The following is a 57,202-nucleotide window of genomic DNA, read 5'->3' on the forward strand; positions in this document are numbered from 1 at the left end:
CAGCGTCGCGGCGATGCCCGCGGCACGCACGTCGGCGTCACCGGCCAGTGGCGCCGACAACACGTCCAGGCCGACGGTGTCGATGTAGGCGGTGTCGGTGTCACCGGCCCGGAACCGCTGCTCGCGCAGCGTGTTCACCAGCATGTCCCGGTTGGTCACCGGACCGTGGATCCGAGCATCGGCGAGTGCTCGCGCCAGCATGGCCGCAGCACGTCCACGATTCGGCGCCCAGCTGATCACCTTCGCGAGCATCGGATCGTAGAAGGTGGTGATCTCGGATCCGGGACCGATCCCGGCATCGATCCGGATGCCCGGCCGATCCAGCGGACCGAAGGTGACATCGGCCGGCAGCACCAGATCGTGCACGGTCCCCGACTGCGGCTGCCAGTCGGCGCCCGGGTCCTCGGCGTAGAGGCGCACCTCGATCGCGTGTCCGACGGTCGGCGGCGGCAGCTCGGCGTCGAGGGCCTCGCCCGAGGCCACCCGCAACTGCCATTCGACGAGGTCGGTGCCCGTGGTCAGTTCGGTGACCGGATGCTCCACCTGCAGACGCGTGTTGGTCTCCAGGAAGTAGAAACGCCCGGACTCGTCGGCGAGGAACTCCACCGTCCCGGCACCGACGTACCCGATGGCGGCCACCGCCTGACGAGCGGCAGCGAACAGCCGTTCCCGGAGATCGCCGCCGATCCGCTCGACCAGTGGCGCCGGGGCCTCCTCGACGACTTTCTGATGGCGGCGCTGGATGGAGCACTCGCGCTCACCGACCGCCCAGATGCCACCGTGTGCGTCGGCCATCACCTGTACCTCGATGTGGTGGCCGCGTTCAACGTAAGGCTCACAGAACACGGTCGCGTCGCCGAAGGCCGACTCCGCCTCGCGTGCGGCGCCCTCTACCTGTGCCGGCAACTCGTCGAGGGTCCGGACGATCCGCATGCCGCGTCCACCCCCACCGGCGGAGGCCTTGATCAGCAGCGGGAGATCGCTGTCGCCGACCGACTCGGGATCGATGTCGCCGAGTACCGGGACCCCGGCATCGGCCATCAGCTTCTTGGCGTTGACCTTGGAGCCCATGGCGGTGATCGCCGACGGCGGCGGCCCGATCCAGGTCAAACCGGCGTCGATGACCGCCTGGGCGAAGTCGGCGTTCTCGGAGAGGAAGCCATACCCGGGATGGATCGCGTCGGCGCCCGCGGACCGCGCGGCGTCGATGATCTGCGCGCCCCGCAGATAGGTCTCCGCAGACGTCGATCCCGGCAGCCGGACCGCACGATCGGCCGCACGGACGTGGGGTGCGTCTGCATCCGGGTCGGAGAACACCGCGACGGTGTCGAGACCCATGTCGCGGGCGGTGCGGAAGACCCGGCAAGCGATCTCCCCTCGGTTGGCGACGAGGACCGAGGTGATCCGGGCCCCGGCGATCGCCGTTCGGTCGATGGCCGCTGCCGTGTCGGTACTGGCCGACGTGGTGCTATCGGTTGTCATCAGAGCCCCTCACATCCGGAAGACGCCGAAGTCGGACGTGCCTGCCACGGGTCCACTGTGGATCGCCGAGAGGCACAGGCCGAGAACGGTCCTGGTGTCGCGCGGATCGATGACGCCGTCGTCGTACAGCATCCCGGAGAGGAATGCGGGCACCGACTCCGCCTCGATCTGGGCCTCGATCATCTTCTTCATGCCGGCGTCGGCCTCTTCGTCGACCACACCGCCCCGCGCTTCGGTCGCGGCACGCGAGACCAACGAGATGACACCGGCCAGCTGCGCCGCGCCCATGACCGCGGACTTTGCACTGGGCCAGGCGAACAGGAACCTCGGGTCGTAGGCACGACCGCACATCCCGTAGTGGCCCGCACCGTAACTGGCACCGACCAGCACCGAGATGTGTGGGACCTTCGAGTTCGACACCGCGTTGATCATCATCGAGCCGTGCTTGATGATGCCGTTCTGCTCGTACTCCTTGCCGACCATGTAACCGGTCGTGTTGTGCAGGAACAACAGTGGCGTGTCACTGCGATTGGCGAGCTGGATGAACTGCGTCGCCTTCTGCGACTCCTCGCTGAACAGCACTCCCTGAGCATTGGCCAGGATTCCGATCGGGTGGCCGTGGATCCGCGCCCACCCCGTACACAACGACGACCCGTATTCGGGTTTGAACTCGTCGAAGTCGCTGTCGTCGACGATCCGGGCGATCACGTCGCGCGGATTGAACGGGATCTTGAGGTCGGCGGGCACGATGCCGAGCAGTTCCTCGGGGTCGTAACGCGGTTCGACGACCTCCGCAACGGGTGCGGGGCCCTGTTTGCGCCAGTTCAACCGGTCGACGATGCGCCGGCCGATCCGGATGGCATCCTGCTCGTCGGCCGCGTAGTAGTCGGCGAGACCGGACCGGCGCGCGTGCATCTCGGCGCCACCGAGCGACTCGTCGTCGCTGTCCTCACCGGTCGCCATCTTCACCAGCGGCGGACCACCGAGGAAGACCTTGGACTGGTTCTCGATCATCACCACGTGGTCACTCATGCCGGGCACGTAGGCACCGCCCGCAGTCGAGTTGCCGAAGACCAGGGCGATCGTCGGGATCCCGGCCGCCGAGAGGCGGGTCAGGTCACGGAACATCCGCCCACCGGGGATGAAGACCTCCTTCTGCGTCGGGAGGTCGGCGCCACCGGACTCCACCAGAGAGATCACCGGCAATCGGTTCTGCAGAGCGATGTCGTTGCAGCGCAGGATCTTGCGGAGTGTCCAGGGATTGGAGGTACCGCCGCGGACCGTCGGGTCGTTGGCGACGATGAGACATTCGACGCCCTCGACCACCCCGATCCCGGTGACCACCGACGCCCCGACCGCGAAGTCCGAGCCGTACCCCGCCAGCGGACACAGTTCGAGGAAGGCCGAGTCCTCGTCCACCAGCAGTTCGATGCGCTCCCGCGCGAGCATCTTGCCGCGCTTGCGATGTCGCTCGACGTACTTCTCGCCGCCGCCGGCCAACGCCTTGTCGAACTCGGCGCCGATCTCGGTGAGCTTGGCTGTCATCGCCGCGGCGGCGTCGCGATAACCGTCTGCGGCAGGGTCGAGGGTCGATCGGACGACGGTCATGCCTGGTACCCCAATCGCTTCGCGGCGAGACCCGTCAAGATCTCGGTCGTCCCGCCGCCGATGCCGATGATGCGCATGTCGCGGTACTGCCGCTCGACCTCGGTCCCGGTCATGTACCCGAGGCCACCGAAGAGTTGGACGGCCTTGTCGGCCACCCATTCGCCGGTCTCCACTGCAGTGTTCTTGGCGAAACACACCTCGGCGATGAGGTCGTCCGACGACGTCACCTTCCGTTCCACCACGGCTCGCGTGTAGATCCGCGCGATGTCGACGCGACGGGCCATCTCGGTGACCGCGTCCTGCACCGACTGCCGCGCGATCAGCGGCTTGCCGAAGGTCTCGCGGGCACGAACCCACTCCAACGTCAGGTCGAGACAGCGCTGGGCGCTCGCGTATGCCTGTGTCGCAAGCCCCGCCCGCTCGGTCACGAAGGCAGCCGCGATTTGGGCGAACCCGGAGTTCTCCGGACCGACCAGATTGCCGACGGGGACCCGCGCATCGACATACGCCAGTTCGGCGGTGTCCGAACTGCGCCAACCCATTTTGTCGAGACGGCGGGTGACGGTGAAGCCGGGCGTGTCCTTCTCGACCACCAGCAGCGAGACGCCGGAGGCGCCGGGCCCACCGGTGCGGACCGCGGTGACGACGAAGTCGGCGCGCGTACCCGAGGTGATGTAGGTCTTGGAACCGTTGACCACGAAGTGGTCTCCGTCTCGGACTGCCGAGGTCGTCAGGTGGCCGACGTCGCTGCCACCGCCGGGCTCGGTGATCGCGAGACTGCCGATCTTCTCGCCTGCGAGTGTGGGCCGAACCCAGCGGTCGATCTGGTCCGGGTCGCCGGCCGCGATCAGGTGGGGCAATGCGATGCCATGGGTGAACAGGGACGCGAAGACACCACCCGCGACACCCGCATAGTGCAGCTCCTCGGCGAGGATGGTGCCGTCGATGAGATCTCCGCCCGATCCGCCGACGTCCTCCGGCACACCCAGCCCGAACAGCCCGAGCTTCGCCGCCTCACGGTGCACCTCACGCGGGATCAGTCCCTCGACCTCCCAGGCGTCCTGGTGCGGCAGGATGTGGCGCTCGGCGAAACCCCGCACGGTCGACCGCAATTCGCGTCGCTCCGCCGTGTCCCACGGTCCGGTGTTGATCGGCACTGGTCACTCACTCCTGTCGGTCGAGGTGATGAACGAGAGCGGGACGGGCACCGGCCGCGATCGCAGCCACTCACCCATTCCCTTGGCCTGGGGGTCGAAACGCACGTTGTCGGCTACACCGCGCCCGAGCACCCCTTCGATGACGAAGTTGACCGCCGAGAGGTTCGGCAGCCGGTAACGGTGGACGGTCAGGTCGGCGACCTCGGGCAGCAGCTGCTTGAGGAGCGCGACATCCAGCGTGTGATCGAGCCAGGTGAAGTGATCCGGGTTCGGCACCCAGACACCGATGTTGGCGCTACCGCCCTTGTCGCCGCTGCGAGCTCCGGCGATGACACCAAGGGGCGCGGACGCGGTCGGACCCCATTCGCCGGTCGAGATCGAGCCTGTAGTGACCGGATCCGGCTCGTCGACGGTCACCGGCGCTCGCAACGGACTGGGCTCGATGTGGGCGACCACGCCCGTGGATAGCGCGACGGTGTGATCCACCGCTGCGGCATCGACATAGCCGGGTTCGAAGACGCCGTATGGGGTTCCGTTGCCGGGCGGTGCGGTCATCGTGAAGCCCGGGTAACTGGCCAGGGCAAGCTCGACCGCAGTGGCCGAGAAGGCCCGGCCCACCTTCTTCGCGTCGGCGTCGCGGGCGACGCATCGCAGCAGTGCGCTCGCCTGTTCCTCGGTCTCGGCGTCCGGACGGTCGAGGCGGGACAGGTCCCACGAGAGGTCGTCGGGCTGCGTCGGCAGGGCGTCGACGAATTGCTGCTGGAACAGTTCGGCTTTCGCCTCGACATCCAGACCGGTGAGGATGAGCGTGATCTCGTTGCGTACTCCGGCCAGGTGGTTGAGCGACACCTTGACCGTCTCGGGCGGGGCCTCACCGCGAACGCCACTGATCGAGACCCGGTCCGTGCCGTCCGATGCCAGGGTCACCGTGTCGAGCCGGGTCGTGACGTCGGGGCCCAGGTAGCGCGGCCCGCCGATCTCGTAGAGCAACTGGGCGGTGACGGTGCCGACGGTGACGGCTCCTCCGGTCCCCGCGTGTTTGGTGATCACCGACGAGCCGTCGGCGGCGACCTCGGCGATCGGGAATCCGAGACGGCCCATCTGCGGGATCTCGGTGAAGAAGGAGTAGTTTCCGCCGGTCGCCTGTGCGCCACACTCGATGACGTGGCCGGCCACGACGGCTCCGGCCAGCGCGTCGAGATCATCGAAGCCCCAACCGAAGTGGGCGGCAGCGGGACCGACCGTCAACGAGGCGTCGGTGACGCGGCCGGTGACCACGATCTCGGCCCCGGCGTCGAGCGCACTCTTGATGCCGAAGGCGCCGAGATAGGCGTTGGCTGTCAGTGGCGTACCGAGGTCGAGTTCGCTCGCCCGGTCGACCAGGTCGTCACCGTCGACGAAGGCGACGTCGGCGGACACGCCGAGCCGATCGGCGAGCTCACGCAGGGCTACCGCGAGCCCGTGCGGATTGAGGCCGCCCGCGTTGGTGACGATCCGCACGCCTTTGTCGACTGCCAGACCGAGGCAGTCCTCCATCTGGCGGAGAAACGTCTTGGCGTAGCCGGTCTTCGGATCCTTGAGACGATCCCGGCCGAGGATGAGCATCGTGAGTTCGGCCAGGTAGTCGCCGGTCAGGTAGTCGAGCTCGCCACCTTCCAGCATCTCCCGGACCGCGGCGAAACGATCGCCGTAGAAACCCGATGCGTTGCCGATCCGGACGACCCCGTTCGACCGGTCTGCGCTCATGCCCTGTCCCCCTTCGGTTGTCGGCCGCCGCCCGGCGGTCCGGCGAAACACTGTGCGATCGCGGCCCATCGCCGCACCTCGTCGCCGACGAGTTCCAGCCCGAGATCGGCGAGTGCGCGACGTTGCGTCACCAGCTTCGCGAAGTCGAGCGCGGGCCCGCGGACCACCTGGTCGGCGTCGTCGGGACCCCACGTCCAGAGCTCTCCCGACGGCGCGGTGATCTCGTAGCGGAACGGCTCCGCGGGCGGGGTGAGTCCGTTGACGGCATAGGCGAAGTCGCGGGTCCGCATTCCGATGTGCACGACCCCCTTGATGCGGTCGTCGGCCGGGAGGGTGACCCCGAGGGCGTCCGCGACATCGAGCCCGTGCGCCCAGGTCTCCATCAGGCGGGCGGTGGCCATCGACGTCGCCGACATCGGCGGACCGAACCACGGCACCTTCTGACCGTCGGGGACGGCACGCAGCGCGGACGCGAGGTCGGCGCGCGCAGATCGCCATCGTCGGAGGATCACCGCGGGCGCATTCGCCGCCCCCTCCTCGGCGGCGGTGTCGACGAAGCCGGTCGGATCACTTGCCCCGGCTTTCAGGACGTCGTCGAATCCGGCGGTGTCGGTGGCGGCGATCGCCGCGACCCGATCGGTCCATTCCAGGTGTGCGATCTGGTGCGCGATCGTCCATCCCACCGCGGGTGTCGGGCGTGTCCACGAGGCGTCGGGAAGATCGGCGACCAGATCGTCGAGTCGGGCGGATTCGGCTTCCAGGTCGGCCACGACCGCGTCAACGAGCGCCATGCGATCAGGGTCACACAGGTCGGCGTAAAAATCAATCACGCATGATTGTTTTGGGGCGAGGGCTGTCTGGTCGCGCCCAGGACTTGGTCACAAACTGCCGCTCTCCCGGGCGCGGCGCGCACTATCCACGCGGCTGCCCGCTCCACGGCAGATTGTGGTCAGCGCACCGACCCCGGCATCACTATTTCGAGCAACCCGAGGACCCCAGCCAACTGCCGCCCCGGCGCAACACGCCAACCAAAAACTGCCGCTCTCCCGGGCGCGGCGCGCACTATCCACGCGGCTGCCCGCTCCACGGCAGGTTCTGGTCACGGCACCGCCGAGCCCCCCCCCCCCCCGAAAGCGACCCGCGAGACCCCTATCGGTAGTGCGCGTCCGCGGTAGCCCGACTCAGGAGCACGCCGTCATGCGAGCGGAGGGTCGCCTCGAAGGATGCGATCCGGCGACCGGTCTTGATCGGCACCACGTCCACGGTCACCTCCTCGCCCTGTACCGCAGGCGAGCGGTAGAACCCGACGGTGAGGTCGCCCAGTTGATAGTCGGCACCGGCTGGAGCGCCGGCCTGGGCGGCGAAGGACGATGCCTGCGCGACGATGGTCGCGATGATGCCACCGTGCATCGTGCCGAAGGTGTTGCCCATCCACGGCCGTGTACTGCTGATGAATCGCACCGATCCCTCGGGTAGGTCGGGCGCGGACTCGAGTCGACCGCCGAGCAATTCGGCCAGCGGCCCGAGCGGCCGCGTTCCCGACACCAGCTCGTCGACGATCTGGGCGCCCTCGAGACCGGCCTCGATCGGCGCGGGCAGCGCGATGCCGAGTGCGCCCGCGGCGGGCGGTGCATCTCGGTGCGGCTGTGGGGCATCGTCGGCCGAAGCCCGACCCACCCGCACGTTGCGTGCGGTGCCGACACAGCAGATGTCGCCGGCGGCAGCCCGGATCTCGACGGTCGTCCCGCCATAGTGTTCGTCGCTCGTGCGCAGTCGTGAGACCCCCGACAGCCGGTCGTCGATGTCCACGTCACCCTGATACGACAGCGTCAGGCGCGCCTGCAGGGTGGCCGCGCCATCCTGCGCGACGTGGAAGGGGATGCCGCCGAGGTCGTCGAAGAGCACAGCCAGTGCCGGCAACTCGATGCGTCCCCGATGGTCGGCGAACCTGGCCGACAACTGCTGCTCGGCGAAAGCCACACCGTCTTCGACCCGCACACCCCCGATGCCGAGTGCCGACAGCGGGTCAGCGGGCTGCGGCGCGGTCGATTGGGGGGCGATCAACGGGCTCTCGGTCACATAACCGGTCTATCAGCAGGGCTCGTGTGCCACGCACCACAGTCGCCAGGTGAGGGTGCGACGGGTGATCTGTCCCGGAATCGGGTACAGGTCGAAGACTGGACAGAGCCGACGATGGGCGTCTCGGATCCATAACAGAACACGCGGGAGCCTTCCGGTCATCGGACAGGTGCGACAGGCTCACGCCAGGGTTACCAACCAGTAGGTGATGAAGGAGTTACAGATGGTGCAGGGTGGGCGTCGATCACTGGTTCGTCAGACAGCACTCGTGGCCGCTTCGGCGGGGGTCGCGACCGTGGGAATCGCACTCGGGGCGGCAAGCGCGGACGCGGCGCCGGGCGGGGCCGCACTTCGCGTCGACCAGGTTCCCAACGCCGGTGTCGCCGTCGTCGGCAACCGTGTGGCCGGCGGCTTCGTCGCCCCGATCAGCGCGCGTGCCGCAGGCGCCGGCGTCACGCGGATCACGCTGAGCCCGCAGCCGGCACAGACCAGCCCCGGCACCCTCAACGGATCGCGGGTCGGTCTCACCTGGCGCAACGAGCGCACCGGGAAGTCCGGCAACGCGACCTTCCCGACCAACAGCGGGATCGACGTCACCACCGGCCCGGGTCGGATCACGTTCACCACGAGCATCATCGGCCGCGGCGACCGGTCGTTCACGGTCATCCCGGGCAACGGCTCCATCTTCCGCTGAGCGAGCCGGCGGGCTGCTCGCACACGCGGCCCGCGACCTCTGCTCGGACATCTGCGCGCCGCGCGGATGTCCGAGTAGACAATTTTTCGAATGTGTTCACACCGCGGGTGAACACGTTCTAGATTTGGCCGCATGGCCGAGACCGTCACCCAGCTCCTCGAGGCACGCGCGAACGACGACAACCTGGCGATCACCTTCGAGGGTCGCCGATGGACGTGGCGCGAACATGTCGCCGATGCCCGCCGCGCCGCTGCGGCCGTCCTCGCGACCGCCGATCCCTCACGTCCGATGCACATCGGCGCACTCCTCGGGAACACTCCCGACATCCTGACCGCGCTGGCCGCCGGCGCCCTGGGCGGCTATGTCACCGCCGGTATCAACAACACCCGACGCGGCGCCGCGTTGGCGGGCGACATCCTCCGCGCCGACTGTCAGATCCTGATCACCGACGCCGAGCACCGCCCTCTGCTCGACGGTCTCGACCTACCGGGGGTCGTCGTCCTCGACACCTCCAGCGCACAGTGGGCAGACATGCTCGCGACGGCACCGGAACTCACCCCGTACTCGGTCCCGACAGCGGTCGACACCTTCATGCTCATCTTCACGTCGGGTACCAGCGGCAACCCCAAACCCGTCCAACTGGCGCACATGCTGGTGCCGTTCGCCGGCCCGGCACTCGTCGACAAGTACGGAATCGGGGTCGGCGACGTCTGCTATCTGTCCATGCCGCTGTTCCATTCAGCCGCGCTCCTGGGCGGCTACAGCGTCGCAGTGTGCAGCGGGGCAGCCATCGCACCCGCGCGCTTCTCCGCCTCGACCTTCCTCGCCGACATCCGTCGGTACGGCGCCACGTACATGAACTACGTCGGCAAACCGCTCGCCTACATCCTCGCCACCGAGGAGCGCGACGACGATGCCGACAACCCGCTGCGGGTGGCCTTCGGCAACGAGGCCACCGACCGCGACATCGCCGAGTTCGGCCGCCGCTTCGGTTGCGCCGTGTGGGATGGATTCGGTTCGACCGAGCTGGCGATCATCATCACGCGCGAGCCCGGAACCCCCGAGGGCTCCATCGGCAAGGGGTATCCCGGTGTCGCGGTCTACAACTCGCAGACAGTTGCCGAGTGTCCGATCGCGGAGTTCGACGAGCACGGCGCCCTCGCCAATCCCGACGAGGCGATCGGTGAGCTCGTGAACGCCGACGGCGCGGGCATGTTCATGGGCTACTACAACGACAAGGAATCCACCGACGAGCGGCTCCGCGACGGGATGTTCTGGTCCGGCGACCTCGCCTACAAGGACGCCGACGGCTGGATCTACCTCGCCGGCAGGACGGCGGACTGGATGCGGGTCGACGGCGAGAACCTCGCCGCGGGCCCGATCGAGCGCATCCTGCAACGCATCCCGGAATTGAACCGGGTGGCCGTGTACGCGGTACCCGACGAGACCGTCGGCGACGCCGTGATGGCGGCGATGGTGCTGCAGGACAACGCCGAACTCTCCCCCGAGGGATTCGCGGCGCAGCTCGCGGCCCAGGAGGACCTGTCCCCCAAGGCGTGGCCCCGATACGTGCGGGTGGCCGCCGACCTACCGACGACCGCGACCAACAAGATCCTCAAGCGAGAACTCAAGTCGCAGGGCCCTATCGCGGGCGGTGGGCAACTCTGGATCCGGGACCCGCGATCGCGGACCTATCGCGTCGCGGGTGCCGACTCGTCCGTTCCGGTGTAACGGACGATCCGTCGTGGCCGAACAGCTGACCGAACTGGGCTACTACGCACTCTCCCGACATCCGGTGACGCCGTCGGAACTGGTCGACGAGGCGCGGGTCGCCGACCGCATCGGACTGGGTACCGCATTCGTCTCCGAGCGGTTCAACGTGAAGGATGCCGCGGTGCTCTCGGGCGCATTGGCCGCCGCATCCTGCCGGCTGGGCATCGCGACGGCCGCGACCAACCACACCACACGTCACCCGATCATCACCGCGACCATGGCGGCGACGCTCACCGAACTCACCGGTGGCCGTTTCGCTCTCGGGCTCGGTCGCGGGATCACGCCGCAGTGGCAGATCCTCGGTCTGCCGACCATCACCGGCGGTCAGCTCACCGAGATCACCGCGCTGCTCCGACGTCTGTGGGCGGAGGAGACGATCATCGGGTACGACGGCGAGATCGGGTCCTTCCCACTCTTGCGACTCGGCGTCGCGCTCGAGCCGCCACCCCCGATCATGCTGATCACCATGAGCCCCGGGACTCTTGCTCTGGCTGGGCGCATCGCCGACGGCGTCGTACTGCACACCTTCTTCTCCGACGATGCGACTCACCGCGCGGTCCGCATCGTCCGCGAGGCCGCCGAGCAGGCGGGACGAGACCCTGCATCGGTTCGGATCTGGTCGGTGGTCGCGACGGTCGGTGATCATCTGGGACCCGATGATCGGATGCGCCGTCTGCAGGGGCGGCTCGCCACCTATCTGCAGGGCTACCCCGACGTCCTCGTCGGGGCCAACGGGTGGGATCGCGAGGTCCTCGATCGGATACGCGCCACCGCGGCGTTCTCGACGGCGCGCGGACCGATCGACGCGACCGCCGACATCAGCGAGCTCCGCGAACTGGCCGAGGTGATGCCCCACTCCTGGGTCGCCGACAGCGCGACCGGGAACGCGTCGGACTGTGCGACCACCATCGCCGCCCAATTCGACCTCGGCGTCGACTCGGTCATCCTGCACGGCGCCACGCCCACCGAACTGGAGCCCGTCGTCGACGCCTATCGTCGCGTCCGGCGCGATGCCGTTGTCCCACCGGTCAATCCCGGTCGGGCGCACCCGACACCGGACACAGGCACCGACATCGACGGCCCGGAGGCCAGATGAGCATCGCACCACTCTCCCGAATCCCTACCACCCCCGCCGATCTCACTCCGGACTGGCTGACCGCCCTCCTGCGGGCGAGCGGCTCTTCCGTGGAGGTCACCGCGGTACACGCCACCCCGGTCGGATCGGGACAGATGGCAGGCTCCTTCCGGCTGGACCTGACATATGCCGATGCCGTCACCGGCGGCATGCCGTCGACGGTGATCGCGAAGCTCGCCACCGGACCCGCCGAGCAACGCGAGTTCGGCGCCGGGGCCTTCCGGAACGAAGTGCAGTTCTATGCCGACCTCGCACCGACCGTCCGGGTCCCGACACCGCGGTGTCATGCATCGACGATCTCACCATCGGGTGCCGAGTTCGTGCTGCTGCTCGACGATCTGGCGCCTGCGGTGCAGGGAGATCAGATCACCGGATGCACACCGGAGCAGGCCTCGGCCGTCGCAGTGGCCGCGGCCGGCTTGCACGCACCCCGCTGGGACGACGATTCGTTGCTCGACACCGAGATCGGATTCGCGCTCCCCACCGATGACGACCGGGTCTTGATGGAGTCGGTGTTGGAACCGATGGCCGACATCTTCCGGGCGCGGTTCGACCTCACCGCCTCCGAGTCGGCGACCGTCGACTGGTTGGTCGCGAACGCCGGCACCTGGCTGGTCGCGCCGCAGCGACACTTCACGCTGATCCACGGCGACCTGCGCATCGACAACGTCATGTTCGGGCCGGACGGCGCGGTGACCGTGATCGACTGGCAGACCATCGTGCCCGGACAACCCCTACGAGACATCGCCTTCTTGCTGTCGACGAGTCTGACCGTCGCCGATCGCCGCGCGAACGAGGACGCGATCCTTGCCGACTACCATCGTGCACTCGTGGGCCACGGCATCAGCGGCTACACGATGCAGGAATGTCGGGAGGACTATGTGTCCGCACTCCTACAGGCACCGCTGATCATCGTGTTCGGTTGTGCTGCCGCCCAACCGACCGAGCGTGGGGATCGGATGTTCCGGGTCATGCTCGATCGCGCGACCGCCGCGATCGGCGATCTGGTGCCGGACGCACTGGGATGATCCTGGTCATCGGGGCCACCGGGTTCCTCGGCTCTCATGTCGTACGTCAGGTGGCCGCGTCCGGCGAGACGGTACGGGTGCTCACCAGAACCACGAGCGACTTGCGACCGATAGCCGATGTACCGGTCGACCACGTCGTCGGCGAGCTGACCGACACCGAGCTCGTACGACGCGCCATGGCAGGCTGTTCGGCGGTCGTCTATTGCGCGGTCGACACCCGTGCGTGGCTGCTCGACCCGGCGCCGCTCTACGCGACCAACGTCGACGCGCTGCGAGCCGTACTCGAGGTCGCGGCAGACGCCGGACTGGAGAAATTCGTCTACACCAGTTCGATGGCGACGATCGGCCGGCCCGCTGTGGGCCCCGCGACCGAGGACGATCCCTTCGATTGGGCCGACACCGCAACCGAGTACGTGCTGTCCCGCGTCGCGGCCGAGGACATGGTCCTGTCCCGGGCACGTGCGGGCGCGGTTCCCGCAGTGGCGATGTGCGTCTCGAACACCTACGGTTCGGGCGACTGGGCACCGACCCCACATGGAGCCTTCGTCGCCGGTGCGGCCCTCGGCCGACTCCGTTTCACCGTCCGGGGCTTCGCATCCGAAGCCGTCGCGGTCGATGACGCGGCTGCAGCGCTGGTGAGCGCGATCGAACGCGGGCGTCCGGGAGAGCGGTACATCGTGTCCGAACGCTTCATCGACCTGGCCGAGGTGATCGACCTCGCGGCGAGAACCGGAGGCCATCGGCCACCACGACCGGCGCTACCCCGCCCCGCGTTGTACGGCCTGGGGGCGGCTGGTTCAGCCCTGGCACGCTTGCGCCGCCGACCTCAGAAGCTCACCGTCTCGACAGTTCGCCTGATGCATCACATGTCACCGATGAGCCACGCGAAGGCCGAGCACGAGCTCGACTGGCATCCACGACCGGTCACCGACGCCGTCGTCGACGCAGCGCGCTTCTGGATCGACCGGGTGGCCGCCCGCGGGTCGTCGAGACAGCCGACCGCGGACTGAACGAACTACCGGAGGAGATCGGCGAGCTCGGCCATACTGTAGGGCGCCGAGTCCTGGTGGTCCCGATATGCCACGAAGGTCGGTTGTGCCGGGTCGTATCGCCCGATGAATCCGCCGGCGGCGGTGAAGATCTGGCCGGTGATCTCCAGCGCGGCGTCGCCGGCCAGGAAGACGTACAGCGGGGCCACGTACTCCGGCGGCGCCGGATCGAGTGCGGCCTGGCTGGTCACGTCGTCGAGGATGCCGCGGCTTCGCAGGCTCTCGATGTGTCGGATGTACTCCGGCCCCGTCGACAGCCGCGACCGGGCTCCCGGCATCACGACATTGACCCGGACGCCATCGGACCGCAGATCCGCAGCAGCTGCGAGTGCAAGGGCGTTGACGCCGCCCTTGGCCGCAGGATAGCCACTGCCACCGAACATACCGAGCGACGCAGCGCTCCCGGTGAGGACGATCGCGCCGCTCTGCTGCTCGACGAACACGCGGCCCGCGGCCTGGGTCAGGTTGAACGCGCTCATCAGATGTGCGTCGACCTGCTCACGGAACTCCCGCGGCCGGATCGTCAGGATCGATGACCCGGCCGGCTCCGCGATGCCCGCGCAGTTGATCGCGATGTCGAGCGCCCCGAACTCTTCGAGTGCCACGTCGACCATCTGCTGCGCCACGTGGTCGTCACCCGCCGAACCACGGACACCGACCGCATAGCCTCCGCCGCCGCGGATCTCGGCGACCGTGGACTCGACGGCGTCACCGTCGCGCCCGTTCACCACCACCGAGACCCCGCGTCCGGCAAGCGCATACGAGACGGCCAGGCCGATGCCGCGGGTGGCGCCCGCGATCACCGCCACCCGCCCCGACAGGTTGACGCCCATGAGCCGTCCGGTCGAGGGTCGCTGGGACCCGACCATCAGGCCGGACTGCCGACCGGGATGATCGGGATCGACCGACCGCGGTCGGTGAACTGGAACTCGGCGCCTGAGCTGAACCGCGCGATGGCCACCTCGCCCGACTCCTTGCGCGCGGTGCCACCGGTGGCGAACCGCACCTCCAGAGCACCGTCGACGGTTCGGGTGTCGGCGATCTCCCAGTACGGGTCCACGGCCGTGGCGATCGCCTGCAGCGGTTCGAGGTGCTCGGTGGTCAGCAGTGCCATCCAGCCGTCGTCGGTCACCGCATCGGATCGTTCGGGGAGACGGACCACAACCGTGTCGCCTTCCGTCCACGCCTGCACACCGGTGTACTGGTGCGGCCCCAATACCGGGTGCAGTGCGACCACCGCTGCGAGACCGGCCGCATCGGAGGACAGGTCGAGTGCCCGCCGGAGACGTTCGGCGGCCAGTCCGGCGATCCCGGTCAGCTGCTTGCGATGTATCTCGCGCGCCGCCGCGTCGTCGGTCTGGCGCAGCACCGACCACAGGAACCCCAGCGACAGGAGCTGATGTTGCAGCGCAACCTCTTCGGCGATGCGGACGAGAGCGGTGTGCGACCACTCCCGGAACTGCAGGTCTGCCAGGAGTGCACCCCGGTAGTCGGTGAGTCCGTCGGCCGCGGTGTCCGCGATCGTTGACAGTACGAGGCGACCTGCCCGGGTGGTGAACATCTGCTCGGCATCGGCGGGGAGCGGCAGTTCGTCCCGATCGGGTTCGATCGTGACCGTCCACTCGCAGTGCGGCTGCCGCCCGGCAGGCCGGCGCGGCGGTCGGTGCACCGGACGGATACGTGCCCGACGGTTGGTCGCAATGGCGGTCGCATCGAAGGTGGGATCCTCGATGTCATGGCACATGGTGGTGACGTAGTCGTCGCCCATCGGCTCGACATCCATGAGCGCCCCGCAGTGCGCCAACAGGAACGACCCGTGATACCGGTCGGTGACCTCGTAGCGGAAGTCCATGAACTGCGGCGGTGCACCGATGTCGAGTTGGAGGCACTTGAACATGTCCTCGACCCCGTCCCCGTCGATCCCGAGGGCGGAACGCATGCGGTGTGTGTAGACGGGACTCGCGGCCATCCACTCCTCGATCGCGACCTGTCCCATGGTCTCCCGGCCGAATGCCGAGATGAGATGGGCCATTCCGCTGCGGTCGATCATCTGGCCGGACAACAGGAGTTCGGGGACGAGTACGGCGAGCTGATCCTGACTCAGACCTGAATAGGTCGGGGCTGGTTGAGTCATGGGTCAGATCACCAGAACGGGACGGGTGCGGTGCCGAAGGGGTACCACCCCGGCAGATCCCCGGGCGCCGACTTCTCGATGCGCTTGAGCATCCCGTCGCTCATCGCATTCGCCTTCAGCAACTCGACGAAGAGCGCCGACACGTTGCCGAAGTCGAAGAAGTCACGCTGCCAGGAGAACTGGAAGTCCCCGGAGTACTTGAACCAGCTGCCCTGGATGCCCTCCAGCGCATAGTGGGTGCCGTCGGGCCGGGTGCGGTCGTAGACCTGCTTCCACAGTCCGATCATGTCGCCGGTCTTCTCGTCGATGACCCAGGCCTGGTAGGGATAGGTCCACCCCTCGAGGCCTTCCATCTCCTGGCCCAGCGCCAGCTCACGGATCTCCTCACGGCCGACGGCCATGAAGTCCTTCTCGGGGCCGTAGTTCCAGCCGTAGGTCGCGTCCTCGGTGTAGAAGTCCGCCAGCGGCTTCCAGTCGCCGGCCTTCTCCGCCTCGATGTTGGCGGCGAGCCAGCGTTCCTTCATCTCTTCCAGTTCGGCACGGTCAAACGACATGACAGTCCATTTCCTCTCTTGCCCCGATCTCACTCGGAGTCTTCGACGATTCGCAAAGCCTGTGTCGGGCAGTACATGACCGCCGCCTCCACCTCGGCGCGCCGGTCCTCGTCCGGGTTCGCGTCCAGGATGTTCACGTGGTCCACCTCGGCCTCGAAGAGTCCGGGCGCCTCCATCTCGCACATGCCGTGGCCCTGGCAGATGTCCAGATCCACCTCGACCCTCATCGGGTGGTTCCTCTCCTCCGGTATTTCACGCGGCACGGCTGCTGCAGCTGGACGACCATCTTCGAATGGTCGTTGCGGTAGCTCTCCGATGGCTGGAGCATCTCGAACTCGTAGTTCTGGAACAGGACCGAGAAGATGGCCTTGAGCTGCATGATGGCGAACTGTGCGCCGACGCAGCGGTGGCGGCCGGCTCCGAAGGGGATCCAGGTCCACCGGTTGACCAGGTCTTCGGTACGGGGCTTCTCGTACCGGGTCGGGTCGAAGACGTCCGGATCCGGGAAGTCCTCCGGGAGGCGGTTGGAGATCGCGGGCGAGACCGCGATCGACTGCCCGGCCTTGATCTCGAAGTCCTCGATGTGGAAGTCCTTCTGCACCACCCGCATCAGGATGATCAACGGGGGGTGGAGACGGAGCGCCTCTTTGAGCGCGTTCTCCAGCTTCGGGATCTGCCGCATCGCCGCGAAGCTGTACTCCGGTCTGCCGTCACCGCGGTCGGTGTAGATGTCGTCGAGTTCGGCGAGGATCTCCGCCATGTGGTCGGGGTTGCGCAGCAGTTCGATGAGGGTCCACGCGGCCGTTCCCGACGTGGTGTGATGCCCGGCGAACATCATCGAGATGAACATCCCGGTGACCGTGTTGGCGTCGAAACCGACCTGGACGAGGACATCCATGAGGTCGCGATCCTCTTTGTCCTCGGTCGGATTCGCGATCCGCTCGTCCATCACGCCCTGGATGAACTCGACGAGCTCGGCGCGCGCCTCGTCCCGCTTGCGGAAGCTCTCGATGTCGGCGTTGTAGTCGACGTATGCGATCGGGTCGGTGCCCTTCTCCAGATCATGGAAGAGATGGGCGATGTGGCCGCTCAGACGCTCGCGGAACTTGCGGCCGATCAAGCATGCCGACGAGGTGTAGAGGGTCAGCTCGGCGAAGAACTCGAGCAGATCGATCTCGCCCTCGTCACCCCAGTCGGCGATGATCCGCTCGACCTCGTTCGGGATGGTGATCGCGTGCTGCTTCATGTGGGCGCCCTTGAGCGCGGAGTTGTGGATCGCCTTCGATCGTTCTTCCGGGCTGGTGTCGAAGACGACACCCTCACCGAAAACAGGTGTCATGAACGGATATGCGGCAGCCTGGTCCAGGTCCTCTTCCGGCGCGCGGAAGAACTCCTCGCTTGCCAGCGCGCCGCTGACCAGGACCACCTCGCGGTCGGCGAGCTGGAACATGCCGGCGTCGCCACACTCGGAGCGGATGCGCCAGAACAGCGAGATGGGGTCGGTCGCGAGTTCTTCGAGGTGTCCGTGCTCGCCATCGCCACCCGACACCCGTCGGGGCGTTGTCAGTGTGGTCATCAGTTCTCTCCTCCGGAGTTCTTGTCGGGCGTGCCGAGTGCGCCCTCGGCCTCGACCTCCACCACGCGCATGTGGGCTCCACGCGGCATGGTCACGACGGCCGAGACCGCCTGGGCGATGTGCTCGGGTTGCAGGAAGTTGCCGTGCCGCGCCAGTCCATGACGGATCCAGTCGTTGAGCATGTCCTCGGTGGTCTTCTGATCGAGGTTCATCCCCATGCCGGTCAACACCTGCCCCGGCCGGACCACACTGGCCCGCACGCCGGTGCCCTCGAGTTCGAGCTGTGCAGTGGCGACCAGGCCGTCGATACCCGACTTGGCGGCCACATACGCCGACGACCACGGCCGGGGGCGGATGGTCACGTCCGATCCGATGAACACGAAATCGCCTCGGCGACGGTCGATCATCGCCGGGACGACGTTGCGGTACAGGCGATGTGCACCGATCAGGTGGATGTCCACCTGGGACGCGAACTCGTCGGTACCGATCTCGTAGGATCGCCCGACCGCCAGGTCTCCTGCCCCGGCGACCACGATCTCGAGCGCGCCGAGTGCGGCTTCGGCCTTGGCCACGCAATCGCGCACCGAGACCTCGTCGGTCACGTCCAGCGGGACCGCGACGGCTTCGCCACCGGAGGCGATGATCTTCTCGGCGAGCTCCTGGAGGCGGTCGACGCGACGGGCGGCGAGCGCGACGGGATATCCGGCGGCGGCCAGCCATTCACCGGTGGCCGCACCGATCCCCGACGACGCGCCCGCGATCAGGACCGGACGGCGCTCGGGATGTGCGATGAAGGCCATCACCGCACCTCGATCCTCACCGGCAGCTCCGCGAAGCCGCGCACGTTCACCGAGTGGACCCGCTCGGCCCGGTCGATGTCGATGTCGACCGAGCGGATCGACCGGACCACCTCGGCGAGACCGATGTTGGCCTCCAACCGGGCCAGGTGAGCACCGAGGCAGAAGTGCGCCCCCATACCGAAGCTGATGAGTGCCTGCGAGGTGTCGCGGCCGATGACATAACGGTCGGCGTCGTCGCCGAAGACGTCCTCGTCGCGATTCGCCGACCCGACCAGCAGCAGGACCCGCTCGCCCGCAGGAATCGTGTAGCCGCCGTACTCGACGTCCTCGACCACCCGGCGCAGCACCATCTGGGTCGAGTTGTCATAGCGCAGTGTCTCTTCCGTCCACTGCGGAACCGCCTCCGGATCGGCCAGCGGCTTGGCCAGCTCGTCGGGGTTGCGCCACCCCCAGTACAGCGCGTTGGCCAGCAGCTTGGTCGTGGTCTCGTTGCCGGCCACCACCATCAGGACCATGAACCCGACGATCTCGTCCTCGGTGAGCGTGGTCTTCTCACCGGTGTCGTCGTCGTCGATCTCGGCGTCGATGAGGGCGGACACCAGGTCGTCACCCTTGTTCTTGCGCCGGTCGGCGATGAGCGCCGAATAGTACTTGTGCAGTTCGATGTAGGCGTAGATCGCCGCCTCGGGGATGTCGAGGACCCCCTCCTCTCGATGCAGGAGGAGATCGGACTGCTTGCGCAGGTGCGAACGGTCCGCCTCGGGGACCCCCAGCAGTTCGGAGACGACGTCCATCGGCAGCAGTCCGGCGAAGTCGTGGATGTAGTCGAACTCGCCCTTGTCGAGGCACGCGCTCCAATGCTGGTGTGTGAGAGCCGTGATCCGCCCGGCGAGCTCGTTGACCCGGCGCGGCGTGAAGCCCTTGGACACCAGCTTGCGGATGCGCATGTGCTTCGGGTCGTCCATCGCCAGAAAGGACATCGACTTGTGGGCGTCCGGACCGTAGGACGACGGATCCATCGAGACTCCCCAACTGTTCGAGAGTCGGTTCGCATCGCGGAAACCCGCCCGGACGTCGTCGAGCTTCGCGAAAGCCCAGAAGTTCTGCGTCGCATTGTGATAGACCGGCGCCTCCTGACGGAGCCGCAGGTAGGTCGGGTACGGATCCTCGTGGAAGTGGTAGGCGTAGGGATCGAACGGAATCCGGCTCTCCATACCGGCATCCGCGGTCGTGGTGTCGGTCATTGCTGCTTCTCCATCAGTAGGTGGGCCGCGGCGACGAGGCGATCGGAGGTGTCTGCGTAGGTGAGGTGTCCCATGCCGGCATGCACGAGGCCGCCCGCGTAGAGCATCTCCAACGCATCCACCAGCGGGCCCGGGTTCTCCGGGTCCACCTCCAGAGCCTCGGCGAGGCGTCTGCGGATGAAGCCACCGATCCGCAGCCGCAGGTGCTCGACGTCGGGGTCGGTGCCCAGCAGGGCGACGGTCACGGCCCCGCCGAGCTGCCCCTCGCCGGCCACCACCATCGACACCTCTCGCAGGATCTGCGCCACCCGCTCGGCCGGCGCGAGGGCGAGGTCGGGCTCGGGCACGCCCGCGGCGAGACGACGCCAGAAGACCTCGGCGACGAGATGACTCTTGGAACTGAAGTAGGTGTACGCGGTGGCCGGGGCGACGCCCGCCCGCTTGGCCACCGTCCGCACCGTCAGGCCGTCGAAACCGTCGGCGTTGAGCACCTCGACCGCGGCGTCGGTGAGCCGGGCGACCGTCTCCGCCTGCTGAGCCGTCAGCCGGCGGCGGGTCGATTCCTGGATGAGGGGACTGGACATGTGGTGGACGTTACACTAGCTTTGAACGCGAGTCCAGACACCTGTCCAGATGGAGTTCCAGTTCATGACGCTACGTCCCGCTTCTGCCTCTGACCTGCTGATCGACGGCAAACTGACCGCCGGCAGCGGCGGGGTCTTCGATGTCGTCAACCCGGCCACGGAGGAGGTGCTGGGGCAGGCCGCGGACGCCACCGCCGACGACATGGACGCGGCCATCGGCGCCGCACGCACCGCCTTCGACACCACCGATTGGTCGCGCGACCACGCCTTCCGCGCCCGGTGCCTGCGTCAGCTGCGCGACGCGCTGCTGGCCCACGGCGACGAGTTGCGCGAACTCGCCATCGCCGAGATCGGTTGCCCCGCGTTCCTCACCGGTGGGCCTCAGTTCGAGGGTCCGGTCCGCGACCTCGGATACTTCGCCGACCTCGCCGAGAACCACACGTGGACCGTCGACCTCGGCGAGGCCGAGCCGATGGGCTTGAAGAACCATCGTGAGTTGCGCAGCGAGGCCGCCGGCGTGGTCGGCGCGATCACGCCATGGAACTTCCCGCACCAGATCAACTTCGCGAAGATCGGTCCGGCGCTCGCCGCCGGCTGCACCGTCGTCCTCAAACCCGCCCCCGACACCCCCTGGGCCGCAGCGCTGGTGGGGAAGGTCATCGCCGAGGAGACCGACATCCCGCCCGGCGTGATCAACATCGTCACGTCGTCCGACCACCGGCTGGGCGCCCAACTGTCGGAGGACCCGCGCGTCGACCTGGTGTCGTTCACCGGTTCGACGGCGACCGGCAAGAAGATCATGGTCGCCGCGGCGGAGACGCTGAAGAAGGTGTTCCTCGAACTCGGCGGCAAGTCCGCCTTCATCGTGCTCGATGACGCCGATCTCGCCACCGCCTGCTCGATGGCCGCCTTCAACGTCGTCACGCATGCGGGACAGGGGTGCGCCATCCCGACCCGCCTGCTGGTTCCGCGGGAGAAGCTGGCCGACGCCATCGCCGCGACCCGGAAGTCGTTGGCGGGCCTCGCCGCCGGCGACCCCACCGACTCCGGGACCATCTGCGGCCCACTCATCTCCGCACGTCAGCGCGATCGGGTGGAGTCCTACATCGAGCTCGCGCGTTCGGAGGGCGGCGTCATCGAGATCGGCGGCGGCCGACCGGCCGACAAGCCGAAGGGCTGGTTCGTCGAGCCGACTCTCGTCTCCGGACTGGACAATTCATCGCGCGTCGCGCAGGAGGAGATCTTCGGTCCGGTGCTCGTGATCATCCCGCACGACGGTGACGAGGATGCGATCCGCATCGCGAACGACTCCCCCTACGGACTCTCCGGCGCGGTGTGGGCAACCGACCCCGACCGCATCGAAGCGGTGGTCGCAGGCGTCCGCACCGGGACGCTCGGCATCAACGGCGGCATCTGGTACTCCGCCGACGTCCCGTTCGGCGGCTACAAGCAGTCCGGGATCGGCCGCGAGATGGGCGTCGCCGGATTCGAGGAGTACCTCGAGGTCAAGGCTGTGGCCCGACCCGCGTGATCTCGCTCGCACACAACAGAACCCAGCACATCCGAAAACGACACATCAGCAGAAGGAGTCTGGACTCATGACCGGACGTTTCCAGGACAAGACCGCCATCGTCACGGGCGCCGCGGGCGGCATCGGTGAGGCGTACGCGCGCGCACTCGCGGCCGAGGGCGCGCGAGTCGTGATCGCCGACATCGACGACGAGAAGGGCAAGCAGGTCGCCGCGGACATCGGCGGACTGTACGTGAGCACCGACGTGTCCGACGAACAGTCGGCTCAGGCACTGGCCGCCGCGACCGTCGACGCCTACGGGAAGGTCGACTACCTGGTGAACAACGCTGCCATCTACGGCGGCATGAAGCTCGACTTCCTCATCACTGTCCCCTGGGACTACTACAAGAAGTTCATGAGCGTGAACCTCGACGGCGCGCTCAACGTGACCCGCGCGGTCTACGGCCACATGAACCGCGGCGGGGCGATCGTCAACCAGTCCTCCACCGCCGCATGGCTCTACAGCGGTTTCTACGGGCTCGCCAAGGTCGGCATCAACGGCCTCACCCAACAGCTGGCCACCGAGTTGGGCGGACAGGACATCCGGGTGAACGCGATCGCGCCCGGACCCATCGACACCGAGGCGACCCGCACGACGACACCCAAGGAGATGGTCGCCGACATCGTTGACAAGTTGCCGCTCAAGCGATTCGGCACCCCGGAGGACCTGGTCGGCATGTGCCTGTTCCTGCTGTCCGACGAGGCACGCTGGGTGACGGGACAGATCTTCAACGTCGACGGTGGTCAGGTCATCCGCTCATGACAGATCCGGATGGGGCGCCGGTCCGGCTCGGCTACGTCGGATTGGGGAACATCGGCGGACCGATGGCCGCTCGACTCGCGACCTGGCGTGGCGGGCTGACGGTGTTCGACCTCTCCGACGACGCGGTCGGCAAGCTCGTCGACGCCGGCGCCCGCCCCGCCTCCTCCCTGGCGGCCCTGGCCGCGGACGCCGACATCATCGGGATCTGCGTACTCGACGACCATCAGGTCCGGACCGTGATCGCCGGACCGGACGGTCTGCTCTCCACTGCCCGTCCGGGAACGATCATCACCGTGCACTCGACCATCGCACCGCAGACGGCCGTCGAACTCGCGACGCTTGCCGCCGCCCGCGACGTGGCTCTCCTGGACGCCCCGATCTCCGGCGGGGCGCCGGGTGCGGAAAAGGGCAGGCTGGCGATCATGGTCGGCGGTGACCGAGAGTCGTATCAGGCACTCAAGGAACCGTTCTCGACGTGCGCAGAGCTGATCGTGCACGCCGGTCCCGAGGTCGGGGCGGGCACCAGGATGAAGTTGGCGCGCAACCTGCTCCACTTCATCTCCTTCACCGCCACCACCGAGGCAGCTCGGCTGGCCGAGGCGGCCGGCATCGACCTGGGCAAGCTGGGCAAGGTGGTCCGGCACACCGACGCGATCACCGGTGGGGCCGGTGCGATCCTGCTCCGCGACACCACGGCGCCGATCGCCGAGAACGACTTCTGGTACTCGATCTTCACCCACGTCCGCGGCCTCGGCGAGAAGGACCTGACCCTGGCTCTGGGGCTGGCGCGGGAGTTGGACGTCGACCTACCGTTGGGCGAGATCGCCCTGCGGGACCTCGCCGCGGGACTCGGTGTACCGCACCGGGAAGGAGAACAGACATGACCCCGGAGAACGAGACCGTACCCGATCGGCCGGGCGACGCCGACCAGCACGCGCCGGATGCGCGGCGTCGACGCGGACTCGAGAAGATGTCCGAGGTCTACGGGTGGGAGATGTCCGACGGCCCCGGAATCCATTTCGCGCACACCGCAGATCAGCTCTTCGCCGAGGTGTGGACGCGGGAGGGACTCAGTGTGCGTGACCGCCGCCTGTTGCTGCTGGGCGCCCTGGCGGCGGGAGGTCAGGTGGACGTCGCCGAGATACAGGCCGGGGCCGCGCTGGGCAACGGTGAGCTGACGCCCGAACAGCTCGAGGAGATCGCGTTGTTCCTCTGCTACTACGTCGGCTGGCCGCTGGGCACCAAGATGAACATGATGTTCGGCCAGGTCATCAAGAACCACCGTAAGTCGCAGCGATGACCGACGTCGGGTTCCGGCCGCTCGCCGGAGGTGCCGGCGTATCGCTGATGAGTGCGACGCCCGGCCCCGATCTCGGCGCGCACGGGTATGCCGAGGCGGAGTTCTCGGCGAGCGGTGTCGCCGAACGGTTCTCGGCCGGCGACGGTCATGACGTCGAGCCGATCGACTCGGCGACCTACACCACCCGCATCGTCGTCCGACGTCCCACCGACCCCGCACGGTTCAGCGGGACGGTGGTGGTCGAGTGGTTCAACGTGAGCAGCGGCGCCGACGCCGCGCCGGAATACACCTATCTGGCCGACGAGATCGTCCGCGCCGGCCACGCCTGGGTCGGGGTGTCGGCGCAGTACGACGGTGTGGTCGGGAGCAGCGGCTCGGTCGGCCTCGACAGCGGCGTGCCCGGCGGTCTGCTCGGCGCCGACGCCGAGCGCTACGGCCACCTGACCCACCCCGGAGACGCCTACTGCTACGACATCTTCGGCGGGGTCGGGGCGGCGCTGCGGTCGATCGACGGTCCTGACCATCCGCTGTCCGGGCTCGACGTCACGACCCTGATCGCGGTCGGTGAATCACAGTCCGCCTTTGCCCTGACCACGTACGTCAATCTGTTCCTGCCTCGGCATCGCGTCCACGACGGGGTGCTGATCCACTCACGCGCAGCGGGCTCCCTGGGGCTGGGCGACGTGGGCACCGGCGCCGACACCGACGCCACCTTCGACCAGCCGCCGACGCTGCTCCGCGAGGACCTGGCCGCCCGGGTCATCGTGGTCCAGACCGAGACCGACGTGCTCACCAACTTCCGATTCCACCTCGCGCGTCAGCCAGACACCGAGCGGCTGCGGATCTGGGAGGTCGCCGGTACCGCTCACGCCGACCTGGTGCAGATCGGCCCCTACGAGGAGATGCTGGGGTGCCCGCACCCGGTCAACCGCGGTCAACAGCAGTTCGTGCTGCGCGCCGCACTGCATCATCTCGTGGACTGGGTGCACGACACCGGCACCCGCCCGGCTCCTCCGCACGCGGAGCCGCTACGCCTGCGCCCGGCGACCGATCCCGAGGTCTTCGACGTCGACGACGTCGGAAACGTGCTCGGTGGTGTCCGGACCCCGCGCGTCGACGTGGCGACCGAGCTGCTCAGCGGCATCGTCGACGCCGACCTGCCACGGATCTGCGTGCTGTTCGGCTCCACCACGCCGCTGCCGGCAGACGTCCTGCGCGCGCGGTTCGACGGTCGGGCAGACTATCTCGACCGCTACCGAGCCGCCACCGACGCGATGATCGAGGCGGGCTTCGCCCTGGCGGTCGATCGCGATGCCCTGCTTGCCGACGCGAACCCGGAACCGATCGACGGATGAGCCGACCTGAAACCGACTCCCCGGGAGCCGGCATGGAGTTCACCCTGGAGGACATCTCCGACGAGGAAATAATGCGGCGACGGGCACTCTACGAGCCGTTCACCGACTCCGTTCGTGACCTCATCGACGCGGTGATCCGCACCGAGGTCGATGATGCGACCGTCCGACAGGCGCAGGCGGAGATCGCCGGGGTGGTGCAGCGACTCCGCACCCAGCAGATGGACGGCGCCTACGGCGTGCGGTACACCGCCGACAAGAAGGGCATGGCCTGGGGCAACGCGGTGATCGGTCTGCGCAACGCGATCGCACCCCCGCTGGTCCTGCGCCCCGGCGACGACGGAGGCGTGGTCACCGACGCGACGCTCGGCGCCGCGTACGAGGGTCCGAGCGGCCTGGTACACGGGGGCGTGTGCGCGATGCTGTTCGATCACGTGCTCGGCGAGGCCGCCAGCGTCGACGGCATCCCGTGCTTCACCGGCACCATCTCGGTCCGATACCTGCGACCGACCCCGTTGGGCCCCATCCGGATCGATGCTGCCATCAGCGGCCGCGACGGACGCAAGAAGATCGTGCGCGGCACGCTGTCCGGGCCCGACGGCGTGACGGCGGAGGCCGAGGGGATCTTCATCGTGCCGCGCGAGTTCGAGGGTCAGGCCTTCAGCAGTTGGGTGTCCTGACGGTGCGGGCGGCGGTCCTGTCCGGCGGCACCTTCGTCGTCGATGACGTCCCCGACCCGACGCCGGGGCCTGGCGAACTGATCCTGAGGGTCTCCGCCAACGGAATCTGTGGGTCCGATCTCTCGACCTACTCGTTCCTGCCCGACGGCACGATCATGGGCCATGAGTTCGCCGGCGAGGTGGTGGCGGTGGACCCATCGGCCCGCGGTGACTGGCCGATCGGCGTCCCGGTGGCCGCCATGCCGGTGATCGGTTGCCGAGCCTGCCCGTCGTGCGCAGTCGGCGACCAGGCCCGATGTCCGGCGGCCCGCACGATCGGCCTCGGCGTCCTACCGGGAGCGCTCGCCGAATACGTCCGGGTCGGGATTGCCGAGAGCGTCCGACTCGACACTCTCGCGGGCGACGTCGAGGTCGACCTCGACGCGGCCGCACTCGTGGAGCCACTGGCGGTCGGACTCCATGCGCTCCGACGCGCCTCGCCTGCACCTGGCGATCGGGTGCTGGTCCTCGGTGCGGGCCCGGTCGGACTCGCTGTGATCGCCTGGGCCGCACAGCAACCGGTCAGCGCCGCCACCTGTGCCGACCCCGTGTCGGGCCGGCGGGACGCCGCACTGCGGATGGGTGCGACCGAGGTGCTGCACCCGGAAGAAGTCCGACCGGATTCCTTCGACATAGTCGTCGACTGTGTCGGGAAGCCGGGGATCATCGCGACGGCGATCCAGGCGAGCGCACCCAGGGGCACCGTGGTGGTGGCCGGGGTCTGTATGGCAGCGGACACCTTCATGCCGGTGGCCGGGGTGGTCAAGGAGATCTCGATGCACTTCGTCTCCTATTACAGCCGTGACGAATTCGTCGCCGCCGCCAGACTCGTCGCGACCGGCCGACTGGACCATCGCCGATTCGTCAGCGCCCGTGTACCTCTCGAACAGGTTGCGTCACTGTTCGCAGAACTCGCACGTCCCAACGACCACCGCAAGGTGTTGGTCACGCCCCGCCGGAGGTGAGATCAGGGCTCAGTGGGGCTGCCGTCGAGATCACCGCGTCGACCACGGCCTCCGGAGCTTGCTCCGGGATCCAGTGGGTGACGCCCGACAACTCGATGAACTCGTAGGGAGCATCCACGTACTCGACGGTCAGACGGGGTCCGTACTCCGCGATGGCGATGTCGTCGGTACTCCAGACGAAGGTCGTCGGTACGGTCACCGCAGGCACCTCTTCGGTGTCCAGCGCCTCGGCCCGATACCAATTGAGCGCAGCGGTCATCGCGCCGGGCGCGCTCAACACAGCGAGATGGTCGGCGACGATGTCGGCCGGGACGACGTCACCGAACCCGAGCCGTAGTGCGAGTGCATCGTCGGCGAGGAGAGCACGTTCCGGCTCCTCAGGCCTCGCGAAGAACTCCATGTAGCCGGACCGCTCACGTTGCTGCGGGTCCTCGACCCGGGCTCGGCGAAAAGCCGTCGGATGAGGAACGGAGAGCGCCGTCAGTGCCGACACGCGGTCGGGATGGCGAGCGGCCACCGTCCACGCGACTGCAGCTCCCCAATCGTGACCGACGAGCAGTACCGGCGCCGTCGGCGACACATGATCGATCAGCGCGACCGCGTCGGCGACCAACTCGCTCATCCGGTAGGCGTCGATCCCGTCGGGGCGGGCCTCAGGGGAGTATCCACGCTGGTCGGCCGCGTGCACAGTCAGACCACGTTCGGCGAGAGCGGTTCCGACCGGCGCCCAACACGCCGACGACTCGGGAAATCCGTGCAGGGCCACCACGCAGGGATGTCCGCGATCTACCTCCGGATACCATGACCGGACTCGGAAAACCATGTCCGACAAGGCTATCGACTCGACCACCGCGCGTTCCGACATGCTTGGATACTATCCGGATCAGGCGAGTAGCGTTAGCGAGATGAACGATGTCGAATCCGGCGAGTCGGCGCCCTTCAGTGCCGCAGAGACCGCACAGGTCCGGACGTTCTGGGAGGCACTCGGTCTGCCGGGCATCGTCGACGTCCACACGCACTTCATGCCGCGACCGGTGATGGACAAGGTCTGGGCATATTTCGACTCCGCCGGGCCGATGGTCGGGCGCGAATGGCCGATCACCTACCGCGCCGACGAACGGTCCCGCGCCGAGGCGTTGGACTCCTTCGGTGTGCGCGCCTACTCGTCGCTCGTCTACCCTCACAAACCCGACATGGCCGAATGGCTGAACGGTTGGGCGGCCGACTTCGCGACGACGCATGAGCGGTGCCTGCACACCGCAACGTTCTATCCGGAGCCGTCGGCGACGGCCTATGTGGGCAGGGCCATCGAGTCCGGCGCACGGATCGTCAAGGCCCACATCCAGGTCGGTGACTACTCGCCGCTGGACTCGATGCTCGACGGGGTGTGGTCGCAACTCGCCGAGTCCCGCGTCCCGGTGGTCATCCACTGCGGTTCCGGGCCCGCGCCCGGCAGGTTCACCGGCCCCGAACCGATCCGCAGCCTGATGCACCGCTTCCCCGACCTGCGATTGGTGATCGCCCACATGGGCACGCCGGAGTACCTGGACTTCCTCGATCTCGCCGAGAGCTACGACAGCGTCCACCTGGACACCACGATGTCGTTCACGGACTTCTCCGAGGCCGACGCGCCGTATCCTCGGGACGCCATCGACCGGTTGCGCGGAGTCGGACACAAGATCCTCTTCGGCAGCGACTTCCCGAACATCCCCTACGGATATCCGCACGCGTTGGAAGCGCTGGCCCGCCTCGGCCTCGGCGACGACTGGCTACGCGGCGTCGTCCACGACAACGCCGCGCGCCTGTTCGGGCTGTGAGTCAGCCGACGCGCTCGCCGCGCGCGGCCATCCGCGCACGGACCTCGGGGCGGCGCAGCGGCGGGACCGTCTTGGGCGGCTGACGCCGCTCCGGCAACAGGTCGAGCAGCTCCTCGGTGGCCGCGGTGACCTTCGCGACGGCCGCCTCGAACGCCTTCTCGTTGGCCGCCGACGGATGGCGGACGCCGCTCACCTTGCGGACGTACTGCCGCGCCGCGGCCTCGATCTCCTCGTCGGTCGCGGCCGGCTCCAGCCCGCGCAGCTCGGTGATGTTGCGGCACATGGTCGAGTTCCTTCCCCGGCCGGCGGGCCGGATGTCAATCGGCGATCTGGACGACCGCTTTACCCAGAATCCGCCCCTCGGCGAGATCGGTCAACGCCTGCGGCAGATCGGCCAGCGGATACCGGGCCGTCACCGGGGGTCGGAGGCCTGCGCCGACCATCTCCGTCAACTCCTCGTGGAGCAGTTCGGGGACACCCGGATGGGTGCGCACGTACTCGCCCCAGGCTGCCCCGACCACGGCGATGTTGCGGAACAGCACCCGGTTGAGCTTGACCGACGGGATGCCGCCTGCGGCGAAGCCGACCACCACGTAGCGGCCGTCCGGAGCCACCTGCCGCAGCGCCTCGTCGAACACGTCGCCGCCGGAGGGATCGATCATCACGTCGACCCCCTCGGGGGCGACCTCCTTGACCCGCTGCCCCCATCCGTCGCTGAGTTGGACCACCTCGTCGGCACCGGCCGCGCGGAGCAGTTCGTCGGCGCCGGTGCGATGGACGATCGCGACGACCTTCGCACCCATCGCCTTGGCCACGATGATCGATGCGATCCCGACACCGCCGGCGGCGCCGAGGACGCCGACGATCTCGCCCGGCGCGGTCTGGGCGCGGAGCTTGAGGGCGAAGAGTGCGGTCTGAAAGTTGATGCCCAGCGCGGCACCCTCGTCGAAACTCAGTTCGTCGGGCAGCGGCAGCAGTTGCTCGGGGGCGACGGCCACCTGTTCGGCGAACCCGCCGATCACCGACGCGACGAGCACGCGGTCACCGGCCTGGAGGGCCGCACCCTCGGGAGCACTGCGGACCACGCCGGCGACCTCGGTGCCTGGCGTGAAGGGGGTCGGGAGGCGCAGTTGGTACTTGCCCTGGCTGATCAACAGATCCGGAAAGCACACCCCGCAGGACTTGATGTCGACCAGCACCTGACCATCGGCCGGGACCGGGTCGGGGACGTCGGTGAGTTCCAGTCCCTCGGGACCGCTTTCCTGTGTGAGCACCTGCGCCTTCATGGCGCCAACCCTACGCGGCCGGCGGAACCCGGCCGATAGGATCTGCGGTATGACCGCACTGGAGTCGTCGCACCCCGACGCACCGTCCGCCGACCGCCTGCAGGTGGCCGCAGACGCGCCCGGATTCATGCCGGCCGACGAGGCACTCGCATTGTTCACCGTGGCCGGAGAGTTTCTGTCGCAACCCGATTCGACCGGGATCGGCGTCGAGATCGGCACTTATTGCGGCAAGTCGACGGTGTTCCTCGGAGCGGCCGCCGAGCCGCACGGCGCAGTGATCACCACGGTCGACCACCATCGCGGTTCCGAGGAGCACCAACCCGGTTGGGAGTACCACGATCCCGAGTTGGTCGATTCGCACTCCGGTCGACTCGACACGTCGGCACGCTTCCGCCGCACCGTGTTCGACGCCGGCCTGGAGCAAACGATCGTCGGTGTGCTGGCACCGTCGACGCTGGCCGCCCGGATGTGGGGTTCGCCGGCCGACTTTGTCTTCATCGACGGTGGGCACAGCATGGCCGCGGCCCAGGCCGACCTCGACGGCTGGGCACGCTGGGTCCGCATCGGCGGCGCGCTGCTGATCCACGACGTGTTCCCCGATCCCGCCGACGGCGGACGCCCCCCGTACGAGATCTATCGACAGGCCCTCGAGACCGGCCAGTTCGTGGAGATCGCCGACCACGGATCACTTCGTGTGTTGCGTCGCGAGAGCGGCACGGTCGGCGAGGCGCTGCCCACCTGACCTGGGCTGGAGTCCAGCTCGCTCCCGCGAACTCATCCCGTATCCGCGAATTCGACTGAGGTCGCGGGATCGAAACGAGGTCGCGGCAGCGTTGTCGGTCACCCCGGTGGTCGGGCTTGGGCGAGCGCACGGTCGGGGTGGTGGATGTTGTTGGTGCGTGGTGTCGGTGGTCCGTTGATGGGTTGGGTGGTTGCTGGTGGTGTCCAGGTGACTCGTCCGGTGGTGCGGTCCAGGCGGGTGGTCCATTGGTCTCGGCGTGGGCCGGCGGCGCGGTTGTGTTTGGGGCATGCCACGCCGAGTTGGTTGATGTCGGTGCGCCCGCCTTCGGCCCAGTCGTGAGGTGGTGGGCTTCGGAGTGCATGGCCGGTTGGTCGCAGTCGGGTGCGGTGCAGCCGCGATCGCGGGCGAACAGGGCCATGCGTTGGGCGCGGGATGCTGTTCGGCGGGCTCGTCCGAAGTAGAGGATTTCTTCGGTGTGATCGGCGAACACCGCCAGGTGCGGGTCCGCTTTGGCGGCGAGTTCGACGACGTCATGCCACGGCAGGTCAGTGCCGGTGGCGGTGACGCCGAGACCGGCGGATTCGCGGAGTTGGGTTTCGGTGATGGAGATGATCAACTGCGGCGGTAGCCCACGATGACTCCCACCCAAGACCCCGTCCTCGAGGACAGATTTCAGCAGGGCGTTCAACGCGTCGTGATTGCGCTGGGCTTGCGACCGTGAGTCCCGTTGGGCTGCATCCTTGACCACCTCGGAGTCGGGATCGGTGTCGTCGATGCTGCCCAACGGCGAGGCCGGGTCGTCGGGGCTATTCATCCCGGGTGCCGCCCATTTGGCGAGGACGACGTCGAGCATGGCTCGGGTGACTGGGTCGAGGGTGGCGGTCAGTTTCGACATCAACTGCGCATCCTGCCGCGACAGGGTCATCGACCGTTGCCAAGCACGATCACGGTCGTCGGTGAGCGCACCGTCAGGGTCCAGGTGGGCCAACAAGCGGACGCCCATTTGGCGCAGTGCGGATGGTGAGAGTGTGCGTGCGTGTTCGGCCAACGCGACCTCTGCGGCCACCTAATCATCGACTTCGACGTGCGTGGGGATGCGGTCGGTGAAGTCGAGGATCACGCTCACGTGTTCGGGTGCGATCGCACCCTCGGCCAACGCATCGGCTGTCGCCGACAATTCCGGTGGCTGCTTGTGGCCCGTGATCGTGTAGGTCTCCGACAGTGCTGCAGCGTGATCGAGGCGGCGTTTCACATCCGGCACACCGAGGTGGTTGGCCACAAACATTCGCATCGTCGCCGCACCGGTCAGCCGCCACGCGTCACGATCCGCCACGTCCATCAACCGGCGAAGGCCGAGCGAGGCGATCCGCCGCCCTGCGACCTCGTTGGCTTTCGCCAGCGCAACGACCTCCGCATCGGTGCACCGGTCGGCGGAGAGTTGAGCGATCCGGTCCAGCACCGCGTCGAGCTCGCCGTAGGCGGCCACCAACTCATCGACCGAATCCGAGTGTGCCGCAGCAGGTGGGGCATCCAACACGAGCGAGCTGGGTGTGGGTGGTGGCTTGTCGAAAGCCATGATCATCATCTCCTCATAGCCTCCGTTATCTACCCAGAACACTATCCGAGGACACCGACAATTCCTTCCGCCATCGACCGATGGCCACTGCCCACCGCACAACTGACACCTGACACCTGACCGAACCACACTGTGCACCAACCACACCGCGCCCCGCTCACGTGTCAGAAATCCGAACACCGCCGCGCCGAAATGCAGATCGCAGGGACGTGCAGCTCTCGCGCACGGTCGACGGATCCGAGCGCACGGTCGACGGATCCGAGCGCACGGTCGACGGATCCGAGCGCACGGTCGACGGATCCGAGCGCACGGTCGACCGATCCCGCTGACGCAAATCGTCTGACCGCCAACTTGTGTCACCACTTCGTCAGGTGCCCGCCTCACCACCGGCGGACACCTGGGCGCCGCGTGGCACGGGTACCGACCGACAGCAGATCACACCGGGTCCCGAGACTGTCCGAGATCGCGGTTCATTCGCGCGATGTGGTTCGAACGATCTCGGCAGGTGGGCCTGCTGCGACGACCGAGCGTGCCGACCCGTCAGACCCCGAGGTCGATGTCCTCGGCCACCTGAGGATCGTGCAGATCCGCACCGTCGGCGATGGCATCGCGATAACGGACCAGGTTCTCGGCGTCGACCTCCGTCGAGTCCCTACCCGCCTTCCAATACGCGCGAGCCAGGAGATCTCCTGAAGCGATCTGCCAGTCCTGCAGCGCGATCCGCCGCAACCGGCGAACGTGTGCCGCCTCGGCAGCGATCCACACCTGGGTCCGTCGACCGGCCTCGACCGATGCCGGCGGTTCGGCGGCCACGTCGGCGAGGTCGGCGACCACGCGCGTGGTGATCCCCGGATGTGGTGCGACCAGGTCGGCGTCGGCGGGTCGAGCGGTGCCGAGGTAGAGCACGCCCGAGACCTCCGGATCCAGGTTCTCGACGATGGCGGCGACCGCAGGCAGTCCGGTGACGTCGGCGACCAGCACGACGTCGCGAACCTCCTCGGGCAGATGCCATTCCGGCCGCATCCCGGCCATGTCGATGCGGTCGCCGGGCCGAATCCGCTCCAGGAGTCGGGTCAGGACGCCGGTGCTGTGCCGTGCGATGTCGAGGGTGAGGCGACGGTCGACCGCGTCGAAGGAACGGACCGTGAGCGCGCGTAACACCGGCCGTTCGGCCCCGTCCTGCCATGCGGGCAGCCCGTCGTCGCCGCGGTGCGGCAACTCCGCCGCTCCCCCGTCTGGTGTGAGCAGGAGTTTGACCGCGTCGGCCGGACGCGGGACGTACTCGGCCAGATCGTCGCTCTGCACGACCACCCGGGTGAAGGTCGGGGTCAGCTCCTCGACTGCGACGACGGTGGTCTGCGCATTGACCAGTGGCGCTCCCTGGGCACGGGATCGGATGGCCGACTTGATGTCGTGCGCACCTGCCGCATCCACCGCATCACTCATGCGCTGAGCTTCGCGAGCGCGGGCTCGAGCTCGTCGACGGCCCACGGAACCGAGTAGACCGACGGCGCACCGAATGCGGAGGCGTTGTCGTTGGTCAGGAAGACCGTCGCGCCCGACCGGACAGCGGGCAGCGCGTCCCATCCCGGGATCGTCCCGAAGACCTCGGGCCCGCCGACCAGCGGCCAGAAGATCAGCAGATCGGAACCGAGCAGGTCGACACGTTCACCGGAGACGATGGCGCGCTGGCCGTTGTCGGAGAGTGCGGTCACCGCGGGGTCCAGCCGCAGGCCGACCTCGGCGAGCAACTTGGCCGAAGGATCGTTGTCGGAGGTGACCACACCAAACTGCTTCTGCGGGGTCAGCTGACCGAAGGTCGCGGTCTTCCCCTGCGCGGCGGGGTACTTCTTCTTGACCGCCTCGACCTTCTCCTCGACCTCCGCCTGCGCCGACGCCGCCTGATCTTCCTTGCCGAAGATCTTGCCCGCGGTGCCCAGCACCTGCTGCCATGTGTCGTTGACCGTCTTGGTGCCCATCACCGGGATGGTCGGTGCGATCTTTGCGAGCGTGTCGTACGCACCGCGGTCGGGCAGATAGCCGGCCAGAATCAGATCCGGCTGGAACTTGGCCACCTGGCCGATGTCGGGTGTCGCTCCGACTCCGACCGGAACGACGGTCGACTCGTGCGGCGGGGTCCACGCGAACCTGTTGTTCGGGCCCGAGTACCCGGCGGTGACGAACTCGGCGGTGATCGGGACCCCCAGTTCGATCAGCGAGTCAGACCAGGCGGTCGCGCCGGTGAGGGTGACCACCCGCTTCGGCGTTCCCTCGATCGTCGTCGACCCGTACTGATGGTCGACGGTGACCTTCCCGCTCGCCTCCCCCGAACCACCCTCGTCACCGGACGAACAGCCCAGGGCGAACACCAGGACGGAGATGAGCATGACGGGGACGGCGAGATACCGCTTCGGGTGCATATGAGTTAGGTTAGGCTAACGATCCCTCGCGGATCAACCGGGCTCCCCGTCGGCGAACCCGGCGGCCATCGACCGGACCTTGCCGAGCACATCCGGATAACGCATCAGGTGCGCACCACCGTCGAGCTCGATCGTCGATCCGGTCATCCAGCCGGCCTCGTCGGACGCCAGATAGGCGACTGCGGCGGCGATCTCGTCGGGACGACCACTCCGGGCGAGGGGCGTGTTCTCGATGTACTCGTCGGTGAGACCGGGCACCAGGGCGATCCCGGCGACCAGCGGGGTGTCGACCAGGCCGGGCGAGACCGCGTTCACCCGCACACCACGCTCGGCCAGTTCGAGTGCGGCGACCTGGACCAGCATCAGCACCCCGGCCTTGGCCGCGCAATAGGCGCCCATCCCCGCACCCGGTTGTCTACCGTTCAGCGAGGCAATGGTCGTGATGCTGCCACCCGGAGCGATGTGCCGACCCGCGTGCTTGATCACCAGGAACGTCCCGGTGAGGCACACGTCGACGGTCTGTCGCCATCCGCTCAGCTCCAGCTCGGTCAGCGCGCCCGGCACCGACAGTCCGGCGCAGTTCACCACGGTGCGCACGTCGCCGAGGCCGGCGAACACCTCGGCGACGGACCGCTCATCGGTGACATCCATCGCAACGGCCACGACCCCGTCCGTCTGCGCGTCATCGGTCCGCCCGACGTCGCCACCTGCCGCAAGTGCGCCGGCCGCCCGACCGGCGGCGTCGACGTCGACATCGGCGATGGTCACGGGTCTGCCGTGCGAACGAAACAGCCGGGCGGTGGCCAGACCGATGCCGGAGGCGCCGCCGACGACCACCACCCGGTTCGCGTCCGGACTCATCCGGCCACCGTCGTCCCGGAGCCGACCGATGGAACCACACGGCCGAGATGTCTACGCAGGAAGCGGATCTGATGTGCGACCGCCGGCTCGAAGAAGTCGGCTCCCTCGAAGAGGTCGAAATGATCGCAGGGGTAGTGCCGCACCTCCGCTCGCGCAGCAAATCCGGCCTTCGCCGCGGCATGTGGTGGAGCACCGCGATCGAAGTCGGCGATCTGCATCAGCACCGGCACGGTCACCCGCGCGGCTGCCTTGTCGGCCCGATACGAGCCCAACTCGAGGCCGACCGAGGCGTCGACCTCGTTGACCCACGACGGCCCCGCAAGAGCCGTGTAGCTCTCGTAGTAGCCCGACGCCGTCAACGCGGCATGCTCACCCGGTCGACCGACGACCGGAATCATGCTGGGAGGCCTGCCGATTCGAACACCGAGCGCACTGCCGATCCCCACTGCGGTGGACCGCAGCATGGCGGCAGGTCCGGCGATCGCGTAGTTGTGACGGCCCGCCGACAGTCCGCTCACCAGGGGCACCATCGATACGACGGCGGCGACATCCGACCGGTCCGCGGCCGCGATCAGCACGTGCCCACCGGACTGGGAGAGCCCCCACAGAACGATCCGCTGCGGATCCACTCCCGGGAGGTCGCGGGCCGCGTCGATCGCCGCGTGATAGTCGGCGACCTGACCCGACATCGAGATCTTCTGTCGCGGTGACCCGTCCGAGGTCCCGAACCCGCGGTAGTCGAATGCGAGGACGGCCAGGCCGGCGTCGGCGAGGCGCGCCGCGAAGGACTCGAGACCGGAGTCCTTGGTCCCGGCGAACCCATGCGCCATGACGACGGCGGGCCGACCGGCGTGGCCGTCGAAGTCGGAATGCTCGGGGCCTGGGAAGAACCAGGCCTCGCACCGGGTGTCGGCAGAGATGAACGAGAGGTCCTGTCTGCTCACGATCACTGCCCTCCGCCCGTTGCGACAGCCGCCGCGACCGTCTCGGCACGCACGGCCGGCGCATCGCCGACGCCGGCCCACCGAGGCGCACCCTGATCCTGCGCGCGACGGGCACCTGCCGGGATCTCCCTGGTGCGCATGTCGTGTTCGTACAGATAGTGGTCGAGCTGTTGGGTGTGACGCGGGCGATCGAGCATGTGGCCGGTGTAGAACTGCTGGTCCGCGACGATGACCCGATGCATCTCGGCCTCGGACGGCAACCGATATCGACCGACGGCATAGGCACCGATCAGTCGCGCTTGACACTCGACGAACGGGAACAGGGTCGGCGTCGCCTGCGCGAACCCGGCGAACACCAGGTCGTCGATCCCCGGTGCGAACATCCGCTTGTACAGATCGATCCGGTTGTCTGGCGCGCTGATCAGCTCCGGGTCGAAGAACGGAAAGGTGATGTTGTATCCGGTTGCGTAGATGATGATGTCGAAATCCGACGCGGTCCCGTCCTCGAAATGCACGGTCTCACCATCGAGTCGGGTGATGTTCGGCTTCGCGGTGATGTCGCCCGACCCCAGCCTCAGCGGCAACTCCACCGACTGTGTCGGATGCGCCTCGAAGAACTTGTGATTCGGCGTCGGCAAGCCGTAGTCCTCGGGCCTCCCCGCCGTCATCGGCTGCATGACCTGCATGAACTTCCGTTGCCACGCGAACGGGATGTACGGCGAGGTGTGGTAGAACTTGTCGGCCGGTTTCCCCGCGAAGTACTTCGGGACGATCCAGGCGCCGGAACGCGTCGAGAGCGTCAGCGTGTTGTCCAGAGCCTTCGACGACAACTCGACTGCGATGTCGGCTGCGCTGTTACCCAGTCCCACCACCAGGATCCGTTTGCCGGAGAAGTCGTGCGGTGTCGACGGATCGATGTAGTGGTGCGCGTGCATCGAACGACCGGTGAACTCGCCGGGGAAGTCGGGCAACCGCGGATCCCAGTGATGTCCGTTCGCGACGACGAGCAGGTCGAATCGTCGGGAGCGCCCGTCCTGGGTGTCGAGTTCCCAGCCGCCACCGGGGAGTCGCCGCGCACTCTGCACACCGTTCTCGAACTGGATGGCGTCGAGCAGACCGAAGGCGTCGGCGTAATCGTCGAGGTACTGCTTGATCTGGGTGTGGTGCGGGAAGTCGGGGTACTCCGGCGGCATCGGGAAGTCGCGAAACGACAGTTGGTGTTTGGAGGTGTCGATGTGCAGCGACCGATAGGCGCTGCTGTGCCCGTTCGGGTTACCGAATGCCCAGTTGCCGCCGATGCGGTCGGAGGACTCGAAACAGGTGTACGGCACGCCGTAGTCGTTGAGCATCTTGCCTGCGGTGAGACCGCTGATACCGGCGCCGATCACGGCCGTGCGGGGTGGGTGCATCGTCGGAACGCCTCCTGGTCAACGGATCAGTAGACAGATTTTCGACTCTGTCTACAGTGAACACATTCCCAGATGTGTCTACGTCTTGCTAGGGTTTCGACAGATTGACCCGGGAACGGACGGCACTCGCCCCGGGGTACCAGCGCCACAGTCTGTGACGGAGAGCGAGCACGTGACCGACACACCGACCGCGACGGTCACCGACCGACTCGTCACGGCGACCGAGAAATTGCTGGCCGACAAAGGCATCCGCGCCATGACGGTGCAGCAGGTCGCCGAGGCGGCCGGGGTGTCGCGCGCCTGGCTGTACCGACATTTCCCGGACAAGGCCGCGCTCGTCGGCGCCGCCATCGTCCGTCTCACCGACAGTTTCTGGACCGATGCCGCGGCACAACTCGAGGACCTCGGATCGTTCGAGGAGCAACTCGCCGCGGGCGTCCGGATCGGTCGTGGCGCCTACGACGATCCCGGCGCACTCCTGATGCGCCTGCGCACGGACGAACCCGAGGAGTTCGCCGCGTGTGCGGGTGCCGGCGTGTCCGGCCTCGTCCCCGACCTCGCGCTCTTCTGGCGTCCCTACGTCAATGCCGCGTCCGCCCGTGGCGAGATCCACGCCGCGCACGATCTCACCGAGGTCGCCGAGTGGGTGGCGCGACTCCTGATCAGCCTCGGTACCGTTCCGGGCGACACCGTCGACCCCGACGACCCGCAGGCGATCCGGACACACATCGCGCGATTCGTGATGCCCGGACTGCGAGCCAACCCGCGGCCGGCGAGCTAGGAGGTCGGCGATGACGGGGTCGGTGCTGACCGTGATCGGGGTCGGGGGCATGGGTGAGGCCGTCGCCCGACGCCTGGGCCACGGACGAGTCCTGCTGCTCGCCGACGTGGATGCGGAGTCCCTCGACCGCGTTGCCGACCCACTCGCGCGATCCGGATACCACGTCCACCGACACGTCGTCGACGTCTCGGACGGCGCCGCGGTGGCCGAACTCGCCGCGCGCGCAGTATCGTTGGGCTCGGTCGACGCCCTCGTACACACCGCCGGGGTGTCGCCTGCCCAGGCGCCGGCCGAGCGGATCGTGGCGGTCGATCTCATCGGGACCGCCCATGTCGTCGGCGAGTTCGGGCGGGTGATCGCGTCCGGGGGCGCCGGCGTGGTGATCGCCAGTGTGGCCGGACACATCTTCGCCGATGCCGTGGATGCGCAGGCAACCGAACACTTCGCGCACGCGAGCGCCGCGTCGCTGCCCGATCTCGAACTCTTCGACGTCGCCGCGCTGCCGGCCGACCTGGGTCGGGCGGTCACCTACGGATACTGCAAGCGCGCCAACCAGATCCGGGTGCAGTACGCCGCCCCCGGTTGGGGCGATCGTGGCGCGCGACTCAACTCGGTGAGTCCCGGCGTGATCGCGACCGAGATGGGCTGGACCGAGTTCTCGGCCGACTTCGCGCACAGCTCCTACGAGGCGATGGTGACCCGGTGTGCAGCCGCGCGGTTCGGCACCGCCGAGGACGTCGCAGCGGCCGTGGAGTTCTTGCTGGACCCGGTGCGGGCGTCCTTCGTCACCGGCACCGACCTCTTGGTCGACGGCGGCGTCGTCGCCGGGGTGCGCAGCGGCCGGATTCCGCTGACCTGAGCCAAGTTCCGGCACACTGCCCGTCGAACTACGGTGTGCGCGGGGTGTGCATCAGGCACTCAGGCCCCGCGCGCGCAGTCGCGGTATCACTTCGGCGGCCAGGATCTCGAGTTCGTCGACGACCACACCGGGCATCAGGACGAACCCGTCGGCCGCTCCGCCGCGGAACCAGGCCTCGATCCGGTCGACCAACTGTTCCGGCGTCCCGACGAATGTCGCGTGACCGCTGCCCGTGTACCGGGTCTGGCGGAGGAACTCGCGAACGGTCAGCGAGCCCGCGTTGATCTGCGTGAGGAGGGCGTCGCGGAAGCCGACACTGCCGCGGAACCGCTCCCCGGCAGCCGATTCCAACACCGACGGCGGAAACGGTCGGTCGAGGTCGATGTCGGCGGCGTCGTCGGTGCCGAAGAACAGCGACAGCAACCCCTCACCCGGATCTATTGCCGCGCGGTCGTAGAACTCGTCGACGCGGGCCCGAGCCTCTGCCTCGGTGTCGGCGAGAGTCAGCGACAGTCCCGGCAGGATCAGCACGTCGTCGGGGTCGCGTCCGGTGTCCCGGGCGTGCGCGCGGACCTCGGAACGGTTACGCCTGCCGTCCTCGACGCTCGCCGCCGCGGAGAAGACCCCGGACGCCGTCCGCCCGGCCAGACCTTTGCCCTCAGCAGAGCCGCCGGCCTGGTAGATCCCGGGCAGGCCGCCCGCGGGGAGCGCGACGTCGGAGAGGCCGTCGACGTCGAACCACTGCCCGTGCCGGCGGTAGGCCTCACCTGAGGCGGCGGAGTCCCAAACGGCGCGTACGACGGCGATGAACTCCTCGGCGCGCGCGTATCGGTCGGAGCGGTCGAGGATGTCGTCGAGACCGTAGTTGCCGGCTGCGCCGTCACCGAACGAGGTGACCGCGTTCCACGTCGCGCGACCACCCGAGACGTAGTGCAACGACGCGATGCGCTCGGCGATCTCGACCGGATCGTTGTAGGTGGTGGACGCAGTGGTGACCAGGCCGATCCGCTCGGTGACCGCCGCGACCCGCGCCCAGACGAGCGACACGTCCAGCGGTGACAGCAGTACGCCGTGGGTCGGGTCGATGAGATAGGAGTGATCGGCTAGGAAGAGCGCATCCAGACCACCCTCCTCGGCGCTGCGCGCCACAGATTCCCAGAAGTCCGGCGCGACGATGTCGGCGCCGACACCGCGTTCACCCAGCCAGGCCTGGGGCAAGGTGCCCTCACTCAGCACATTCACAGCCAGGTGGACGAATTCGTGATCCTGACCGTCGTACGACGACATCTCCGTTGACCTCCCGGTGGGAACGCCGACCGCGAGAGCGGGGCATATCGATTCGCGTCGACAGCACCGAACCGGCAGGACGCTCCGCCGAGCATTGTGCGTGAGATCTGCTCATAGACGAAACGTTCGGCCCGTGATGCCCGAAATCCTTGCCGCACAACCCGCTGCCCCGGCATGTTCGTGCGGGTGACCTCTGCTCGATCCCCGCTCGAATCCACAGCTCGATCAGATTCACCGCGCTTCGCGGTGGGGCTGACCGGCGCAGACGTACGCGTCCTCGTCGACCATCCCGACCTCGCAGCCCGCGTCGACGGTCTCGGTGCCGACTTCGTCGCACTGGGCGTCGACGCCCACTCCGGCCGAGAGCCGGGCGCCCTTCCACGCCGTCCGACCGTCGAGGCCACGGTCGCCATCGCCGTGCTCGCCGACGTCGTCTCGACGACCACCCTGCTGTCGGTGAGCTCGCCGTTCGCAGACCACCCGTACAACATCGCCCGCCGCGCGGCGACCCTGCACGCCATCACCGGGCGACGCGGAGGTGTCGTCATCGGTGCCACCGAACGCAGTCGGCGGGGCAGTTTCCCCGCTCGTGCGGATCACGAGGCGCTGGCCGTGGCCACACCGGTCGAGGTGCTCGCCGACACTGCTGTGATCATCCGGAAGCTGTGGCTGAGTTGGCCTCTGGAGAGTGTCGTCGCCGACCGCGAGCGACTCCTGTTCTCGAACGGTGTGCAGATCCTCGGCGTCGACCACAATGGCGTCTTCCGGGTGACCGGCCCGCTCAACGTGCCCGTCCCGCGGTCGGATCAACCTCTCCTGGCCGCCATCGCCCCTGTCGACGACGAACTCCCGGACGCCTCCGCCGACGTCGTCGACGTGGTGGTGCATCCGCGGGCGCGGTGGCGGACCGGCGGACGGCCACGATCGACATTCGACGGTGCGCAGTACGCGGAGGTCGTCGTCGGCGGCGATGACGCGGCGACAGCCGCGCAGGTGGCCGAGGCGGTCGCAGTCGGCTACGACGCGGTCCTCCTCCGGCCCGACCCGACCTCCACGGTCGGCGCCACCGATCTGATCGACTCCACCGTGCCGACGCTCGTGCGCGCCGGCACGATCCGACCGGTCGGCCCCCTGCGCGGTGCCGACTGGTCGACTCGCGCAGCCGACCTGCTGACCGACGCCCGACCTGCGTTCGGCCCGGTTCCCGCACCCGCCTGAGCGGTCCACGCCGCTCATCCCACCCCGCCCGACGTCCACATCAGCTGACCGCTGACGCCACCTGATCTCACCGGAGGACCCATGTCCGATCGCCCGCTCTACTTCTCCGCCTTCGTGATGAACACCCCGTCACACGTGCTGCACGGACTGTGGCGCAAGCCGGAGGCGCAGAACCACCAGATCAATTCGCTCGAACACTGGATCGAACTCGCCCGCTATGTCGACCGGGTGGGATTCGACCTGCTCTTCTTCGCCGACGTCACCGGCCTGCGATCGCCGTGGAACGGCAACTACGAGTTGGTAGCGCGGGAGGGCCTGCAGATCCCCGTCAACGACCCGTCCACGTTGATCTCCGCGCTGGCCGCCGCGACCGAGGACATCGGGCTCGTGTTCACGAGCTCGATCGTCCAGGCACTGCCGTTCGACTTCGCCCGCCGACTGTCGACCCTCGACCACTACACCCGCGGACGCGTCGGCTGGAACATCGTCACCAGCTTCTCCGACAACACCTATCGAAACTTCGGACACGACAAGCTCGTCGAACACGACGAGCGGTACCGCATCGCCGCGGAGTACGTCGACACCCTGTACAAGCTCTGGGAGGGTTCCTGGGACGAGGACGCGCTGGTCCAGGACAAAGAAGCAGGCGTGTACGCCGACCCTGCGAAGATCCACAAGATCAACCATGTGGGACAGCGATTCTCCGTCGAGGGTCCGCACCTTGTGTCGCCGTCGCCGCAGCGCACGCCATTCCTCTTCCAGGCCGGCGCTTCACCTGCCGGGCAGGCATTCTCGGCCCGAAATGCCGAGGGTGTGTTCATCGGCTCCCCGGACCCGCAATCGGCCCGCGGACTCATCGCCGAGCAGCGCGCGCAGGCCGTGGCCGTCGGCCGCGGCCCCTCCGACATCCGCTTCTTCCAGGGACTGTCCTTCGTCGTCGGCGAGACGGAAGACGAGGCGCGAGCGAAAGAGGCTGCCATCGAGGAGTATTCGAGCCTCGAAGGAATCCTGTCGCACATCCTCGGCGATGCGGGGATCGACGCGGGCGGCCTGGACCTCGACACCCCGATCGACGATCTGGGCGAGTTCCGTGGTGTGCAGGGGTGGCGTCGATGGGCCGAGGAGGCCGCCGGATCGGACCGTCCGACAATCGGCCATCTGGCGAGGGTTTTCGAGCGGGCGAGCCGAATCGTCGGCACGCCGGAGCAGATCGCCGACCGCCTCGAGGAATGGCGCGACGCCGGCATCGACGGCGTCAACGTCTTCCACGCCACCCGACCGGGAACCTTCGTCGAGATCGGTGAGCTGCTTTTCCCGGAGCTTCGACGTCGCGGTCTGCTGTCCACCGACAAGTCGGGCACGCTGCGCAGCAAGCTGTCCGGCGGTGGATCGGACCGATTGCCCGACACCCATCCGGCCGCCGCGTACCGGGGCGCGTTCACGGACAACAACCTGCTCGATACGGTCACCGACACTGCTGCTCCGCTGCGGCCCGCGGGCGTCACCGTCTGAGCCGGGCGAATCGGCGTCCCGGGGCACGCCCGCGGGTACCGCCCGGCGTCGCTCACATCACTGCAGGGACGTCAGACCACGGCGGGGGTGATGCCCAGCTTGCCCGCCAACTTGGCGAGGTAACCGCGGGCCTTCTCCAGATCGTCGTCGGGCACGCCGTAGAGCACCGTGGTGACGCCGAGTTCGCGCCACTTCTCGAGCCGTTCAGGCACCGGCTTGAAGTCGAGGACCACGATCTGCGGGTCGCCCTCGCGACCGGCATCGGCCCAGATCTGCTTGAGCAGGACCACCGATCCCTCGATGTCGTCCTCCCCGGGCGTGGTGATCCAGCCGTCGGCGCTGCGTGCGATCCAGCGGAAGTTCTTCTCGTTGCCGGCGGCGCCGACCTGGACCGGGATGTGCGCCTGCGTCGACTTGGGCCACGCCCAACTGGGACCGAACTTCACGAACTCGCCGTCGAACTCGGCCTCTTCCTGCGTCCACAGCGCGCGCATGGCCTCGAGATACTCGCGCAACATCGTGCGACGACGCTTCGGCGGGACGTGGTGATCGCCGAGTTCGTCCAGGTTCCAACCGAATCCGACGCCGAGAGTGACGCGACCGTCGGAGAGGTGGTCGAGTGTGGCGATCGACTTCGCGAGCGTCAGCGGATCCGACTGCACGGGTAGCGCGACCGCGGTGGCCAGTCGGATCCGGCTGGTGACGGCCGCGGCCGATGCCAGCGACGTCCACGGGTCGAGAGTGCGCATGTACCGGTCGTCGGGAAGGGACGAGTCGCCGGTCTGCGGATGCGCGGCGTCGCGCCGGGTGGGGATGTGACTGTGCTCGGGCACGTAGTACGCCGCGAACCCGGCCTCTTCGATGAGCGGCGCGAGCACGCTGGGGCGCAAACCGCGATCGCTGGTGAACTGCACGATTCCGTAATCCATGGATAACCTCCGGACGACGTGGGGTAGATCCGAGCCGACGTCGTCGGACGGTTGACTGGACACCAGTCTAGGTGACTCGAGCGCCCGCGACCAGGTTTTGCCGGACATCCCGGAAGATCCCGTTGGCCGGGGTCGCCCGACTGACGGCATCCGCTGCCAACACCACGGCGGCAGAGGTCCAGCAGCTCTTCTCCACCGGCCAGCGCTTGCCGTCGGCGAACACCAGACCGGTCCAGTACGAACCGTCCGGGTCGCGCAGATGCTGGATCGAGGCGATCAGATCGATCGCGTCGGCCGTGTCACCGAGGGCGTCGAGTGCGAGCGCCAACTCGCTGGTCTCGGCCCCGGTCACCCAGGGTCGATGGTCGACACACCGGATTCCCATACCCGGCACCACGAAGTCGTCCCAGCGGCGGGCGATGAGCTCCTGCCCGGCCCGCCCACGGACCGCGCCACCCAGGACCGGGTAGTACCAGTCCATCGAGTGCTCAGACGGGGGATCGAAGAGATCCGTCCGCTCGCGCAACGCATCTCCCAGCGCGGCATGCGCGCGCACCCAGTCGTCGTCGGGCTGGTCGAGTTCGACCGCGATCCGGATGGCGCAGTCGAGCGCCTGGAAGATGCTCGCGTTGCCGGTGATCTTGGCCTCGGCGAACATCGCGCCCGTGCCGTGGTCGCCGCCCCAGCGGACGGCGCCGTCGGGGCGTTGGTAGCGGCAGACCAACTCGGTCGCCGACCACACCGTCTGCCACATCCGTTCGAGAAACGCAGTGTCGCCGGTGATCACGTAGTGATGCCAGACCCCGACGGCGATGTAGGCGCAGAAGTTGCTGTCGACGCCCGCGTCCTCGACCCGGCCGCACACCGTGCGGATCGGCCAGGAACCATCGTCGCGCTGGGTACGCCTGGACCATTCGTACGCGGCCTCGGCCTCCGAGTGGAAGCCCGTGACCGACAACGCCATCGCCGACTCGACATGATCCCACGGGTCGGTCTGACCACCCGGGAACCACGGCAGAGCACCCGACTGCTCCTGCATCCCGACGATCGCCGCGCCGGTGGCGCGCACCTGGGCGGCGGTCAGGACACCCGCGATCGCGGGGGTCGCGGTCATCCCGCCGTGGTCGATCCGGCCGGCTTGCGGAGGTAGAGCGCGACCGACTTGCCGATCACGGGGTTGAGAAGACGCTCGCCGGTACGGGTCAGCCACGGCTTGCTCATCATGTCCCACACCAGGAGCTGGTGGTACCCGCGGACGAGCAGGTTCTTGTCGTTCTCGGTCCCGACCGCGCACTTGAGCCACCAGTACGGCGCGTGCAGCGCATGCGCGTGGTCGGTGCCGGTGACCTCGAGACCGACCCGCCGCAGCTTGTCGGCCAGCTCGGACGCCTTGTAGATGCGGACGTGCCCACCCTCGACCTCGTGGTACTCGTCGGACAGCGCCCAGCAGACCTTCTCCGGCCAATAGCGCGGAACGGTCACCGCACCGACGCCGCCCGGCTTCAGGATGCGGTACATCTCCGCGATGGCGGCCTCGTCGGAGGGGATGTGCTCCAGGATCTCCGACATCAGCACCACGTCGAAGCTGTTGTCCGCGTACGGCAGCCGCAGCGCGTCGCCGACCTCGGCACGCGCCTTGGCATCGGCGGGGACCTCACCCGCAGCGATGAGCGCGTCGAACATCTCGGAGACGTCGGCCATGTCCTGTTCGGACTGGTCGAAGGCGATCACGTCGGCACCACGGCGGAACATCTCGTAGGAGTGCCGTCCCTGCCCCGCCCCGATGTCGATCGCCTTGGTCGCCGGACCCACGCCCAGTCGGTCGAAATCCACTGTCAGCACGCTTGTTCCCTTCCTCAGACCGCTTCGCGCGCGGTCACGCCGCCGGAGCGGCCCACTCGTTGCAACACGGTCTCGTAATGTGCGGCGGTCTTCGCGGCGACCGCGGCCCAGCTGTAGCGGTCCTCGACACGCGCGCGTCCGCCGGCACCGAGCCGGGCCCGCAGTTCGCCGTCGTCGAGCACCCGTCCGATCGCCTGCGCGAGTTTGCCCGAGTCGCGCGGCGGGACCAGGACCGCAGCCTGCTCGTCGGTCCCGACGACCTCCGGGATGGCGCCGGCACGCGTAGCCACCAGCGCGGTACCGCAGCTCATCGCCTCGACGGCGGGCAGTGAGAAGCCCTCGTACAGGGACGGGACACAGGCGACCTCGGCCGACGCCAAGAGGTCGGCCAACTGCTGGTCGTCGAGTCCGGACACCACGCGTACCCGATCCGCGATCGCCAGGTCGTCGATCATCTTGGCGGACGGCCCGTTCGGGTCCAGTTTGGACACCAGTACCAATTCGATCTCGCGCTCTGCGCTGAGTTTGGCGACCGCCTCGAGGAGGTAGGAGACGCCCTTCAACGGCGCATCGGCGCTCGCGACCGAGACGATCCGTCCCGGCACACGTTCGACGGCGGGTCGGAAGACCTCGGTGTCGACGCCCAGCGGAATAGTGGTGATCCGGCCCGACGGGATGTCGAAGGCCTTGCGGATGTCGACCTCGCTGCTCCGGGACACCGTCAGCAACTCCGGGATGCGTCGGGAGACCCGGCCCTGCATGCGCAGGAACGAATGCCACCGCCAGGCGCTGATCTTGCGCCAGCCCTTGGCCGCCTTGACCGCCAGCGTGCGGTCCCGGGTGATCGGGTGGTGGATCGTCGCGATCAGCGGCAGCCCGGCACGCTGGATGTCCAGCAGTCCGTAACCGAGGCACTGATTGTCGTGCACGATGTCGAATTCGTCCTTGCGCTCCTTGAGGAGCCGCGCGACACGGAGGCTGAAGGTCAGCGGTTCACCGAAGCTCGCGGTCCACATCGACCCCACTTCGAGGGCGTCGATCCAGTCGCGGTACTCGCTCGGACGCGGGGTGCGGAAGGGATCCGGCTCGTCGTAGAGGGCCAGACTCGGGACCTTGGTGAGCGTCACGCCGGCGTCCAGTGCCGACTGGTCGAGGTCGGGATACGGCTGCCCGGAGAAGATCTCGACATCGTGGCCGAGGAGCGCGAGCTCTCGACTCAAGTGCCGGACGTACACTCCCTGACCGCCGCAATGCGGTTTGCTGCGATACGACAGCAGCGCGACCCGCACCCTACTTCTCCATGCCCGCGTCGGCGGCCGACTCGAGTTCGGTGATGCTCACGAACTTGAGCCGACGGCGACCTGCGGCCTTACCTGCTGACTTCTCTGCCGTGTCGATGTTCTTCCACCCCGTTAGATCGATCCGATGGGCACCCCGGTCGGCGACGATGCCCGCGACGTCGTCGCGTGTAGTGACCGGATCCGAAAGCGTACCCGCGACGAAGTCGGCCAGCACCGCCGCAGCGGTCTCCTGACCGCAGATCCTGTTCATCCCGATGCCCCCGGTCGCACCGCGTTTGATCCACCCGGTGACGAACAGGCCGGACATCGTGTCACCGTCCGGCGCCGACAGCACCCGGCCCTCGGTGTTGGGCACCACGCCGGCCACCTCGTCGAACGGGAGGTCGGTGACCGGGACGCCGCGATAGCCGATGGCGCGCAGGACGACGCCGGCCTCGAGTTCGGTCCGATCCTCGGTCGGCGTGACACCGACGTTGCCCGATCCCGGTGCGTACTCGTTGCGGACCAGGGTGACCCCGTCGACGTGGTCGGTGCCGGATATCTCGACCGGAGAGGTGAGGAACCGGAACACGATCCGACGGTTGCCGTCGGTCGTCTCGCGTTCGGAGAACTCCCGGGCCAGCCGGATCTTGGTACCGATCGTGGAGTCCAACGAGCCGTCAGCGAGTGCCGCCTCGGTCGCGGCATCGAGCACCAGGTCGTCGGGGTCGATGACGACGTCGACACCCTCTACGTCGCCGAGGGCGAGGAACTCGCTGTTGGTGTAGGCGGCCTGCGCGACGCCGCGACGGGCGACCAGCACGACCTCACGGACCTTCGACTCGCGCAGCGCGGTGAGGGCGTGGTCGGCAATGTCGGTCTTCGCCAGGTCGTCCGGGTCGCTGACCAGGATGCGCGCCACGTCGAGTGCGACGTTGCCGTTGCCGATCACGACCGCCCGCTCCGACGACAGGTCGACCCCGAGATCGACATAGTCGGGGTGGCCGTTGTACCAGGCCACGAACTCCGTCGCCGGGATCGAGCCGGCGAGGTCCTCACCGTCGATGCCCAGCCGCTTGTCGGTGGACGCACCGACGGCGTAGACGACCGCGTGGTAGCGGTCGGTGAGTTCGTCATGGCTGATGTGCTTGCCGACCTCGACGTTCAGGAAGTAGTCGAAGTTGCGTTTGCCCGCGGTGGCAGCGAACGTCTTCTCCACCCCCTTGGTCGGGGCGTGGTCCGGGGCGACCCCCGCGCGCACAAGTCCGTACGGAGTCGGCAGGCGGTCGAACATGTCGACCTTGACCGTCGGCCGACGCACGAGTTCCTCGGCTGCGTAGAAGGCAGCCGGTCCAGCGCCGACGATGGCGACGTGCAACTCTCCGTCGGGCAGCTGCGGGGCCTTGCGAGGCGGCACGAGCCCGCCCTCGACGTCGTGGTCCGTGTAGTAGTCGGCGTTGATCTGGAGGTAGGGCTCGTCGCGATCCTCGATCTGGTCGTCCGGGAGGATGGCCTCGACCGGGCACTCGTCGATGCACGCACCGCAGTCGATGCACGTCTCGGGATCGATGTAGAGCATCTCCGCGGTGAGGAACTCCGGCTCGTCAGGAGTGGGGTGGATGCAGTTCACCGGACACACGCTGACGCACGAGGCGTCGTTGCAACATGGTCGAGTAATCACATGCGCCATCTGCTGTTTCCTCAGAGTCAGACACGTGGAACGTGTTCTAGTTTTGCTGCTCTCTGTATCTTAACTGCAAAGATACCGGCGACACACAGAAGGGACCCCGGTGAGCATCATCGGCGAACAGCCAGAGGTCGTCGCACTGACCGACCGCAAGGAGGGCGCGCGCTTCTTCGAGGGGGGATATCGCGTCCGCACCGGTGACGTCGACCAGGAGATGCGGGTGCGTCTCGACGCGGTCGCCAGATACCTGCAGGACGTCGCCAACGACAACATCGAGGTGACCGAGTTCCGCGACACCGATCCGTTCTGGATCGTGCGGCGGACCGTCATCGACGTGATCCGACCGTTCTCCTGGCCGGCCGGTTTCACCGCCCAGCGTTGGTGCGGCGCGTTGTCGACGCGATGGACCAACATGCGGGTGCGACTGACCGCCGAGCACGAGACGAACCGGTTCAACCCCGACCCGCGCCCGCCGGGCCTCATCGAGACCGAGGCGTTCTGGATCAACGTCAACGATCAGGGCATGCCCTCACGCCTCACCGACGGTGCATTCGAGATGTTGTCGTCGATGACCGACGAACACCGCTTGCGCTGGAAGGCGATGAACCCCGACAAGGCGCCGGATCCGGGCACGATCGACCTGCCCGACCGTGAGCACGTACTTCGCAGCACCGACTTCGATCCGTTCAAGCACCTGAACAACGCCGCATACCTGGAGGCGATCGAGGACGAGCTCGTCGACCACCCCGACCTGGTCACCGGCCGTCATCGGGCGGTCATCGAGTACCTGCGCCCCATCGTCCCGTCGAGCAAGCTGACGCTGCGCAGGGTCCGCGAGGCCGATCGGTTGCTGGTGTGGATGCTCATCGACGGCCCAGACGGCGACGTGCAGGTCGCGGCGACGGTGTCGGTGACCCGACTGCCCGACTGAGTTCGTCGGAGGCGATGCGAACAGAACCACCGTCTGCGAGCTGAGCTCTGCTCGCAAACGGTAGGGACGCTCGCAGACACCGCCCCTCGCTGCTGGGAAGTTGCTACTGCCCTCCGGACAGCAGGAGCTCCATCAGCTTGATCGGCGCCGCGCAGGGATCGGCGGCGGTCGCGGTCGTCCGCGGTTCGACCCACCAGGTGTAGACACCCTCGCTGGGCGCGCGGGCGGTCACACCGCACATGGCGGGCCGTTTCGGGTCTCGTTGGGTGAACGCAGTCTGACTGGCCACCTTGATGTTCTCGGTCTCGTAGCCGAGCTTCTTGGCGGTCTCCTTCTCGGCGTTCAGCGACCCCCACTCGAACCAGTTGAACGTGACCCCGACGATCGCCGGTCCCTCGACGATCCACCGACAGATGGCACCGTTGAAGGTGCCGCGGGCCACGCCACCACCGACGACCTTCGCGATCTGGTCGGTGGAGACGATCTGGCATTCGAGGAGGAGTTTGTCGAACTGATCGGTGTCGACCGCCCCCGGTTGGTCGTTGTCGGCCTGGCCGACAGCCACGGCGTCACCGTCGACCGACCGGGCGCAGGCGCTGCTCACCCCGACGATCAGCATCGCGGCGACGAGGAGAGCGATCAGGGAGCGCACGCGGCGACCTCGTCCCGCGCCCGGGTACCGGTCGTGAGCAGTCCCCGCGGGCCTCATCCGCTGCGGCATCACGACGCACGCTCGATCGAGAGCCGCGACAGCTCGCGGGTGGCGTCGCAGATCTCTTCGGTGGGCGGGACCTCTCCGCCGGTCACCGACGCCGCACCCGCACTCACCGACCACTCGAAGAAGTCACCGCCGAAGTCGATGCCGACCTCGCAGATGCCGACATCCGATGCGATGAAACCCTTGTGCCCGTTGATCTCGATGTCCTTGGTGGACTCTCGTGACAACTGCTCGGTCGCACGCTCCCGACCGATCGGCGAGCCGCGGTACCAATTGAAGGATGCGACCGGGCCGGTGCGGTCGTTGCTGCTGTCCCACTCGCACGCCGACGGATTGTTCACGGTCGCACTGAGTCCGGGGAACTTGGTGAGCCGCGCGACGTCGTCGATGGTGACTCCGCCGCATTCGCCGAAGAACGGTCCCGATCCGGCCTTCGCCGGCGGCTTCGGGGAGCCCGACCCCGAGTCGTCACCGGAGTCGGACGAACACCCGGCGACGAGCACGACCAGCGCGACGACCGCCATCAGTACGCCACCCTGTGCACGCAGGCGGTCGAGTTCGCGGCGTTCACGTTTGGTGGGCCGACCGGCTCCCGGATCACGACGCGGCTGCGTCGCGAGGACCTCTCGCGGGGGCGGCGGCGGGCTGTGATCGATGAAGCACTCCGCAGCGACGGGGGCCGACGCACGTTTGGTGATCAGTCTCGTGACCTCGACGATCCGCTCACGTCCGTGGAGGCGGACCCTGACCTCGTCACCGACCGAGACCTGCTGTGCCGGTTTCGCGGTGGTGCCGTTGACGCGTACGTGTCCGCCCCGGCACGCGGCACCGGCCGCGGATCGGGTCTTGGTGAGCCGGATCGCCCAGATCCAGCTGTCGACTCGTACCGCCATCAGCGGATCGTGGTCCGGACGCCGACCATCGCCTACCGCTGCCGCGTCAGCAGGTAGTAACCGGCTCCGAGCGCCGCGACGCCGAGGATGACGGCGATCCAGAAGTTGGTGATGAGCCAGACGACCGCGAACACGACGATGGCCGGGGACACGGCCGCCAGACTCATTCCCGGGTGCTGCCGGACGACCTCGCCGACGGCTCTGCGCTTGGCCGGATCCACTGCCATGACTGTCTCCTCACACCGGGCGACGGATGTGCCGACCACTGTAGTCGTCCGGCGCCCACTTCCCGGGTGCTCTGCGAGGCGGAGAGCCCCTCAGACGTCGTAGCCGGAGATGTCCGACACGTGCGGATAGTCCTCCTCGGACTGGACGTCGGGAACGTCGACCTGCTGCTCCAGATAATCGGCCTCAGGTGCCGCTGCAAGAACCTGGCCGGCGAGGACGTCGCCGTTCGTGTTCGGGTCGTGTCGCGTGTCGTCTGCTGTCGTGCCGGTTCGGGTCATGTCGCCCTCCTTGCGTTGAGCGAGATCGGTCGATCAGATGACGGCGAGTCGCCGTCTCACCGTTCTAACAGCTCGGCGGCTGACCCGCCACGTGCTCACCGACCGGTGGTCAGTCGTCAGCGGAGCTACTCGACGCCCCAGAAGCGGCCCCCGACGACGACTCACCGGCCGACGCCTTTGCACTCGACCCGCTCGAGGTCGACGAACCGCTCGTACTCGACGTGTCGCCGGCTCCGCTGCCAACGTCGGCCGAACTCGCCGACTCCGTGGCGCGATGCTTGCCCCCGGTCGACGCGTCGGCACCGGACTTTCCGCTGGAGTGCCGTCCACGGTCGGTCAGGCGATGCTTGCCGACGTAGTCGCCGATCGATGTCCGGTCGCCTGGTGAGGCCGCCGACTCGTTCCCGGCGGAATCCGATGACGCCGAGGCCGAGCCGGTGGTGGTCACGGTGTGATCGTCGGTGTCGTCGACGACGGGGATGTCGGTGGTGCTGGTGACATCGTCGGACGAATCGGAGGTGAGCAGGGTCGACGCCGAACGCGCCACCACCGACGGCTCGGCAGACGCCTGACGCGCCACGCTGGTCGAGGTCGTCGGCAACGACGGTGTCACGACCGGCCCGGCCGCGGGGATACCGAACGGGTACCGACGCTCGGGAATCGAGATCACCGGCAGCAGGTCGTGGACGCCATCGAATCCGCCCAGCTGGATGGTCGGGACGCCGAGGTGATTGGGCTTCGACACGCCGTTGACGACGGTCTCGGGATTCAGCGTGACCCGCGCGCCCAACCAGTCGACGGTGATCGGGTCCTGCGTGCCGTAATCGCTGGTGAGGGAGAGGAACTGGTCGCCCCCGACGGTCAGGCGGACGAAGTCCTTGCTCAGCGAGAGCGGCTGTCCGTTGAGCAGCTGCGTGATGACGCTCCCGAACACCGATGCGGGATCGACGAGCACCGCGGTGGGATCGGTGAGCCCCAGTTGGACCTCGTGCAGCTGCGGCCGCTGATCCAACCGGAAGTCGAGGGTCCCGGCGATGTTCGCGCACGCGCCGACCCCCTCGGCGTACCCCGCAGTGAGACCGCCATAGCAGCCGACCGACTTCACCCCCGGAATCTCGAGGCCGGTGTTCGCCCCCAGGATCGTGACCGGTACGTCGTCGGTGGTCCATGCATTCGCGATGCCGACGAGCGCGAAGGCGTAGGCGGTCCGGCCCCCGCTGGCTCCCGCGGTGGCGAGGCTGATGGGCAGGTACGAGATCGCGGTGGCCGAACCACCGGTCGATGCATAGGCGAACTGGAATCCGCTGCCGATGACTTTTGCCGAACCGACCGGGAGCTGCGCATCCGGGATCTTTCCATCCAAACCCAGGATCGACAGCAGCCCCTGCACGAGAACGGTGTTGTACGCGTTCTTCACCGGGTCGTAGACGACCACCGGCACCAGGTCGAGCGTCCCCGGCATCACCACGGCCACACCGGTTCCCGTCGACCCTGTGCAGTCGGCGCCGCCGTTCTGCCCACCGGTGCCACAAGCGTTGATCCGCCACTGGCTCAGGAGTCCCTGCGTCGCAGCGTTGTTCACGATGTTCCCGACGACGTTGCCCAGCCCGGCCGCCGGGTTCAGATTGAGAGCTTTCACCTTGTTGACGTCGTCGAGCAGCGCCGCGTGCGCCTGCCCCTGCCCCACCACCTGGCCGGCCCCGATCGCCGCCACCGCTGCGACCGAAGCGACGCCGGCGGCGGCGCGGAACCGGGCCTGCTTGCGCTTACGGCGACGATCCGACTTCCGTGAACGCCGAATACCGTTGTCCCCCAAGCTGGTCATTCGTCCCACTCTCGCGTCCACCCGATGAAGTCGAGTAAGTGAAGCATGGACGATCGCGAATCGGTGACCGAACCGGCAAAAGCCTCACCAGCGCGTTCGGTCGAGTGGGGTACCGGCGGCCGCTACGTCGGCCGAGCACCCGAACCCGACCACCCACCGGCCGTCGTCCAGCTCGACCTGACCGAGAGCCATCGGGGCAGGTAGATGGGCCAGGAAGTCGCCGAGCCCGGTGGTCGACACGGTCCACGACTCCCCGGAGATGCTGCGCCCGACAGCGGGATCGCGGACGAGACCCGGTTTGGGCGGCACGGTGTCCAGCGCGACCAGCCGATACGCCGGGGCGGTGCGCACCTCCCCCGACCAGCGGGCACCGCGGTCGGCGAATTCGTGGGTGAGTGGCCCGCCCCGCATGTGCGCCCCGAAGACGGCCACCTCGACGCTCGGCGCGCCGGCCGACTCCGGCCACGCCGCCGACGGCCCGGCTTCCGGGCCGATGCTCAGTCGGCGGGCGAGGTCGGTCACCACCGCATCGCGGTGGGCCCTGGCCAGTAGGGTGATGCCGAACTGCGACACCGTGCCGTCCGGCTCGGCCACCGTCCCCGCCGGGATCGCGATCCCACACAGGTCGAAGAGGTTGCAGAAGTTCGTGTAGACACCCATCTCCGAGTTCACGCCGACCGGATCGGCGTCGACCTCGGCGATGGTCGGGTGCCGGGGTGCCGTCGGGACGAGAAGAGCGTCGGCGTCGCCGAGCTCGTTCATGGCGACCGACCGCAACCGGTCCAGTCGTCGACGTGTGGCCAGGAGTTCGACGGCGCTGAAACGGTTGGCGGCGCTGATGATCCGGGCGACCGTCGGGTCCAGACCGTCGCGTTCGGCATCGGCCGAGTCGATGAACTGCCCGACGGCGTCGTATCGCTCGGCGACCAGGGCGTCGTCGTACAGCAGGCGCGCCGCGGTGAGGAACGGTTCGAGGTCGACATGCTTGATGCGGAATCCGACCTCCTCGGCGCGCCGCACGGACGCGGCGAACGCCTCCCGCCACGATCGGTCCAGGCCGGGGAGGTCGGCGGGTACGGCCAGCATCGGCTGTTCGGGTGCGGCCAACCGGATGTCGGCGCCGAACGGCCGGGGACCGGCCGCCTCCGCGAGGACGGCCATGGCGCGATCCGCCGACGCCAGATCGGGCGCCAGGATGGTGACCGCGTCGTAATCGGCACAGGCCGGCAGGACCCCGACGGTCGACACGACTCCGAGCGTCGGCTTGATCCCGACGATCCCCTGGAGTCCGGCCGGGATACGACCGGAACCCGCGGTGTCGGTGCCGATCGCGATGTCGGCGAACCCGAGCGCCACCGCGACGGCGGAGCCGGAACTGGACCCGCCGGAGATCCGGTCCGGTCGACGGGAATCCCGCACCGCGCCATAGGGACTGCGAGTGCCGACCAACCCGGTGGCGAACTGGTCGAGATTGGTCTTGCCGATCACCACCGCACCGGCGGCTCGCAGGACGGCCACCGCTGGTGCGTCGACGTCGGCGACGACGCCGAAACCGGGGCACGCGGCGGTCGTGGGCAGACCCGCGACGTCCACGTTGTCCTTGACGGCCACCACGACCCCGGCCAGTCGACCACCGGCGGCCAGCGAGGCGCGATGCTCACGGTCGACCTCCTCCCGCGGACGCAGCGTGACGAAGACCTCCGGTCGATCCGCTGCCTCGATCCGGGCGTAGATCTCGTCGATCCGGCTCATGCCACCTTCTCCTCATCCCCGGTCACCCTGTCCCCGGTCAGCTCGTCCGCCGGCATCCTGTCGGGTGTCGCCGACCTGGCGAATTCGCCGCCTTGCGACCATCTCTCGCGCTCTGCATCCCGGGCCGACGTCATCGCAGCCCTGGTCGTCTCGATGTCGGTGGCGTTCCCGTCCAGGAATCGCCGGTGGTCGGCGAGCGAGAACGATCCGTCGGCGATCCGGGTGCTCTCCCCTCGTCCGGCGGCCACATCGGCGCGCATGTCGAGCAATTCCTCGGCACTCACCGGATACCAGCTGATGCGGTCGAAGAACCGCAGCAGCCACGGATGTTCCGGATCGAAGCCGTTCGACGACAACGGGTGACGATGATTCCAGATCTGAGTGGTGCGACCGACGAACTGATATCCACCCGGCCCCTCCATCCCATAGATGCACAGGTACGCACCACCGATGCCGACCGCGTTCTCCGGCGTCCAGGTACGTGCCGGGTTGTACTTGGTGGTGACCAGTCGATGCCGCGGGTCCAACGGGACCGCCACCGGCGCACCGAGATAGACGTCACCGAGTCCGAGCACCAGATACTCGGCGTCGAACACCGTGCGGTAGACGTCGTCCACCGAGTCCAACCCGTTCATCCGACGGATGAACTCGATGTTCCACGGGCACCACGGCGCATCCGATCGCACGCCGAGCATGTACCGCTCGATCGCTTCCCGGGTCGACGGATCGTCCCAGGACAGCGGCAGGTGGACGGTTCGACTCGGCAGCACGAGATCGTCGGCGGCCGGCAGATCGGCCTCACACCCGATCAGCCA

The 57,202-nt window shown here is 68.0% G+C and carries 54 protein-coding genes and 1 pseudogene (2 of these 55 only partly in view); 19 read left to right on the top strand and 36 right to left on the bottom strand.

Translation table 11 applies throughout. The annotated features are described in order from the left end of the window. The 6 genes from GS4_RS07980 to GS4_RS08005 all read right to left on the bottom strand — a co-directional run. On the bottom strand, positions 1–1,482 hold the 5' portion of the coding sequence (locus tag GS4_RS07980; RefSeq protein WP_007619350.1) for an acetyl/propionyl/methylcrotonyl-CoA carboxylase subunit alpha. The gene continues 612 nt to the left of window position 1, outside the view; only the first 1,482 of its 2,094 coding nucleotides appear in the window; its start codon is at positions 1,480–1,482; its stop codon lies beyond the left edge, outside the window. Between the two features lie 9 nt (positions 1,483–1,491). Continuing rightward, positions 1,492–3,090, bottom strand: a complete 1,599-nt coding sequence (locus tag GS4_RS07985; protein WP_007619353.1) for an acyl-CoA carboxylase subunit beta — start codon at positions 3,088–3,090, stop codon at positions 1,492–1,494. Beyond that, entirely contained in the window at positions 3,087–4,247 is a 1,161-nt protein-coding gene (locus GS4_RS07990) for an acyl-CoA dehydrogenase family protein (RefSeq protein ID WP_007619355.1), read from the bottom strand. The genes GS4_RS07985 and GS4_RS07990 overlap by 4 nt, the downstream gene beginning before the upstream one ends. 3 nt (positions 4,248–4,250) lie before the next feature. Then, complete coding sequence (locus tag GS4_RS07995) at positions 4,251–5,993, bottom strand: acyclic terpene utilization AtuA family protein (protein ID WP_007619357.1); 1,743 nt, start codon at positions 5,991–5,993, stop codon at positions 4,251–4,253. Further along, a complete protein-coding gene (locus GS4_RS08000) occupies positions 5,990–6,784 on the bottom strand; it encodes a TIGR03084 family metal-binding protein (RefSeq protein WP_040509906.1) in 795 nt (264 codons plus the stop codon). The genes GS4_RS07995 and GS4_RS08000 overlap by 4 nt, the downstream gene beginning before the upstream one ends. 358 nt (positions 6,785–7,142) lie before the next feature. Continuing rightward, on the bottom strand, positions 7,143–8,072 hold the full coding sequence (locus GS4_RS08005; RefSeq protein ID WP_007619361.1) for a PaaI family thioesterase: 930 nt from the start codon (positions 8,070–8,072) through the stop codon (positions 7,143–7,145). 223 nt (positions 8,073–8,295) lie between these two features. Between GS4_RS08005 and GS4_RS08010 the strand changes: the two genes are divergently transcribed. From GS4_RS08010 to GS4_RS08030, 5 genes are all read left to right on the top strand, one after another. Continuing rightward, complete coding sequence (locus GS4_RS08010) at positions 8,296–8,766, top strand: hypothetical protein (protein ID WP_007619363.1); 471 nt, start codon at positions 8,296–8,298, stop codon at positions 8,764–8,766. A gap of 132 nt (positions 8,767–8,898) precedes the next feature. Then, a complete protein-coding gene (gene fadD1, locus GS4_RS08015) occupies positions 8,899–10,497 on the top strand; it encodes a fatty-acid--CoA ligase FadD1 (protein WP_007619377.1) in 1,599 nt (532 codons plus the stop codon). Positions 10,498–10,510: 13 nt separating this feature from the next. After that, positions 10,511–11,635, top strand: a complete 1,125-nt coding sequence (locus GS4_RS08020; protein WP_007619379.1) for a TIGR03857 family LLM class F420-dependent oxidoreductase — start codon at positions 10,511–10,513, stop codon at positions 11,633–11,635. Beyond that, positions 11,632–12,702, top strand: coding sequence for a phosphotransferase (locus GS4_RS08025; protein WP_040509908.1), 1,071 nt, complete (start codon positions 11,632–11,634; stop codon positions 12,700–12,702). Before GS4_RS08020 ends, GS4_RS08025 begins: the two co-directional genes overlap by 4 nt. Continuing rightward, on the top strand, positions 12,699–13,712 hold the full coding sequence (locus GS4_RS08030) for an NAD-dependent epimerase/dehydratase family protein (protein WP_007619383.1): 1,014 nt from the start codon (positions 12,699–12,701) through the stop codon (positions 13,710–13,712). Before GS4_RS08025 ends, GS4_RS08030 begins: the two co-directional genes overlap by 4 nt. Before the next feature lie 5 nt (positions 13,713–13,717). Here GS4_RS08030 and GS4_RS08035 read toward each other — a convergent pair whose 3' ends face one another. From GS4_RS08035 to GS4_RS08070, 8 genes are read right to left on the bottom strand one after another with little or no spacing between them, the layout of a single operon-like run. Continuing rightward, entirely contained in the window at positions 13,718–14,584 is an 867-nt protein-coding gene (locus GS4_RS08035) for an SDR family NAD(P)-dependent oxidoreductase (protein WP_007619385.1), read from the bottom strand. 35 nt (positions 14,585–14,619) lie between these two features. Next, positions 14,620–15,885, bottom strand: a complete 1,266-nt coding sequence (locus GS4_RS08040) for a hypothetical protein (protein WP_007619387.1) — start codon at positions 15,883–15,885, stop codon at positions 14,620–14,622. 8 nt (positions 15,886–15,893) lie between these two features. Next, on the bottom strand, positions 15,894–16,439 hold the full coding sequence (locus GS4_RS08045; RefSeq protein WP_007619389.1) for a Cif family virulence factor: 546 nt from the start codon (positions 16,437–16,439) through the stop codon (positions 15,894–15,896). Between the two features lie 29 nt (positions 16,440–16,468). After that, positions 16,469–16,666 carry a ferredoxin gene (locus tag GS4_RS08050; protein ID WP_007619390.1) on the bottom strand — a complete coding sequence of 66 codons (198 nt, stop codon included), beginning with the start codon at positions 16,664–16,666 and terminating at the stop codon, positions 16,469–16,471. Next, positions 16,663–18,015: a cytochrome P450 gene (locus GS4_RS08055; protein ID WP_007619393.1), complete on the bottom strand. Its 1,353-nt coding sequence runs from the start codon at positions 18,013–18,015 to the stop codon at positions 16,663–16,665. The genes GS4_RS08050 and GS4_RS08055 overlap by 4 nt, the downstream gene beginning before the upstream one ends. After that, positions 18,015–18,815, bottom strand: a complete 801-nt coding sequence (locus GS4_RS08060; protein ID WP_007619396.1) for an SDR family oxidoreductase — start codon at positions 18,813–18,815, stop codon at positions 18,015–18,017. The genes GS4_RS08055 and GS4_RS08060 overlap by 1 nt, the downstream gene beginning before the upstream one ends. Then, entirely contained in the window at positions 18,815–20,059 is a 1,245-nt protein-coding gene (locus GS4_RS08065; RefSeq protein WP_007619398.1) for a cytochrome P450, read from the bottom strand. Before GS4_RS08065 ends, GS4_RS08060 begins: the two co-directional genes overlap by 1 nt. Next, positions 20,056–20,643 carry a TetR/AcrR family transcriptional regulator gene (locus GS4_RS08070; RefSeq protein WP_007619400.1) on the bottom strand — a complete coding sequence of 196 codons (588 nt, stop codon included), beginning with the start codon at positions 20,641–20,643 and terminating at the stop codon, positions 20,056–20,058. The genes GS4_RS08065 and GS4_RS08070 overlap by 4 nt, the downstream gene beginning before the upstream one ends. 64 nt (positions 20,644–20,707) lie before the next feature. Here GS4_RS08070 and GS4_RS08075 point away from each other — a divergent pair, with 64 nt between their 5' ends. The 7 genes from GS4_RS08075 to GS4_RS08105 all read left to right on the top strand — a co-directional run bounded on the left by GS4_RS08075 (position 20,708) and on the right by GS4_RS08105 (position 27,312). Then, positions 20,708–22,174 (top strand): aldehyde dehydrogenase, encoded by a 1,467-nt coding sequence (locus GS4_RS08075; protein ID WP_007619403.1) that lies wholly within the window; start codon positions 20,708–20,710, stop codon positions 22,172–22,174. A 67-nt stretch (positions 22,175–22,241) separates the two neighbouring features. Continuing rightward, positions 22,242–22,976, top strand: a complete 735-nt coding sequence (locus GS4_RS08080) for an SDR family oxidoreductase (protein ID WP_007619404.1) — start codon at positions 22,242–22,244, stop codon at positions 22,974–22,976. Further along, entirely contained in the window at positions 22,973–23,860 is an 888-nt protein-coding gene (locus tag GS4_RS08085; RefSeq protein WP_007619406.1) for an NAD(P)-dependent oxidoreductase, read from the top strand. The genes GS4_RS08080 and GS4_RS08085 overlap by 4 nt, the downstream gene beginning before the upstream one ends. Further along, positions 23,857–24,276, top strand: coding sequence for a carboxymuconolactone decarboxylase family protein (locus GS4_RS08090; protein ID WP_007619408.1), 420 nt, complete (start codon positions 23,857–23,859; stop codon positions 24,274–24,276). Before GS4_RS08085 ends, GS4_RS08090 begins: the two co-directional genes overlap by 4 nt. Beyond that, positions 24,273–25,631 (top strand): alpha/beta hydrolase domain-containing protein, encoded by a 1,359-nt coding sequence (locus GS4_RS08095; protein WP_007619410.1) that lies wholly within the window; start codon positions 24,273–24,275, stop codon positions 25,629–25,631. The genes GS4_RS08090 and GS4_RS08095 overlap by 4 nt, the downstream gene beginning before the upstream one ends. Before the next feature lie 32 nt (positions 25,632–25,663). Beyond that, positions 25,664–26,308 carry a PaaI family thioesterase gene (locus GS4_RS08100; protein WP_040509910.1) on the top strand — a complete coding sequence of 215 codons (645 nt, stop codon included), beginning with the start codon at positions 25,664–25,666 and terminating at the stop codon, positions 26,306–26,308. A 2-nt stretch (positions 26,309–26,310) separates the two neighbouring features. Then, positions 26,311–27,312, top strand: a complete 1,002-nt coding sequence (locus GS4_RS08105) for an alcohol dehydrogenase catalytic domain-containing protein (RefSeq protein WP_007619413.1) — start codon at positions 26,311–26,313, stop codon at positions 27,310–27,312. Here GS4_RS08105 and GS4_RS08110 read toward each other — a convergent pair. Continuing rightward, on the bottom strand, positions 27,293–28,177 hold the full coding sequence (locus GS4_RS08110; protein WP_007619415.1) for an alpha/beta fold hydrolase: 885 nt from the start codon (positions 28,175–28,177) through the stop codon (positions 27,293–27,295). The two genes, GS4_RS08105 and GS4_RS08110, sit on opposite strands and share 20 nt — an antisense overlap. 40 nt (positions 28,178–28,217) lie before the next feature. Between GS4_RS08110 and GS4_RS08115 the strand changes: the two genes are divergently transcribed. Next, entirely contained in the window at positions 28,218–29,129 is a 912-nt protein-coding gene (locus GS4_RS08115; RefSeq protein WP_040509911.1) for an amidohydrolase family protein, read from the top strand. A 1-nt stretch (position 29,130) separates the two neighbouring features. On the opposite strand, the gene GS4_RS08120 is transcribed toward GS4_RS08115, so the two are convergent. Both GS4_RS08120 and GS4_RS08125 read right to left on the bottom strand, forming a co-directional pair. Further along, the gene (locus GS4_RS08120; RefSeq protein ID WP_007619419.1) at positions 29,131–29,412 is read right to left on the bottom strand and encodes a DUF2277 domain-containing protein; all 282 of its coding nucleotides are present in this window, start codon (positions 29,410–29,412) and stop codon (positions 29,131–29,133) included. A 34-nt stretch (positions 29,413–29,446) separates the two neighbouring features. Further along, positions 29,447–30,415, bottom strand: coding sequence for an NADPH:quinone oxidoreductase family protein (locus GS4_RS08125; RefSeq protein ID WP_007619421.1), 969 nt, complete (start codon positions 30,413–30,415; stop codon positions 29,447–29,449). Between the two features lie 49 nt (positions 30,416–30,464). Here GS4_RS08125 and GS4_RS08130 point away from each other — a divergent pair, with 49 nt between their 5' ends. Then, positions 30,465–31,157: a class I SAM-dependent methyltransferase gene (locus GS4_RS08130; protein WP_007619423.1), complete on the top strand. Its 693-nt coding sequence runs from the start codon at positions 30,465–30,467 to the stop codon at positions 31,155–31,157. Positions 31,158–31,614: 457 nt separating this feature from the next. Here the strand turns inward: GS4_RS08130 and GS4_RS26130 are convergent. The 6 genes and pseudogenes from GS4_RS26130 to GS4_RS08160 form a co-directional block, all read right to left on the bottom strand. After that, positions 31,615–32,742: pseudogene (locus GS4_RS26130) on the bottom strand (DUF222 domain-containing protein); the annotation flags it as partial. 531 nt (positions 32,743–33,273) lie between these two features. Continuing rightward, on the bottom strand, positions 33,274–34,179 hold the full coding sequence (locus GS4_RS08140; protein ID WP_007619429.1) for a siderophore-interacting protein: 906 nt from the start codon (positions 34,177–34,179) through the stop codon (positions 33,274–33,276). Then, positions 34,176–35,153 (bottom strand): ABC transporter substrate-binding protein, encoded by a 978-nt coding sequence (locus GS4_RS08145; RefSeq protein ID WP_007619431.1) that lies wholly within the window; start codon positions 35,151–35,153, stop codon positions 34,176–34,178. The genes GS4_RS08140 and GS4_RS08145 overlap by 4 nt, the downstream gene beginning before the upstream one ends. Before the next feature lie 33 nt (positions 35,154–35,186). Then, positions 35,187–36,014 (bottom strand): SDR family NAD(P)-dependent oxidoreductase, encoded by an 828-nt coding sequence (locus tag GS4_RS08150; protein ID WP_007619433.1) that lies wholly within the window; start codon positions 36,012–36,014, stop codon positions 35,187–35,189. Continuing rightward, positions 36,011–36,964 (bottom strand): alpha/beta hydrolase, encoded by a 954-nt coding sequence (locus tag GS4_RS08155; RefSeq protein ID WP_007619435.1) that lies wholly within the window; start codon positions 36,962–36,964, stop codon positions 36,011–36,013. The genes GS4_RS08150 and GS4_RS08155 overlap by 4 nt, the downstream gene beginning before the upstream one ends. After that, entirely contained in the window at positions 36,961–38,367 is a 1,407-nt protein-coding gene (locus GS4_RS08160) for a flavin-containing monooxygenase (protein ID WP_007619436.1), read from the bottom strand. The genes GS4_RS08155 and GS4_RS08160 overlap by 4 nt, the downstream gene beginning before the upstream one ends. A 172-nt stretch (positions 38,368–38,539) precedes the next feature. On the opposite strand from GS4_RS08160, the gene GS4_RS08165 reads away from it, so the two are divergent. Together GS4_RS08165 and GS4_RS08170 are read left to right on the top strand one after the other, a co-directional pair. Further along, the gene (locus GS4_RS08165) at positions 38,540–39,148 is read left to right on the top strand and encodes a TetR/AcrR family transcriptional regulator (RefSeq protein WP_007619437.1); all 609 of its coding nucleotides are present in this window, start codon (positions 38,540–38,542) and stop codon (positions 39,146–39,148) included. 10 nt (positions 39,149–39,158) lie between these two features. After that, complete coding sequence (locus tag GS4_RS08170; RefSeq protein WP_007619438.1) at positions 39,159–40,007, top strand: SDR family oxidoreductase; 849 nt, start codon at positions 39,159–39,161, stop codon at positions 40,005–40,007. Between the two features lie 51 nt (positions 40,008–40,058). Here the strand turns inward: GS4_RS08170 and GS4_RS08175 are convergent, their stop codons facing one another. Continuing rightward, complete coding sequence (locus GS4_RS08175) at positions 40,059–41,294, bottom strand: NtaA/DmoA family FMN-dependent monooxygenase (protein ID WP_007619439.1); 1,236 nt, start codon at positions 41,292–41,294, stop codon at positions 40,059–40,061. A 186-nt stretch (positions 41,295–41,480) separates the two neighbouring features. Here GS4_RS08175 and GS4_RS08180 point away from each other — a divergent pair, with 186 nt between their 5' ends. Beyond that, on the top strand, positions 41,481–42,512 hold the full coding sequence (locus tag GS4_RS08180) for an LLM class oxidoreductase (protein WP_157226555.1): 1,032 nt from the start codon (positions 41,481–41,483) through the stop codon (positions 42,510–42,512). An 81-nt stretch (positions 42,513–42,593) separates the two neighbouring features. Next, entirely contained in the window at positions 42,594–44,024 is a 1,431-nt protein-coding gene (locus tag GS4_RS08185) for an LLM class flavin-dependent oxidoreductase (protein ID WP_007619441.1), read from the top strand. 71 nt (positions 44,025–44,095) lie between these two features. Here the strand turns inward: GS4_RS08185 and GS4_RS08190 are convergent, their stop codons facing one another. The 5 genes from GS4_RS08190 to GS4_RS08210 form a co-directional block, all read right to left on the bottom strand. Beyond that, positions 44,096–44,953 (bottom strand): LLM class F420-dependent oxidoreductase, encoded by an 858-nt coding sequence (locus tag GS4_RS08190; protein WP_007619449.1) that lies wholly within the window; start codon positions 44,951–44,953, stop codon positions 44,096–44,098. A 67-nt stretch (positions 44,954–45,020) separates the two neighbouring features. Beyond that, positions 45,021–46,067, bottom strand: a complete 1,047-nt coding sequence (locus tag GS4_RS08195; RefSeq protein WP_040509913.1) for a prenyltransferase — start codon at positions 46,065–46,067, stop codon at positions 45,021–45,023. After that, positions 46,064–46,795, bottom strand: a complete 732-nt coding sequence (locus GS4_RS08200) for a class I SAM-dependent methyltransferase (protein WP_007619456.1) — start codon at positions 46,793–46,795, stop codon at positions 46,064–46,066. The genes GS4_RS08195 and GS4_RS08200 overlap by 4 nt, the downstream gene beginning before the upstream one ends. A 14-nt stretch (positions 46,796–46,809) precedes the next feature. Then, entirely contained in the window at positions 46,810–48,084 is a 1,275-nt protein-coding gene (locus tag GS4_RS08205) for a glycosyltransferase family 4 protein (RefSeq protein WP_007619458.1), read from the bottom strand. Between the two features lies 1 nt (position 48,085). Next, complete coding sequence (locus GS4_RS08210; protein ID WP_051989665.1) at positions 48,086–49,765, bottom strand: FAD-dependent oxidoreductase; 1,680 nt, start codon at positions 49,763–49,765, stop codon at positions 48,086–48,088. A gap of 100 nt (positions 49,766–49,865) precedes the next feature. Here GS4_RS08210 and GS4_RS08215 point away from each other — a divergent pair, with 100 nt between their 5' ends. Then, the gene (locus GS4_RS08215; protein WP_007619462.1) at positions 49,866–50,693 is read left to right on the top strand and encodes an acyl-[acyl-carrier-protein] thioesterase; all 828 of its coding nucleotides are present in this window, start codon (positions 49,866–49,868) and stop codon (positions 50,691–50,693) included. A gap of 103 nt (positions 50,694–50,796) precedes the next feature. Here the strand turns inward: GS4_RS08215 and GS4_RS08220 are convergent, their stop codons facing one another. The 7 genes from GS4_RS08220 to GS4_RS08250 all read right to left on the bottom strand — a co-directional run. Then, the gene (locus GS4_RS08220) at positions 50,797–51,345 is read right to left on the bottom strand and encodes a DUF3558 domain-containing protein (protein WP_007619463.1); all 549 of its coding nucleotides are present in this window, start codon (positions 51,343–51,345) and stop codon (positions 50,797–50,799) included. Positions 51,346–51,413: 68 nt separating this feature from the next. Next, positions 51,414–52,304 (bottom strand): DUF3558 family protein, encoded by an 891-nt coding sequence (locus GS4_RS08225; RefSeq protein ID WP_007619464.1) that lies wholly within the window; start codon positions 52,302–52,304, stop codon positions 51,414–51,416. Positions 52,305–52,336: 32 nt separating this feature from the next. Next, positions 52,337–52,531 (bottom strand): hypothetical protein, encoded by a 195-nt coding sequence (locus GS4_RS08230; protein WP_007619465.1) that lies wholly within the window; start codon positions 52,529–52,531, stop codon positions 52,337–52,339. Positions 52,532–52,621: 90 nt separating this feature from the next. Then, a complete protein-coding gene (locus tag GS4_RS08235; RefSeq protein ID WP_007619466.1) occupies positions 52,622–52,810 on the bottom strand; it encodes a hypothetical protein in 189 nt (62 codons plus the stop codon). 109 nt (positions 52,811–52,919) lie between these two features. After that, on the bottom strand, positions 52,920–54,635 hold the full coding sequence (locus GS4_RS08240) for a hypothetical protein (RefSeq protein ID WP_007619473.1): 1,716 nt from the start codon (positions 54,633–54,635) through the stop codon (positions 52,920–52,922). Positions 54,636–54,719: 84 nt separating this feature from the next. Then, the gene (gene atzF / locus GS4_RS08245) at positions 54,720–56,387 is read right to left on the bottom strand and encodes an allophanate hydrolase (protein ID WP_007619474.1); all 1,668 of its coding nucleotides are present in this window, start codon (positions 56,385–56,387) and stop codon (positions 54,720–54,722) included. Beyond that, a protein-coding gene (locus GS4_RS08250; RefSeq protein WP_007619475.1) for a 5-oxoprolinase/urea amidolyase family protein crosses the window boundary here: on the bottom strand, positions 56,384–57,202 show its 3' end. Its footprint extends 1,242 nt past the window's final position; only the last 819 of its 2,061 coding nucleotides appear in the window; the start codon falls outside the window, past its right edge; the stop codon is at positions 56,384–56,386. Before GS4_RS08250 ends, atzF begins: the two co-directional genes overlap by 4 nt.

The sequence above is a fragment of the Gordonia soli NBRC 108243 genome, from assembly GCF_000334455.1.
Classification (GTDB): Bacteria; Actinomycetota; Actinomycetes; order Mycobacteriales; family Mycobacteriaceae; genus Gordonia; species Gordonia soli.

Excerpts from the sequence above, each read along its gene's own strand:
- GS4_RS07985 (WP_007619353.1), bottom strand. The coding sequence starts at position 3,090 with ATGACCGTCGTCCGATCGACCCTCGACCCTGCCGCAGACGGTTATCGC.
- GS4_RS07995 (WP_007619357.1), bottom strand. The coding sequence starts at position 5,993 with ATGAGCGCAGACCGGTCGAACGGGGTCGTCCGGATCGGCAACGCATCG.
- GS4_RS08000 (WP_040509906.1), bottom strand. The coding sequence starts at position 6,784 with ATGGCGCTCGTTGACGCGGTCGTGGCCGACCTGGAAGCCGAATCCGCC.
- GS4_RS08010 (WP_007619363.1), top strand. The coding sequence starts at position 8,296 with ATGGTGCAGGGTGGGCGTCGATCACTGGTTCGTCAGACAGCACTCGTG.
- fadD1 (WP_007619377.1), top strand. The coding sequence starts at position 8,899 with ATGGCCGAGACCGTCACCCAGCTCCTCGAGGCACGCGCGAACGACGAC.
- GS4_RS08025 (WP_040509908.1), top strand. The coding sequence starts at position 11,632 with ATGAGCATCGCACCACTCTCCCGAATCCCTACCACCCCCGCCGATCTC.
- GS4_RS08030 (WP_007619383.1), top strand. The coding sequence starts at position 12,699 with ATGATCCTGGTCATCGGGGCCACCGGGTTCCTCGGCTCTCATGTCGTA.
- GS4_RS08035 (WP_007619385.1), bottom strand. The coding sequence starts at position 14,584 with ATGGGCGTCAACCTGTCGGGGCGGGTGGCGGTGATCGCGGGCGCCACC.
- GS4_RS08040 (WP_007619387.1), bottom strand. The coding sequence starts at position 15,885 with ATGACTCAACCAGCCCCGACCTATTCAGGTCTGAGTCAGGATCAGCTC.
- GS4_RS08045 (WP_007619389.1), bottom strand. The coding sequence starts at position 16,439 with ATGTCGTTTGACCGTGCCGAACTGGAAGAGATGAAGGAACGCTGGCTC.
- GS4_RS08050 (WP_007619390.1), bottom strand. The coding sequence starts at position 16,666 with ATGAGGGTCGAGGTGGATCTGGACATCTGCCAGGGCCACGGCATGTGC.
- GS4_RS08055 (WP_007619393.1), bottom strand. The coding sequence starts at position 18,015 with ATGACCACACTGACAACGCCCCGACGGGTGTCGGGTGGCGATGGCGAG.
- GS4_RS08060 (WP_007619396.1), bottom strand. The coding sequence starts at position 18,815 with ATGGCCTTCATCGCACATCCCGAGCGCCGTCCGGTCCTGATCGCGGGC.
- GS4_RS08065 (WP_007619398.1), bottom strand. The coding sequence starts at position 20,059 with ATGACCGACACCACGACCGCGGATGCCGGTATGGAGAGCCGGATTCCG.
- GS4_RS08070 (WP_007619400.1), bottom strand. The coding sequence starts at position 20,643 with ATGTCCAGTCCCCTCATCCAGGAATCGACCCGCCGCCGGCTGACGGCT.
- GS4_RS08075 (WP_007619403.1), top strand. The coding sequence starts at position 20,708 with ATGACGCTACGTCCCGCTTCTGCCTCTGACCTGCTGATCGACGGCAAA.
- GS4_RS08080 (WP_007619404.1), top strand. The coding sequence starts at position 22,242 with ATGACCGGACGTTTCCAGGACAAGACCGCCATCGTCACGGGCGCCGCG.
- GS4_RS08085 (WP_007619406.1), top strand. The coding sequence starts at position 22,973 with ATGACAGATCCGGATGGGGCGCCGGTCCGGCTCGGCTACGTCGGATTG.
- GS4_RS08090 (WP_007619408.1), top strand. The coding sequence starts at position 23,857 with ATGACCCCGGAGAACGAGACCGTACCCGATCGGCCGGGCGACGCCGAC.
- GS4_RS08095 (WP_007619410.1), top strand. The coding sequence starts at position 24,273 with ATGACCGACGTCGGGTTCCGGCCGCTCGCCGGAGGTGCCGGCGTATCG.
- GS4_RS08100 (WP_040509910.1), top strand. The coding sequence starts at position 25,664 with ATGGAGTTCACCCTGGAGGACATCTCCGACGAGGAAATAATGCGGCGA.
- GS4_RS08110 (WP_007619415.1), bottom strand. The coding sequence starts at position 28,177 with ATGTCGGAACGCGCGGTGGTCGAGTCGATAGCCTTGTCGGACATGGTT.
- GS4_RS08115 (WP_040509911.1), top strand. The coding sequence starts at position 28,218 with ATGAACGATGTCGAATCCGGCGAGTCGGCGCCCTTCAGTGCCGCAGAG.
- GS4_RS08120 (WP_007619419.1), bottom strand. The coding sequence starts at position 29,412 with ATGTGCCGCAACATCACCGAGCTGCGCGGGCTGGAGCCGGCCGCGACC.
- GS4_RS08125 (WP_007619421.1), bottom strand. The coding sequence starts at position 30,415 with ATGAAGGCGCAGGTGCTCACACAGGAAAGCGGTCCCGAGGGACTGGAA.
- GS4_RS08130 (WP_007619423.1), top strand. The coding sequence starts at position 30,465 with ATGACCGCACTGGAGTCGTCGCACCCCGACGCACCGTCCGCCGACCGC.
- GS4_RS08140 (WP_007619429.1), bottom strand. The coding sequence starts at position 34,179 with ATGAGTGATGCGGTGGATGCGGCAGGTGCGCACGACATCAAGTCGGCC.
- GS4_RS08145 (WP_007619431.1), bottom strand. The coding sequence starts at position 35,153 with ATGCACCCGAAGCGGTATCTCGCCGTCCCCGTCATGCTCATCTCCGTC.
- GS4_RS08150 (WP_007619433.1), bottom strand. The coding sequence starts at position 36,014 with ATGAGTCCGGACGCGAACCGGGTGGTGGTCGTCGGCGGCGCCTCCGGC.
- GS4_RS08160 (WP_007619436.1), bottom strand. The coding sequence starts at position 38,367 with ATGCACCCACCCCGCACGGCCGTGATCGGCGCCGGTATCAGCGGTCTC.
- GS4_RS08170 (WP_007619438.1), top strand. The coding sequence starts at position 39,159 with ATGACGGGGTCGGTGCTGACCGTGATCGGGGTCGGGGGCATGGGTGAG.
- GS4_RS08175 (WP_007619439.1), bottom strand. The coding sequence starts at position 41,294 with ATGTCGTCGTACGACGGTCAGGATCACGAATTCGTCCACCTGGCTGTG.
- GS4_RS08185 (WP_007619441.1), top strand. The coding sequence starts at position 42,594 with ATGTCCGATCGCCCGCTCTACTTCTCCGCCTTCGTGATGAACACCCCG.
- GS4_RS08190 (WP_007619449.1), bottom strand. The coding sequence starts at position 44,953 with ATGGATTACGGAATCGTGCAGTTCACCAGCGATCGCGGTTTGCGCCCC.
- GS4_RS08195 (WP_040509913.1), bottom strand. The coding sequence starts at position 46,067 with ATGACCGCGACCCCCGCGATCGCGGGTGTCCTGACCGCCGCCCAGGTG.
- GS4_RS08210 (WP_051989665.1), bottom strand. The coding sequence starts at position 49,765 with ATGGCGCATGTGATTACTCGACCATGTTGCAACGACGCCTCGTGCGTC.
- GS4_RS08225 (WP_007619464.1), bottom strand. The coding sequence starts at position 52,304 with ATGGCGGTACGAGTCGACAGCTGGATCTGGGCGATCCGGCTCACCAAG.
- GS4_RS08230 (WP_007619465.1), bottom strand. The coding sequence starts at position 52,531 with ATGGCAGTGGATCCGGCCAAGCGCAGAGCCGTCGGCGAGGTCGTCCGG.
- GS4_RS08235 (WP_007619466.1), bottom strand. The coding sequence starts at position 52,810 with ATGACCCGAACCGGCACGACAGCAGACGACACGCGACACGACCCGAAC.
- GS4_RS08240 (WP_007619473.1), bottom strand. The coding sequence starts at position 54,635 with ATGACCAGCTTGGGGGACAACGGTATTCGGCGTTCACGGAAGTCGGAT.
- atzF (WP_007619474.1), bottom strand. The coding sequence starts at position 56,387 with ATGAGCCGGATCGACGAGATCTACGCCCGGATCGAGGCAGCGGATCGA.